A 56,998-nucleotide genomic window follows, 5' to 3' on the forward strand; every position below is an offset into this window, starting at 1 on the left:
ATATTATCTATGACTCCAAAGAGGATCTTTATCCGGGAGAAGCGGAAAAGGATAATGATGTAACGGAAGAAACTTCCGCTGCAACGGAAAAAGCAACCGAGACGAAGGTCACGGAGCCGCCTGTTACTGCACCGAAAGTGACCGAGCCAAAGGTCACCGAGCCGCCTGTTACTGCACCGAAAGTGACCGAGCCGAAGGTCACCCAGCCGCCTGTTACCGCGCCGAAAGTGACCGAGCCAAAGGTCACCGAGCCGCCTGTTACCACGCCGAAAGTGACCGAGCCGAAGGTCACCGAGCCGCCTGTTACTGCACCGAAAGTGACCGAGCCGAAGGTCACCCAGCCGCCTGTTACCGCGCCGAAAGTGACCGAACCTGCTGTTCCTGCCGTTCCCGATAAGATAACCATAGGCGGAAAAAGCTATAAGACCAGTATGACGGGCACTCTTGATCTCAGCGGAAAGAATCTTAAAAACAGCGATATAGCAGATCTGAAATATATGACTGATCTGAGCGAGATGATCCTCAGCAATAATAAGCTTTCAGATCTTTCGGCGCTGAGCGGACTTACAAAGCTTGAAAAGCTGACCTTCCACAACAACCATGTAAGCAACCTGTCATTTGCGGCAAATATGAAAAGCCTTAAGAACATAGGCGCTGAACACAACGGTATTACAAGCGTTTCCGATCTGTCACAGCTTACAAAGCTGGAAGAACTATGGTTTGCCGGAAACGGCATAAAGGATATTTCGCCATTGGAGAACTGCGTCAATATGAAAAAGCTCAGCCTTTCGGACAATCCCATAGGCGATATCTCAGCACTTTCCGGAATGAAAAAGCTTGCGGAGGTTCAGCTGGGAAACTGCGGTATAGACAACATAAATGCTCTGAGCAACTGCAAAATGCTCGAGATCGTTTATGTTTATGACAACAACATTACCGATCTTACGCCCCTTTCGAGCTGCAAAAAGCTTTCTCAGCTGTATGCTTTTAATAACAGGCTGAACGGTGATCTGGACGCACTGAAGGGCCTTACCATTCTTGAGTATCTGGAGATCGGAAATAACGGCTACAGCGGGTTCAACAAAATGAATGAATTTTTCAGCACCGAGATATACACCGATGATGACGGATTTCAATATGTATATAGTTACTGATATATGAAAAGCTTCTGCGGTATGGTCAGGTCATACCGCAAAAGCTTTTTCAGTATCTTATAATTTCATAGCTCATATCCTCTGTGTTATCGGATATGACTGTGCTTTCCGGAAGATACAGGGTGAATATGCATTCACGCCTTGCTTTTGTTTCGTTCACCCACACGATATCCTGCATAGGACAGTTATGGAATGCGCAGGCGCTCACCACCTCAACGCCCTCGCTGACCGTGACCTTTTCCAGGGACCTTATGCCCGAAAAAGCGTCGTGTTCTATCTTTTTTACGGTGGAGGGTATTGTTTTTTCCGTTGTGGAGAAGTCTTCTTCAACATCCGGGTACAGATAGGTCATATAAGGTCCGTCGTCTTCCGAATAAGGCTTGCCGTTAAAGGTATAGGGCTTTATTACCGCAACTCCTGCAGGTATATTAAAGTATCTGAGATTGCACAGCATAAATGCGCCCTCTCCAAGATATTCCACAGTATCTGGCATAATTATCTTTTCGAGCCTTGCGTCTCCCGAAAAGCAATTGTCGCCGACGTACCTTACCTTTTCGCCCATATTTACCGTGCAGAGATTTATGCAGTTCATAAAGGCGGCTTCACCGATATACTCAACGTTTGCGCCGAGATCAACATTTTCAAGAGCATCCGCTCCTCCGAATGCGTAGGACTGTATTATCTTAACGCTGTCGGGTATCGCTATGCTTGTTATGCTTTTTGATGCAAAGGCATAACCGGCTATTTCGGTGACGGGCAGACCGGCTATTTCATCGGGTATGACCACAGCTGTCTCATCACCTTCATAGCCGGTTATTACAATATGGTCGGTGTAAATGTCGTACTGAAACAGAAAGCCCTCGCTTATGTCCGAGCCTGTATATCCCTCGTCGGAAGGGGAGTATTCGGCTTCAAGGGACAGCCGCAGTTCTTCGATGCCGTAATCATAATCGGGGTCGATGCTGCTGTCGGAAACCGGGGCGGCAGCTGTTATGGACGTGTTATCTGTCTGTCCGGTCTGTTCGCTTACGCCGACAGCGGAAGCAGCCGTTTCAGTTTCATATTCGTTTACTGTCGGGATCGCCGCATCGCCGTTCTGTGAAATTACCGCAGCTGTGACTCCAATGACCGCCGCAGCAGCCAAAACGGCGCATATTTTCCACGGCTGTACAAATTTCAGCAGGAATTCTATCTGCTTACAGTTTTTAAATCTTTTATCGGGGTCGAAGCTTGTACAGCGGGATATGATATACCCCACGGGAAAACGTTCCCTGTTTTCAAAAATAAGTCTCAAGGTCTGCCCCAGCGCAAAAATATCCGTCCTGAAATCCGTCTGGGCATAGCCGTACTGCTCGGGAGCGGCAAAGCCTTCGGTGCCGAGACAAACGGTGTCCTTGTCCATTTCCTCCTTGAAAAGTCTGGCGGAGCTCATATCAACTATTTTAAGGCAGCCACTTCCGTCAAGCATAATGTTTGAGGGCTTGATATCACGGTGTATTATGCCGAGCATATGCAGCTCGTCCACCGCTCTGCAAAGCTGCAGCGCTGTCCCGACCGCCTCTTTATAGGATAAGGACAGCTCCTGCAGGGTCTTTCCCTCGATGTATTCCTCGATTATTTCGAGGGACTTCTGCCCTTGTTCATTTCCCGAGGTCACGTTTATTTCGTATATCTTCGGGATATATCTGCATTCGGCAGCTTTCAGCTTTTCATATACCTTTGGGTCGGAGCATAATTCCTTGCATACAGCTCTGCCGCCGTCAGACCTCTCACAGAGCCATACCGTACTCTGCCGTGACTTATGTATAACAGAAATTTTCTTGTACATAGGCTCTGCCGTCCCTGTTTACAAAGTTTACTTTATGCATATTATACCACAGCGGCGGAGTGAAGTCAATCCGTTTAAAATACTTGACAATCCCGTTTGCACGTGCTATAATAAGTAAAATCTTTCCTTCGGGAAAGTGAAAAAACGAAAGGAGCTGTTTTTGATGACTGTTATATTTGAGGCGGCAGCTTATTAACCGAATATCGGGGCTGAAAATTTTCTGAGGGGCTTTATGCCTTTGATTTTCTGCGCCCAAATGAGCCTTTTCGTGAGTTAGAAAAATTTCTGCACACCAAAGGGGTGTGTATTTTTTTACCATTTTGCGAAAAATGCCGCCGTGAAAGGAGATGTTGTACTATGAAAAAAATTTACGAAGCAGCAAACATTAAACATTACGGAGGTAATACAAATGAATTTCACAACAGATATGAGAGACTACGGCTATAAGGGCAGCGAGATAATTGACGAAAAGCACATTCCCGCAAGGATAACAGCCGTTCACAGAGAGCGCTTTGAAGCGGTCTGCGGCTACGGACAGATAAGCGCAAGGATAAAAACGGGAGCATATAAGGACGGTCTGACAGAATATCCCACAGCAGGAGATTTTGTCTCCATAGAATATAATCCCATTGGTGACAGCCTTATTGCCGACACCCTGCCAAGAAGCTCGTTTTTCTCACGCAAGGACCCTACTCCCGGACGTGGCGAGCAGGCGGTGGCAGCCAATTTTGACTATGTTTTTATAATGCAGTCTTTAAATCACGACCTTAATCTCAGACGTCTGGAAAGATACCTGACCCTTTCGTGGCAGTCGGGAGCGATACCCGTAATACTGCTCACAAAGGCAGATATTTCGGATAATATAAGCGGCGCTGTCAGGGATATCTCAAAAGCGGCTGCGGGAGCTGACATCATTCCCGTAAGTTCGAAAACGGGATATGGTCTGGACAGGCTGGGGGATTATATATGTCCCCGAAAGACTGCTGTGTTTCTCGGTTCCTCGGGAGTTGGCAAATCCAGCTTTGTAAACGCTCTTGCAGGTGAGGAGATTATGAACGTGAGCGGAATAAGAGAGGACGACAGCAAGGGCAGGCACACCACTACCCACCGCCAGCTTGTGCTGCTCAAAAGCGGAGCGATGATAATCGACACTCCGGGTATGAGAGAGCTTGGTATGTGGGACGCCGCCGAGGGCATTTCCACCGCTTTTGGAGATGTGGAGAAATTTGCCCGTATGTGCAGATTTTCCGACTGCCGCCACGAGAATGAGCCGGGCTGTGCGGTAAGGGAAGCGATAGAGCGGGGAGAGCTTTCGGAGGAGCGCCTCCTGAGCTACAAAAAGCTTGCTTCCGAATCGGAAGCCTCCGATAAGCAGGATATGCTCAGAAAAAAGCGGGAGCGGTTCAAGGACATCGCTCTGCAGAACAAAAACCGCCGAAAGACCGAAAGGCGTTTCGGCGGGAAGGGCGAGCACAGATAAGGTCAGAGCTTCCGTGTTTTAACAGTAATAAAAATTCCCCATAGCTGTTGACAAGTCTGCTGTTTGGCTGTATAATAAATACAGTAAATGTAATAGCTTGAACAGGCTAAAATACGCAATATATTCTAAAGCCTTGCTTTTTGCAAGGCTTTTTTAGTATAACATTTCCGTCAGCACATTCACGAAAGGGCGTAAGCAAGAGTATGAACAACCCCTTCCCCTATACCGACACAAACAAGCGCTACCACACTCAAAGCTATTATCTGAAAAAAAGATTTGGCTGCAAGGTGATGAAAATATCCTTAAACTGCGGCTTTACCTGCCCGAATATTGACGGCACAAAGGGCGTTGGCGGCTGTACCTACTGCCTTGAGGGCAGCGGCGAATTTGCAGGCTCTCCTCTTCTGTCCGTTACTGAGCAGTTTGAAGCAGTGAAGAGGGCAATGAACAGGAAATGGAGCGAGGGGCTTTACATTCCCTATTTTCAGGCTGGCACAAACACCTACGGCTCTGCCGAAAAAATTCGCTCTATGACCGAGGAGGCGCTGGGGCTTGAAAATGTTGTTGGCATTGCCATATCCACCCGTCCCGACTGCATTTCGGACAGCGTGCTTGATATACTGAGCGATTTAAATGACCGCACCTATCTTACGGTGGAGCTGGGGCTTCAGACCGTTCACGACGCTACTGCCGCAAGGATAAACCGCTGTCACACCTATGGGGATTTTCTGAAATGCTGCGAAAGGCTTTTTAAAAGAAATATCAATGTCTGCGTTCATCTGATAAACGGTCTGCCCGGGGAGGATTTTGAGATGATGCTCACATCTGCCCGGGAAATGTCTCATCTGCCCCTTCACAGCATAAAGCTTCATCTTCTGCATATACTTCGGGGGACGGTCATGGGTGAGCAGTATCTCAGAGGTAAGATAACGCCCCTTACTCCGGAAGAATACGTTCACATTGTCTGCGAGCAGATAAAGCTTTTCCCGCCCGAGCTGATAATTCAGCGTGTAACGGGTGACGGCGGACGGGACGTGCTCCTTGCACCCGAATGGAGCCTGAAAAAATTTACGGTGATGAACGAGATTGACAAGACCTTTGCCCGTGAGGAGAGTTATCAGGGAATAAATTACCGAAAATAAAGGAGAATTTCTGTGGAAAAGGAATACAAGGGAACGCTTTTCAAGCTTATGATGACCCTTTCGTTTTTAACGGGGGCAATTGCCTTTTTTTTCGCACTTATGTATGTGCCTGAGCCGCTTTGCAAGGCAGGCTTCGGGGTGATGATGCTTTTTTCTCTCCTGTGCGCTGTGGGGATAAATGGGTTGGACGCATCGGCGGCGGCTTATTTCAGGTTTTCCACAAAGCTTGCGGCGGTGGTGTTTCCTCTTTCGGTCAACGGCGGCTCACTGGCGGCGGCTATCCTGCTTATGAAGGATAAAGGCCTTGCGGCGGTCATAACGGTCATTGCCGCCTGCGCCCTGTCGGTCATTTCCTCCTCGGTGCTGGTGAGGAGATATATGGAGGACGATTTCTGATACCAAATAACAAATGCTCTCCCTGTTCAGGCAGGAAGAGCATTTTTGTTATGATAAATTATCGCTGAGTTTCAGGATAGGTTCGCCATTTGCAATGCTGTGATCGACATATCCGTCACTCTGCTTCATATCAAAATACAGCCCGTCAAGAATGTCGCTGTCGGCAATAAAGGCAAGGCGTATCTTAACGCTTTCATCTTTATAATATACTGCCTTGTCTCGGGGCTTTCGGGAGCGGAAAGCTTGTCTATATGAGCGATAAGCTTGCAAAACGAGTCCGAAACTGCGTCCTCCGCCTGATGATGGTCTTTCAGCACCGCAAAGGCTATGTGATACATTGGCTTTTCATACAGCCTGTAAAGCTCTGCGGCTTTTTCCGCCGCAGGAGTTTTTCCTGCTTTCAAGGATCTCACCTCTTTGTCTTTTTGAAACGTTTCATAAAATATAACGCTCGGAGCGGCGGATCTGTGACATAATGTCAAAAAAATCCCGGAACACTTTGCAGAATGTCCCGGGATAATATCAACCGTGAATAAGCCTTGCGGTCTCCTCGTCGCAGAGACCCGTTATCACGATATTCGTATTCTTTTTGTGATCTCCAAGATCGTACTCAATGCCCGCCTCGGTGACTACAAGAGGACGAAGGGGCTGGTCGTTGTTGTTTTTTATGACAGTTGCGGTCTCGCCGTTTGAGAGCTTGACCTTTGAGCCGGTGGGGAAGGGGGCAACTTTCCTCAGGAATGCCTTGACCACATTCTCGTCAAAGTGGCTGTACATTCCGCCCATAATAAACTCTATTGCCTCGTTGGGCGGCGCAGGGATACGATAGGGGCGGTTGGATGTGAGAGCGTCATACACGTCCGCCACAGCTAAGATACGTGCGTACTCGTGAATCTCCTCGCCTTTCAGTTTCATAGGATAGCCCGAGCCGTCCCATCTTTCGTGATGACCGATAATTCCCAGACAGCAGTCCTCGGACACAAGCTTTCTTGCCCTCAGATGCTCCGCCGCATATATGGGGTGCAGTCTTACCACGCTGTATTCCTCGTCGGTGAGCCTGCCCTTTTTGTTTATTATTTCAATGGGAACGGACACTTTGCCTATATCGTGAAGAAGTCCCGCAACTCCCAGCTCGTCAAGCTTTCTGCGGTCGTAGCCCATTTCAAGCCCGATAGCTATTGCCATAATTGCTACGCTGAGACTGTGATGATAAGTATAATCGTCATACATCTTGATGTCGGCGATGTTTATAAGTATATCCTTTTTGGAGGCAAGCTCGTCAATAAGCTGCTCGGTGGTGTCGCCGATAGCGTCGATATCGCTCTGGGTAACGCCCTTGCTGCTGTCCATAAAATTATCCGCAAGGTTGTGGATATTGCTTATGGCGTTTTCCTTTATCTCGCTGTTGATGGAGGAAATGACTCTTGCTTCGCTGCTGCGGCTGTCGATAAAAGCGCCTGCCACAACACGGCTCATACGCATCTGGGTGATGTTCATATCGGTAAGCTTTGTTCCCGATCTCAGGGTGACCACCGCTCCTGCCGAAGCGTCGAAAAATGTGATCTCTCTTGCTATGCACATTCCCGGTACAAGCTCATTGGTTCTCAGGTAGACCAGACAGACTTCCTCCTTTCATACATATTGACAAGCCGCATATTACAGCTTGTCTCAGCATATTTATGTATCAGCGTGACATATCTTTTATTGCTTGAGCTGTGCAAGACATTCGCTGCAGACGCATCTGTCCTTGAAGATAAGAAGATTTTCGGCGCTGCCGCAGAAAACGCAGCTTTCGCCTGCCTTTTTGATGATTATCCTGTCGTCCTCGGCGTAAATTTCCACAGAGTCTCTGTTTTCTATGTTCAGATTTCTTCTCATTTCAATGGGGATAACTACTCTTCCAAGTGCGTCGAGCTGTCTTGTGATAGCAGATGATTTCATAAACGGTCTCCTTTTTCTTTAGGTCTGTGAAGTCATATGGTTTACGCTTCACAAATCTTTGCAAATTTTTACTAAATTTATATATAACATATTATACCAATTTAATAAAGATAATACAAGAAGAAATGATAGAAATTATATTAACAATATATAAACAGGAGGATAAAACTTGCTTACATTTATCTTTTCTCTGCTGATAATAATTTCCATAGCTGCAGGGCTGGCAACGGGAAATGTCCGTGAACTTACGGAGGCGGTGCTGAACGAGCCTGTTAACGCCGTTGAGCTGTGCATATATCTCTGCGGAGGAATGTGCTTCTGGGGAGGACTTATGCGTGTGGCAGAAAAGTCGGGGCTTACGGAAGGGCTTGCAAAGCTGTTTGCCCTGATACTCGGGGGGCTTTTTAAGGACTTAGACAAGCAGGGACGGGCATTCAAGGCAATATGTATGAACATAACCGCCAATCTTTTAGGTCTTGGAAATGCCGCCACCCCTTTCGGCATTGAGGCAATGAAGGCACTTGCTGAGGAGGAGGGCGCAGGGGACACCGCCACTCCCTCAATGATAATATTTACCGTAATAAACACCGCTTCCCTGACGCTGATACCCTCTACCGCCCTGTCTCTCAGAATGAAATACGGCTCTGCCGACCCGCTTGAGATAATCCCTGCGGTATGGATAACCTCAGCCGCCGCCCTTGCAGTCTCGGTGACTGCGGCAATGCTGCCCCTTTCGGGAAAAAGGAAACGGGGGAAAAGCCTATGACCGCCGCCGCTGCAGTTATACCGATCATCATAGTTATCATAATCACTCACGGGCTGTATAAGAGGGTGGACGTGTTCTCGGAATTTGCCTGCGGTGCAAAGGAAAATCTTGCGACCTGCGCCCAGCTTCTGCCCACGCTTATCGCCCTGATAACTGCTGTGGGGATGTTCAGGGCTTCCGGAGCGGAGGAGCTGATAACAGGCTTTCTATCGGGATTTTTTGACAGGATAGGCTTTCCTGCGGAGTGTCTGCCCCTTGCCCTTATCCGTCCCGTTTCGGGCAGCGGAGCACTTGCGGTATATGAGTCACTTTTAGAGGAAACCGGTCCCGACAGCTTTCCGGGCAGGGTGGCAAGCGTTATGCTTGGCTCCACGGAAACTACTTTCTACACCCTTGCGGTATATTACGGCGCTGTACGGATAAAAAACACCCGTCACACCCTTGCGGCTTCACTTGCAGGGGATATGACAGGGTTTATAGTGAGCGTTCTTACCGTAAATATTTTCTTTGGGCAAATATGAACATATTGTAAATTTTGACTTTTGGCATTTTATTCTGTTGACAAGCGAGCTTTATTTTGGTATAATAATTAAGCATTGTGTATGAAACACACTTTGTTTGAGCCATTAGCTCAGTCGGCAGAGCATTTGACTTTTAATCAAAGGGTCTGGGGTTCAAATCCCCAATGGCTCACCAGAAACCGTCGGTCTTTTTTGAGACTGACGGTTTTTATTTTATAAAATTGTGCAAAAAAACAATGCTATTTTACTTGCCTTATTGCTCTGTTTAGTATATAATATTTTATATAAATTGCAGGATATTAAGCGTTTATTTTTAAAACAAAAAATTATAGAATTGGAAAGTTAAAATGGCGGAAAAAATACTATCAATAAATGAAATAGCCGAAGCAACAGGCAAAACTATAAAATTTGTCAGAAGAGAAGTAGCAAGCGGCAATTTGAAGAGTTTTAAAAAAGGGAACAAGGTCTTTATAAACGAAGCAGATTATTTGTTGTGGAAAAATACGATTGAAGAACGATTTAAAGATTATGTCGAATCATCGGATTTATTAAGATCAAGTAAAATAAATAAAGTGAAAAAGGAAAATGATATTGTAAATTGGATAGATGTTGAGAGAGAAATGCGCTCGATTGACGGCTGGAAAAACAATGATCAGATCAGAGATTTCAATTTTATTGACTTGTTTACAGGCGCAGGCGGACTATCCTGTGGTCTCACTATGTCCGGAATGATGCCGGTAGGTTCGGCGGAAATTATGTCTCAGGCAGTCGAAACATACAAATATAATTTTTCGAAGATCAATGGCTTTGATGAAAATGTTGAAGTGCGTGATATACGTGAAGATGCTGTAAAAAAGGAATTGATAGACTCTGTTAAGGACAAGCATATTCATTTGATCGCAGGAGGATTTCCGTGTCAGGAATTTAGTATGGCAGGCAACAGAATATTGGCAGATCCCCGGAATTCCTTGTATTTGGATATGCTTGAAATAGTCAAAGCTATCCGACCTGATTTTGTTCTTATGGAAAATGTCGAGGGTCTGCGCTCTATGATGAACGGTAAGATTGAAGAAAAAATTATCCAACAAAGTTGGAGCAGTAAACTTTCACCCAAAACCATTTTATGATGAAAGCAGCTACATTAGCGTAGGAGACGTACTTGAAAAATACTTAGATAAAACCGAAGATAAATCAATTAACCATATTTTTGCAAAATGTAGTGATGAAATGAAAAAAAGACTTGAAGCAATTCCGGTTGGAAAAAGTTTATACGGCAATTACAGCGACGCATGGAAAAAGGTTGATTGGAATAAGCCGTCTTGTACAGTAAAAGAAAATCATGGTGGCGTAAACGTTCACCCTATACTGAATAGGGTTATGACTCCGAGAGAACTTGCAACATTGCAATCTTTCCCTGAAGATTTTATTTTTCAAGGCTCAAAAAAATGGCAACTGGTTCAAATCGGTAACGCTGTTCCCTGCTTGCTTGGAAAAGCAGTAGGACTTGCGATTTTAAAATCATACGATAAATGGCAGGAGGAAAGAAATGAATAATTATTATGAAAATATAAAAATTTGTAAAAAATAAGATCAGCGAATATTTAGTTCAGATTTACAAGGTATACGGCAATGAACTTTTGCTAAGGCTGGAAGATTATAATCTTTTATCTTGTGAAAACAACTGTATTGAAACTTCAACAGCTACAGGCTTTATTATGGAAGATTTCATTACTTCAAAATTAGAAATGTATTGTCAGGGACACGATGGCATTAAAGAGATCAAGATAGAAAAGCTTAAAGGTCAGTCAACTGTAAAATCAAGCTATGACTGCTATGTTGATTATAACGATATTATGTTTATGATAAATATCAAAGTACAAAAAAACAGTTCTGCCAATAATGCTGTTGCTGCAATTAATATATTACATAATGATTATGTTCTGACTGAGCCCGAAAAGCTGAAATCATACATTGTTTTTAAGACCCATTACAGTTTCAAAAACTCTTTGATGGACGGAGAAAGAAAAATAGCGGTCGATAAAATAGACAGCTATGCTTTGGAAGAAATTGATTTTTCTGACGGGCATAGGCAGGATCACAGAAATTGGTCAGCAAACTTTAAGGCTAATTCCGGCAGATTACAGGTTTCTCCCACTTGGATCAACAATCATCATTTGCCGGAAAGTGAAATTTCATATAATAAAACCAAAGAATTTATTGATACGATATACCGTAACGTAAAGTAATGTTCAAATGCTGCTGAGTACAATATCAAACATCCCTCTCCCTGCCACAAAAGTGCATATAAAAGAAGCGAAAATCCATTGAAATTCCCGGGGGAATGATGTATAATCATATCATAAACATCAAACAAGACCCGGGGAAAGGAATGATTTTTATATGGCAATTTTAGTAACCGGCGGAGCAGGCTATATCGGTTCACACACCTGCGTGGAGCTTTTAAATGCGGGAGAGGACATCGTAGTACTCGACAATCTTTCCAATTCAAAGGAAAGAGCGGTGGAGATAATCAAGGAGCTTACGGGAAAGGATTTCAAATTCTACAAAGCCGACCTTCTTGACAGAGAAGCTGTGGAAAAGGTCTTCGAGGAAAATGACATCGACTCGGTCATTCACTTTGCAGGTCTCAAGGCGGTGGGCGAGTCGGTAAGAAAGCCCATCGAGTATTACCACAACAACATCACAGGAACCCTTATCCTCTGCGATGTTATGAGAAACCACGGCTGTAAGAGAATGGTTTTCAGCTCCTCTGCAACGGTTTACGGCTCACCCAAGTCCGTGCCTATCAGAGAGGATTTCCCTCTTTCCACCACCAACCCTTACGGCTCAACAAAGCTTATGATAGAGGGCATACTGCAGGATATCTGCAAGTCGGACAGCGAGTGGAGCGTGGCTCTTCTCAGATACTTTAACCCCATCGGCGCACACAAGAGCGGTAAGCTGGGCGAAAATCCCAACGGCATACCCAACAATCTTATGCCCTACATTCAGCAGGTGGCTGTGGGCAAGCTTCCCTGTCTGGGCGTTTTCGGAAATGATTATCCTACTCACGACGGCACAGGCGTAAGAGACTATATCCACGTTGTTGACCTGGCTCTCGGTCACATCAAGGCAATAAACAAGGTCAGAAATATGAAAGGCGTGGGAATATGGAACCTTGGCACAGGCAAGGGCTACTCCGTTCTTGACGTGGTAAATGCGTTCATCAAGGCAAGCGGCGTTAACATTCCATATGAGATAAAGGAGCGCAGAGCGGGAGATATTGCCGAGTGCTATGCAGACCCCTCAAAGGCGCTTAACGAGCTCGGCTGGAAGGCTGAACGTGACATAAACGAAATGTGCGAGGACAGCTGGAGATTTATAAAGAATAATCCCGAGGGACTTTGATATTATACGCATATAAAAGCAGGGCTTTCCGGAAAAAACATATCCGGAAAGTCCTGCTGATTTTTTTATGATATCTTTAACCGTTTGCCGCAAGTCTTTCTTCGATAAGCCTGCCCACTTCATTTTCGGGTATCCCGAGAACGGCGGAAAATTCTGCGCCTATCTGCCTGCAGGCGGCGGAAAGAGCCTTTTCGTCACAGGCGATAAGCTCCTTGCCCTCTGCATTGCGGCGGCTTTTTTCTTCAAGCAGCTCTCGTATCATTCCGATGATAAGAGAGCTGTCGCCGCTTTTTACAGTCTGACTGAGTATTGCCTTGCGCCTGTTTTTGTCGCTGTCGGTGAGCATACGCTCACCCGTACTGCCGTCAATGGCGGCGTATATCTCCTCTTTGGTCATCAGAGGGCGCACCCTGTTCCCGATCTTGTCCGCAGGAACATAATAGCAGGAAGCAGGCGCACTTTCGGGGATAAGTCGGAGATATTCCTCCTTGTGAACGCCGTCAAAGCATTTTGTGCAAAGCTCGTCTATCCTGCAAAGCTCTCTGCCGTCATAGATAACACGCTGTCCTTTTTCAAAGCTCATAACACATCGCCTCCGTCACCCTTCCAAGGGCGTTTTCAGCCGTAATACTTCTTTGCTATCCTAAGCTGTTCCTCCTCCGAAAGCAGGGACAGACGTGACTTCCAGCCGCTCAGGTCGGCGCTGTGTGCCTCGGGAGATAAAAATGTGCATTTTTCACCTACGCAGCGTGAAAAGCTCAGCCGCTCGCAGCCGCCTTTTTCATTCAAAAAGCGGCAGTCGGGCAAACTGAGCAGTTCATCGTCTCCCATAGGAGTGTGTTTTCTCATAAGCGTCCTCCATATGATAATGACAAAGATCAGTATCAGTCAAAGTAATCTCCTACATCGTACTGATTGTACTGCTTTTTGATACGGGCAATAAATCCGCCTTCCTTAGGTTCGGCGCTTAAAACCCGGAATTTAACGCCCTTGCGCTCAAGCTGTCCCTTGAAGGCTTCAAATTCATCGGCAGTTTCAAATTTTATAGTCTGCTCAAGGCAGGCTGTGATTATTCTTTTCATTATGACTCTCCTTTTGTTGAGTGGGGATACCTCTCAAATCTATAATATAATTTTATCATATCAAAAAAATTTTTTCAAAGGCGATTTTGAACAAAAAAATCCGCTCCATATACGGCAAAAAACGCATAGGCAAGGCTAAAAAAATGGCTCGGATAACTATCGTTACCGAGCCGTGTGTTTATATCAAAACAAATTATAGAACGAGCGGCTGCAGGTTCAACCTGCCCTGCCAATAAAAAAAGCGTCCGCTGCAAGGACGCTGAAATAAGGAAAATTAAATTATATATAACTCCACAAGGAGGGTGGAGGAGATATTGGGCGCCGCCCATATTTTTCGGAAGGCGGATATTCCTGCATACCTTCCGCACTATGGACAGCATTAAAAATAATATGTTGATATCCTATTGTTTCAGAGATCAAACTAAGCTGCAGCGCTTACATTGCAGGGGCGTTATACGCTGCATTTTCCGGAATGACCGCCGCACAGGGGTAAATGCGGCGGCAAACCGTATCATAAAAGGAGAGATGTAAGGGGTTCTGTCGGATAGGGGATATTGGGGATATCCCGTATCATTCCCTCATCGTGTTTATATTATAACGGACGAATGTGATAGGATTATGAAAGGAAAGGGAAAAGGAGAAAAAATTCCCTGTTCCTTTTTCTGATATAATTATATCCCTGAGCCTTTGTAAAAAATTGTCGGAACGGGCAGGAGTGCAAAAAATCTGCCAAAAAATTTCCGCTCCCAAAAAGCGAGCGGAAATTGTAAATATTACTTCTTTTCGTCTGTGACCTCAACGGCGGTCTTGTTGGCAAGCTCCTTGACCTTTACGCTGTAATAGGTGCCGAAATAATCTTCAACGCCGTCGACGGTGTCATATGTAAGCTGCATTGTTAGGGTAACTTCAAAGCTTGAGAGGGTCATTACCGTAACATTGTCAAGGGTGAGATCCACGCCCTCGGTGCCTGTTACCGTTGATACCACCGCTTCCTCGGAAGGGGCATATTTGGCGATGAGCGCCGCCTTTTTATACCGGTAATATTCCTCAGCAGTCTTTCTGTCCAGTTTGCAGGGGACTTCCTCCATATAGGCGGTAAGGTAATTCTCCCCGTCGGACTCGCTGTACTTGAAGGTGTAGGTGATAAGGGAGTCGTCCGCATAGAAGAACTGGCTGTCGGCAGGTATGCGGTCCTTTATCTCCATAAGGTCGGTGTCGGTGCTCACGCACCAGATCTCGGTATCGCTGTCATAATAAAGCTCAGAGCCTGAATTAAGGGCGATTATCTTTTTCATCGGCATTCCGAGCCTTACCTTGCTGAGGACTCCCGTGTAATCATCTGCGGGGGCTTCTTCCTTTTTGCAGCCGCAGAACAGCGAGAGTGCGGACAGTATTACAAGCAGCATTGCTGTGATCTTTTTCATTGATTTACAACCTCACATAAGTAAAATTGATAACTATATATATAATAATATAAAATCCGTCAATTGTCAAGGAATTTTTATGTTACTTTTACAAATTGGCTCAGATATATTTCCGAATTATTTCCTGCCGCTCTTGATTATCACGGAAAAATGTGTTATAATAACCATATCAATATATCAGAGGTGCAATGTCAATGAAGGGCTACAGAATAAGTATCCTCCGCCACGGAAAAACTATGGCGAACGAGGAAGGAATATACATCGGAAAAACCGATCTCCCCCTGTCGGAAGCAGGCAAGGAGGAGCTGAGAGAGCTTTACGAGACCCACGAATATCCCAAGGTGCAGAAGGTCTATACGAGTCCCCTTGAAAGAGCGGTCCAGTCGGCTGAGATACTCTTTCCCGACAGAGAGCTTGAAGAAGTGGACGATCTGCGTGAGATGGATTTCGGCGTTTTTGAGGGCATAAAAGCAGAGGAGCTGTTAGAGCTTGACACCTACAAAAAATGGCTCAAGGGCGGTCTTGACAATCCTCCCCCCAACGGCGAGAGCCTCCGTAATATGATGGTTCGCTGCTACACGGCGCTTAACGCCATTATCCTTGATATGATGGAGAATAACATTACCCACTCGGGCGTTATGACCCACTCGGGTATACTTATGAATATGATGTCCTGCTTCGGTCTGCCAAAAATGAAGCCTATGCAGTTTGCCTGCCCCAGAGGCCACGGCTATGAGATAATGGTGACGGCTCAGATGTGGCATCAGGGCTACTGCTTCGAGATACTTGGCAAGATCCCCGGATATCAGGCTGTGGGCTACAATGATGCAGGGGAAGCCCTGTTCGATTATGACAACGGCTTTGATGACGGTTACGATGAAGGCTATGAGGACGAGGGAGATTAAGCTGAGGGCAAGGGAGCTTCTGAGAGGCTGCTTTGCCGAGTCCGCTTTTATAAGTATGCTGAATATCGGACTTTTCCTGATAACATACCTGCTTATTATCATTGCGGGGCGGGGGACGGGGGCACATACTGCCGAGACACTTTTTCCCGTTTTCAGCTCCTGCCCTCCCTCGTTTATCCTTGCCCTGTGCGTGATACTTGCGGCAGCATATTTTCTGTCCGCTCCAATATACTACGGCTCAAAGTGGTTTTTCTGGCAGGCGGCGGCAGGAAATACTATGCCTGCATCTTCGGTATTTGCAGGGTACAGTTCCTTCGAGCAGTTCAAGCTGTGCATTAAGCTCAGAATGCTTTCGGACATACGCAGGCTGCCCTATATCCTCATTTTCGGTACGGCGGCGGTGGTGGAAGCAGTTCTTGCTCGCCGTATGCTTTTGCAGGGGGCAAGCAGCAGCACGGCGGTGCTCATATATGCAGGCTTTGCCGTTGTGGCTGTGGGCGTGGTGTATATGTGCTTCTGCGCAGGGCTTAAATGCGTTCCGGTGGGTTATCTCCTTGCCGATGACCCCGACGCTGTTGTTTCGGATATTTTTGAGCTGAGCGAACAGGTTGTCAGAAAGAATGCAGGACGCCTGATGAAGCTGTACATATCCTTTATTGGCTGGTTTATTGCCTGCCTGCCTGCGTTTCCCGTTATTATCCTTATTCCTTATTTCAACGTGTCTCTGGCTGTTTTCCTGAGAGACTGCCTTGAAAAGCGTGAGGATACGGGGGATACGGCTGTAAAGGAAAAAGTTATGGTCTGACGACCTTCTGACAGACTGCTGACAGACCATTTGAAAAAATATTTGGAGGAATGTTTATGTGTACCGCAGCGACTTATACCACCGACAGCCTTTATTTCGGAAGGACTCTCGATTATGAATTTTCATACGGTGACGCTGTTACCGTTATGCCGAGAAATTATCCCGTGAAGTTCAGGCACCTTCCCGAGCTGACAAGCCACTTTGCTCTTATCGGAATGGCGTGCTCCGCCTTTGATTATCCTCTTTTCTATGACGCTATGAACGAGAAGGGACTTTGTATGGCAGGGCTTAATTTTGTTAAAAGCGCCGATTACAAGGAGCCTGTGGAGGGCAGGGTAAACATTGCTCAGTTTGAGTTTATCCCATACATTCTTTGCAGCTGTGAATCGGTGAAGGAGGCGATGGAGAAGCTTTCGGGCATAAACATCACAAGCGATCAGTATGCTCCCGAACTTCCTGCGGCAAAGCTCCACTGGATAATCGCAGACAAGGAAGAAGCCATTACGGTGGAGTCGGTCAAAGAGGGCGTGAAGATATATGACAACCCCGTTGGCGTGCTTGCAAATGAGCCTGCCTTCGATATTCAGATGTTTAATCTGAATAATTATATGGCTCTGTCGCCCCGTAATCCCGAAAACAGCTTTTCGGACAGGCTCCCGCTTAACGCATACAGCCGTGGTATGGGCGGAATGGGTCTTCCCGGCGACCTTTCATCAATGTCAAGATTTGTAAGGGCGGCATATACGAAGATGAACTCCCTTTCGGGCAGCTCGGAAAACGAGAGCGTGAGCCAGTTTTTCCACATCTTAAATTCTGTTGATCAGCAGAGGGGCTGCTGTATGGTGGACGAGGGCAAGTATGAGATAACCCTTTACACCTCCTGCTGCAGCGCAGGCAAGGGTATTTACTACTACACCACCTACGAAAATCATCAGATAACGGCTGTTGATATGAACAGGGAAGACCTGGACGGCAATATCCCCGTAAAATATCCTCTTATTACTGGGGAGCAGATAAAAATGCAGAACTGATGCAGACAGGCAGGTTGAACCTGCAGCCATTCGTTCTATAGTTTATTCGGTCGGCAGACTGTCGGCTCGGTAACGATACAAAAAAGTTGAACCCAAAATTTTTAGCGTTAATGCGTTTTGCCCCTTTTTGGCAGAAAATTTGCATTAACGCTTCTTTTTGCCTGCATTATTTACGCAATATTAACAATTTTTGCCTGATTTTATGTTATCATTAAAGTATATTTTTGCATAAACAAAATTTGAAAGGATTGTGAGAAATGGGATTTTTTGCAAATGTGGATGTTCCTGTGCTCATTGCGTTCCTGCTCTACCTTGCGGGTATGCTGGCAATTGGCTTTTATTTCTCAAACAAGTCAAAGAAAATGAGCGACTATTTCCTTGCCGGAAGAAAGCTGGGCGGCTGGGTAACGGCTATGTCCGCTCAGGCTTCGGATATGAGCGGCTGGCTGCTTATGGGTCTCCCCGGTGCGGCGTATGCTACGGGTATGGGCAATTACTGGATAGCTATCGGTCTTGCTGTAGGCACCATTCTTAACTGGGCGCTTGTAGCAAAGCCTCTCAGAAGATTTACCGAGGTATGCGGCGACTCCATCACCATTCCACAGTATCTCCAGAACCGCTTCAAGGCGGACAGTCCTCTTATCAGAGTGGTATGCGCTCTGGTAATATTCATCTTCTTCCTTGTGTACACCACGTCGGCGTTCGTTTCGGGCGGAAAGCTTTTCCAGGTGGTTTTCAACATCGACCCCGCAAACGAGACCTACACCAAGGCGGCTGTTATCATTTCCGCTCTTATCATCATCACCTACACCTTTATGGGCGGTTTCAGCGCTGTTGCCTGGACGGATTTCATTCAGGGAATACTTATGTTTGTTACCATTGTGGCGCTCCCCATTGCCCTTGTTGCAAATACTCAGAACTTCTCTCCCGAAATGCTTGAATCAACTCAGAAGATAGTTGCAGAGGGAGCGGACGCAAGCGGATATATGTCCCTCACATCAAATATGAGCGGCATTGACATCATAAGCAATCTTGCCTGGGCGCTGGGCTATTTCGGTATGCCCCATATTCTCGTAAGATTTATGGCGATAAAGGACACAAAGGAAGTCAAGAAATCGGGTATCATTGCCATCGTCTGGGTGGTCATTTCCCTGACTGCGGCTGTGCTTATCGGTATCCTGGGCAGAGTTTTCCTCGACTCTCAGGGGGTGGCTCTCGGAGCTGCCGAGCAGGAGCTTATTTTCATCAAGACCGTTAAAATGCTTTTCCCCTCTTTCCTGGGCGGAATTTTCCTCTCGGCGGTGCTGGCTTCCATTATGAGCACCGCCGACAGCCAGCTCCTTGTTACCGCTTCGGCTGTTGTCAACGACTTCTACAAGGTCATCGTCAAAAAAGAAGTTTCGGAAAAGAAGCTTATGTGGATAAGCAGGATCGCTGTTATCGCAATTTCCGTTATTGCCTGCATTCTTGCTCTTAATCCCAACGATTCCATTATGGGCATTGTTTCAAACGCCTGGGCAGGCTTCGGCGCTGCTTTCGGTCCTGCAATACTCTTCTCCCTTTACTGGAAGAGACTTACACTCAAGGGTACGGCCGCAGGTATCATCGGCGGTGCGGCTACCGTTCTGCTGTGGGAATACATTCTTCCCGATACGGTGACTATGGGGCTTTACTCCATTATCCCCGGCTGCATCGTTTCCGTTCTCCTTACCGTTATCGTTTCTCTTATCGACAAGGCTCCCTCCGATGAGGTTTGTGAGCTTTTTGATACGGCTAAGGCTGAAAAGTGACCTTATACTAATAACCAATAAAACTGTAGACAAAAAATCTTCGCATAATCCATATATGCAAGATTATGCTCGATTTTTTGTACAGTTTTTAATTGGTTCTTAGTATTAGTATAAAAATAACACGCTGTCCTGTGGTTTTGGGGCAGCGTGTTTTTTAGTTGCATTTTTTTACAAAAAATGTTTTGACGTTTTATGCATATATACAAAAATATGCATAATTGCTACTTTTGTTTCGATTTGCTATTGACAAATCGGTACAGATGTGCTATAATACAGATGAACCGTTTGGATAGCTGGAATTTACGCTATTCTGTTAAGCTCGCTCTGCATAAGGCAGTAAGGAATAATGCCAAGTCCGATAAAGCCGAGGATAAGATACAGGATACCTGTATTGCCACCCCTGTTGCCGCTTATCTCGTCAACCTTCTGTCCCTGCTTGTAATACCAGTAAATTCCATAGATACCGCAGGTGAGAATCGTAAATACAAGAGCTGTTCCTCCTCCTGCAGTTTTTGTGGAAGCGTTGGAATTAAGCTCGTCTGTGAGCTTTACAAACCAATAAAGTCCGTAAATTCCGCAGGTCAGCAGAGAGAAAATAATGCAAAGCGGTATGCTTCTGTTTGTTGCCATAAAAAATTACCCCCCATAAAAATTTATTTTTTTCAAACTTGCTTATAGGATAACATATTTTGACAAATATGTCAATAAAAAAATATATTTTTACATTTTATTCACAAGGAGGCATATTATGCAAGGTAATACCGACTGCTGTTTCTGCTCGGGGAACGACTGGTTCCGATACAGAGTGGGGGCGATAATTATCTCGGGAGAATATGCTCTTTTTGCTTACAGCGAGGTTGACAAGTATTATTACTCTGTTGGCGGCGGGGTCCACGTGGGTGAACATTCCCGTGACGCCGTTTTGCGGGAAACTATGGAGGAGACGGGTTTGGAGCTTGAGATAGAGCGCCCTCTGTGCATTGTGGAGAATTTCTTTTATGGCACAGGCTCTCTTGATGGCCTTAACTGCCACGCTTTGGAGTTGTACTATCTGATGAAGCCTGCGGAGAAAAAGGAGATCACCGTTTCAAGCTTTACGGCAAACGGAATGGTTGAGAAAATGAGGTGGCTGCCTATTTCTCGGCTTGATGATTATGATATCCGTCCGAAAACTGCCGTAAGGCTTGCAAAGGAGCCGCCGGTGGGGTTTGAGGTTTTTGTTAATGAGGAGAGATAGGGGGCAGGTCACCTTGCAAGCAGCCCGCATTTTTCGGGCAGCTTTGGGTCAGATCTCAGCATTGACAACATTCTTCTTGCTGTACCGTTAGGTGTGCTTCGTCCGCCCTCCCAGGCTTCAACGGTCTTGACAGACACGCCCATTATCTGTGCAAAGACTGACTGGGTCATATCGAGAGACAGCCTGATACTGCGTATTTCCTTGCTTTGGATAACGGGGAGCGGCGCTACAGATATTTTTGATGTGTTTACTTTCAGCTCGCCCTTTTCATACTGAACGGCTTCGGTCAAGCCCTGCATTATGCTGTTATATATGTTCATTGTCATTCTCCTCTTTTGTGCAGGGTGATTGAGGTGTTATGTTGTATTTTTGCTGAAGCTTTTTGAGTTCGGAAGAGAACCATTCATCTATTTTCTTTTCTTCACGAGTATTAGTGTCTTTGCCGAGTACCGGTAATGCTTTTTTTCGAAATTTCCTATGCCTCTTCATACATTCTTCTTTTAATGCTAAAGCTTCTTCCATATATCCCATAATTGAAGCCCCCTTCTGCAATTTTTATGCTGAGTTTAAATGTATTATACCCTATTTATTAGGGGGTGTCAAGTGAATGTTTCGATTTTTTTGTCTTTCCTGCCGATACAAATGCAAACGCCGCCGCAGAAGCTGCCGCAAATAGAATGAGACTTACAAGGTCTCCCGAAAACTGTGCTTTTGTTATCCTTACTGCCGCTGCTCCGAAGCCGCAGCAGGCAAGTCCTTTAAGCAGGGGACAGAGGACATAGCATTTTATGTCAAAGCGCAGTCCCGATTCTCTGCACACCACGACTATCCTTGCGATATTGCTTAAAACATTGCTTGCGTAGTAGGAGATAAGCACGCCGCCGAAGCCTATTTTTCCTACGAATATTATTACGCAGCCTATCCTAACCGCATATTCGATCAGGGAATTTACCGTTGAAAAATTCTGCCTGCCCATTCCTTTAAGCAGTCCTTCAAGCACTATTTCAAGATAAATAAAGGGAATGACGGGGGCGAGTATCACGAGGGAGCGGCTCACAAGCTCCTCATTCGGGCAAAGCACCCGTCCTGCCAATGCTCCTCCGAAAAGAAACAGGGCGGATATGAAAAAGGCATAGGAAAAGGCTTTTCGGAACGCTCCGTCCGTAAGGGCGGAAAGCCTTTTTCTGCGTATTTCCTCATCTGAACAGCGATTTGCCAAAGCTGCTTCGGGTATGATTATTCCCGAAAGACTTGTAAGGACTGCCGAGGGGAAAAACACCGCAGGCATAATAAGGGCTTCAAAACAGCCGTAGCAGCTCAGGGCTTCGTTGGCGCTCCTGCTGTATTTTAAAAGTGCGGCAGGCACTAAAAGCTCGTTGGCGGTGGACATAAGCATCTGCACATATCCGCTGAGAAGAATGGGCAGAGAGCCTTTCAGATATCCGCCGAATGTATCGGTGGCAAGGGGGGCGGCGCAGGGGGGGAGTCCTCTGAATGACCTGTATTCCTCCGAATATTTAATGAGATAATAAACAAAGCTTACAAATTCACCGAAGAGTATGCTTGCCGCTGTTGCGGCATAAAAAATTTTTGTACCGCCGAAAAACAGAAGTCCCGAAAAAAGGCTTGCCCATTTTGCGGCAAATTCAACAAGGTCCCCACGCATAGGCACGTCCACACGGCGTATCCCGTGAAAATATCCCTTTATGCAGGAGCCTGCCGAGGCAAAGGGCAGGCTGAGAGCGATAAAACGCACGGCGAGGGCAAGCTCATTGCTGTGAAGGAGTTTTGTGCCGATAAGCTCTGCCGCAGAAAATGAGCATATGCCGAAGGTGAGTGACAGGCAGAAGGAAAATGTGAGGGAATATCTCATTACCTTTGTAAAATTCCTGTGTCCTGCGCCACGGGCTTCTGAGACAAATCGGCTGGTGGAGGTAAGGATATTTCCGTTTGCAAGCACCATTATAAAGCTGAAAAGGGAAAATATAAGCGACATAAGCCCCACCGCCGCCGTTCCTGCCTTGTCCGACAGAATGGCATTGAATACCATTGCGGCGGTCTGCATTGCAAGGCTGAGCAGGGTCATTTTTACGGCATCTCGGGCGATCTGCTTTTCCGAAACGCAGAGCACGTTCATCATAGTTCGTTTCACCTTTAATATTTTTTCTTTAGATATTATATTTGCGGCGGCGGGGGAATATGACGATAATGCATTTCGAGAAAAAGCAAGAAGCGAAGTCAGACTTCGCTCCCTGCTTTTTTGGATAAAATTTATTTGTCCATACCCTGTGGATCGCAGGACTCGCAGTCGGAACAGATATCCTCATCCGATGCGCTGATGCAATTTACAAAAATATCGCCGTTAGTTGCTCTTGCACCGAAATGAACGGGTATTTCTACGCATATCTCCTGAGTGATGGTAAATACACACTCGCCGTTTTTTGTGCCTTCACAGGTGTTCCTGCCTATGACAACATATGGTTCGCCGCAGCATTTTGTTATGGGTGTTCCTACTGTGGCAAAGGGCTTTACCGTTACCGGCACGTAGACCGATGCTCTCTGAAAAGCTTTGGCAGGCGAGGTGTGCTCATGAATAGTGGTATTTATATCGGACACTTTTTTTCCCCTTTTGATCATGATAGAGAGTTTTATCTCTCGATATAGTATATGCGGCAGAGGGAATTTGGTTCTGAGGTACGGAATTGCTTGGCTTATAGATATTATTCATTGTGATTTCTTTTGGTATATTATAAAGTGAGGTTTTAAAAAAATCGGGCTGATTTTGGGATCTGTGAAAAATTACAGAAATTTGTTTATCCGTAAAACCCTACAACCGCAGAGAAAAAAATGCATAAAAACTGTGCAAAAGGTAAAAATAACTGTAAGGCTATTGTAATTCCCACCCGAAAGGTATATAATAATGTATGGATAATCATCGAAGTTCGGATAGTATGTCTCACAAAATCATACTATTCCGAATGGAATTATAATATTTACTCCGAAAGGCTGAACACAAATGGAAAAACGGTTTATTTACGCCGATAATTCGGCTACTACTAAAGTTTCGGACAGCGTTCTTCGGGAAATGCTCCCTTATTTCACCGAGGAATACGGCAACCCCTCAAGCATTTACAAGATAGGCAGAAGCGCAGGCAGAGCTATTGAGACTGCAAGAGAGCGCATTGCGGCGGTCTTCGGCTGCCAGCCCTCCGAGATATATTTTACCAGCGGCGGCTCCGAGGCTGACAACTGGGCTATAAGAGGCGCTGCGGCAAAAATGGCTGCAAAGGGCAAAAAGCACATCATCACTACTGCTTTTGAGCACCACGCTGTTCTCCACACCTGCGAATACCTTGAAAAGCAGGGCTTTGAGGTAACATATCTGCCTGTGGGCGAAAAGGGTCTCATCACTCCCGAACAGGTGGAAAATGCCATCAGAGAGGACACCGCTCTTGTTACAATAATGTATGCCAACAATGAGATAGGTACTATTATGCCCATTCCCGAAATTGCTGAGGTTTGTCACAAAAAGGGAGTTCTGTTCCACACCGACGCCGTTCAGGCGGTGGGAAATGTTCCTATAAATGTGGCGGAGCAGGGTATTGATATGATGAGTATGTCGGGTCACAAGATACACGCTCAGAAAGGTATCGGTTTCCTTTATGCGAAAAAGGGTATCGTTCTGCCAAATCTTATTTTCGGCGGCGGTCAGGAAAAGGGCAGACGTGCAGGAACCGAGAATGTTCCCGCTATTATGGGTCTTGCCCGTGCGGTGGAGGACGCCTGCGCTGATATCCCCGAAAAGGCAGAGAGGATAACTAAAATAAGAGAGCATATTATTGACGGTATCCTGGGGAATGTTCCCGGCGCAAGGCTTAACGGCGACAGGGAGAAAAGGCTGCCCGGAAATATCAATATTTCTTTCCTTGGCGTTGAGGGCGAGTCTTTGCTGCTTATGCTGGATATGAACGGCATATGCGCTTCAAGCGGCTCTGCCTGCACCAGCGGCTCTCTTGACCCCTCTCACGTTCTGCTGTCTCTGGGTCTGCCCCACGAGGTGGCTCACGGCTCTATGAGACTTTCCATTGCCGACCCCATTACAATGGAGGACGGTGATTACATCATCGAGACGGTGACAAAGGTGGTTGAAAAGATAAGAAATATGTCTCCTCTCTGGGAGGATATCAAAAATAAAAAGCAGGGTACGGAGCGTTTGCTTAGCTTCGTTTCACCTATCGAATAAAGGAGTCTGATAACTATGATGCTTTACAGCGAAAAGGTAATGGACCACTTTGCAAATCCCCGCAATGTGGGCGAGATAGAAAACGCCGACGGTATAGGCGAGGTGGGAAACGCAAAGTGCGGCGATATTATGAAAATGTATATCAAGGTGGATAACGGCGTTATTTCCGACGTTAAATTCAAGACCTTCGGCTGCGGCGCTGCGGTTGCCACTTCCTCTATGGCTACGGAAATGATAATGGGCAAGAGCATTGACGAGGCTTTAAAGCTTACCAACAAGGCTGTTGTTGAGGCGCTGGACGGTCTGCCTGCTTCTAAAATTCACTGCTCCGTTCTTGCGGAACAGGCTCTCAAGAGCGCAATTGCCGATTATTACAAGAGGCAGGGCGTTGACCCCGAGCCTATCGTGGGCAAGATAGAAGAGTGCGAAGCCTGCCACTAATGAAATTATGACATAGGACGGGGTAAACCGTAATGATTTACGGTTTACCCTGTTTTTTTGTATAAATATGTAAACCTTTTCACGATAATATATGTGAAAATGTGCCACGATTTTGTAAGTATTCACAAAAATTATCGTGAAGTCTGCATATAGCATTATATCGGGTGTGTGTGATAAAATAAATATAAAGAGGCAATGTGCCTTGCTTTATGATTTATTCTGTATTGTTTATTCGACAGCATTCCGGGGGACAAAAAATAAAGAATAAATAATAAAGAATAAATAATAAAGAATAAACGTAAAAAGGACGGTATCATATGTTTAATATTGCAGTTGCCCAGTCGGGAGGACCCACCTCCGCCATCAACGCTTCTCTTGCAGGTGTTTTCCGTCAGGCTTCAAAGTCTCCCGAGATAGGCAAGATATACGGCTCCATTAACGGCATTGAGGGTATGATAAACGGCAATCTCGTTCCTCTTGACAGCATTCTCACCTCCGAGCACGATGTGGAACTGATGAAGAAAACTCCTTCCACCGTTCTCGGCTCCTGCCGATACAAGCTGGCGGAATATGACTCCAGCGACAGCCGCACCGAGTCCGAATATATGAGGATAATCAACACCTTTGAGGAGTATGACATAAAGGCATTCTTTTACATCGGCGGCAACGACTCAATGGATACCGTTATGAAGCTTGACCGCTACTGCAAGGCGGTGGGCAAGGACGTTAAGATAATCGGCGTTCCCAAGACCATTGACAACGACCTTCCCGAAACAGACCACACCCCCGGCTTTGGTTCGGCGGCGAAATATGTGGCTACCACCCTTCAGGAGATAATCAGAGACAGCCGTGTCTACAGCATACAGTCCATCACCATTGTTGAGATAATGGGCAGAAATGCAGGCTGGCTCACCGCTTCCTCCTGCGTTCTCCGTGCAAACGGAGAGCCTGCGCCTCACCTTATCTATGTTCCCGAGGCATTTCCGGGCGGCTTTGATATGGAGCATTTCCTCGATGATGTGGCACGTATGATGAAACGCTACCGTGCGGTTATCATCGCCGTTTCCGAGGGCATTGTCCCCACCGACAGGCAGTATGTGAAAACAGGCGCGGACGCCTTCGGTCATACGGATAATTCGGGTGTGGCAAAATATCTTGAGCACCGCTGTGCGGATAAATTCGGCTGTAAGGTGCGTTCCATCGAGCTTAACGTTATGCAGAGGTGCAGCTCCCATATCGCTTCTCTTACCGACCTTGACGAGTCCGAGAGGATAGGCTCTGCGGCGGTGGACTGTGCTCTTGAGGGAAACAGCGGCAGAATGATGGGCTTTCGCCGCATAAGCAATGAGCCTTACAGAGTGGAGATAGTTTCCTATGATGTGGCTCAGACAGCAAACAAGGAAAAATATTTCCCCTCCGAGTGGATCACAGACGACAAGTGCGATGTTACCACAGACGCTCTTAACTATTTCCTGCCTCTTATCCAGGGTGAAGTGACCACCGAATACAGAAACGGCATACCTGTTCATTTCAGACTTAATCAGTGATAATTCCGGGACAGCTTTTCACATTTGCTGTCCCGATTTTTATGCTCTATGCATATATGCAGTATAAAACGTATAATATACTGCATATATGCATATTTTATGCAATGCTCTGCCTTGAAAAGTGAATATTTTGCGTAAATTCGGAAAAATTATGCATTTTAGCCTTGACTTTTGCCGCAAAGGGTGTATAATAATAATCAGCAGCGTTACGGCTTATGTTTAATGGGCGTAAGGGTACGGGCGTATTTTATTTTTACGGAGGTACTGTAAAATGGCAGTAAAAAAGGAAAATATCAAAAAAGTAGTTCTCGCATATTCCGGCGGTCTCGACACATCTATCATCATTCCCTGGCTCAAGGAAAATTACAATAACTGCGAGGTCATCGCTGTTTCCGCAGACGTTGGACAGGGCACCGAGCTTGACGGTCTTGAGGAAAAGGCAATAAAGACAGGCGCTTCCAAGCTCTACATAGAGGATCTTAAGGAAGAGTTCATTCAGGATTATGTTTACCCCACCGTTCAGGCTGGCGCAGTTTACGAGGGCAAGTACCTTCTCGGCACCTCCTTTGCACGTCCCATCATTGCAAAGAGAATTGCTGAGATCGCACTCAAGGAAGGCGCTGACGCTATCTGCCACGGCTGCACAGGCAAGGGCAACGACCAGGTAAGATTTGAGCTTGCTATCAAGGCTTTCGCTCCCGATATGGCTATCATCGCTCCCTGGAGAGAATGGTCTATCAAGTCCAGAGACGAGGAGATCGACTACGCAGAGGCTCACAATATCCCCCTCAAGATCACAAGAGAGACAAACTACTCCAAGGATAAGAACATCTGGCACCTTTCCCACGAGGGTCTCGACCTTGAGGATCCCGCAAACGAGCCTCAGTACAACAAGGACGGCTTCCTTGAGCTGGGCGTATCTCCCGAAAAGGCTCCCGACAAGGCTACATATGTTACCATTCACTTTGAAAAGGGCATTCCCACAGCTATTGACGGCAAGGAAATGAACGGCGTAGAGCTGGTTTCCACCCTCAATAAGCTTGGCGGCGAGAACGGTATCGGTCTTGTTGACCTGGTTGAGAATCGTCTTGTTGGTATGAAGTCCAGAGGTGTTTATGAAACACCCGGCGGAACTATCCTTTACAGGGCTCACGAGGCTCTTGAGACTCTCTGCCTCGACAAGGAGACAGCAAGAATGAAGTCCTACCTTTCCATAAAGTTTGCTGATATCGTATATAACGGTCAGTGGTTCACTCCTCTCAGAGAGGCTCTTTCAGCTTTCGTTTCCGAAACTCAGAAGACTGTTACAGGCGACGTTAAGCTGAAGCTCTACAAGGGCAACGTTATCAACGCAGGCATCACTTCTCCCTATACCCTTTATGATGAGGAAGTAGCTACATTTGCTGAGGATCACGTTTACGACCAGTCCGACGCAGGCGGATTTATCAACATCTTCGGTCTCCCCACCCACGTTAAGGCAAAGCTCGACCAGAAGAGAGGAAAGTAATTTCTCTTTTTAAAATTTAATATCATTTTGTGTTATGCCCGAAACACACCGTTTCGGGCATTGCACTTATTTCGTTTTTATTTTCATTCAGAGTAGAACAGAAAAAGATTGGAATACTAACAGAAAAAAGCCGAATAACGGCTTTAAAGAAAGGACGCTCAAATTTATGAGAACTCTTAAAAAAGGAATATTATCCCTGCTGCTTGCATCGCTTATGCTGACCCTGGCAGCCTGTGGTCAAGATAAACCGGATTACGAAAAGCTTAAAACTGATATCGTTGGAATGTGGTGCGATATAGAGGGACCCGAGTATTTTGAAAATGAAGATGGCAGCTCTCCCTATTATCAGATATACGAATTTACTTCGGGCGGAGTACTTGCCTATCATATAATCACTCCCAACGTTGCTTCCTATTATGATTACAAATACGAGCTTAGAGACAATATCCTTGATATCGACGGACAGATGTGCAAGGTAGCCGTGGAGGACGATATCCTCACTATGACCAACAACAACGGCGACACCCGTTTCCGCCGTATGAGTATGGAAGAGGTATGCAATTTCGGCGTGGTATATATAGACAGCGGAAATTATGAAAAGCAGCTTGAATATACCGACTTTTTCAAGATCAACTGGCCGGGCGCAGCATCAGACTCCTCAGCAGCAGGTTCCTCTGACGAAAGCGCTGAAGCTTCTGCAGTTCCGGCTGCTTAAGATCAAAAGCTCCAAACTGAAAGGAATGATATAAATGGCAAAGATGTGGGCAGGACGTTTCTCAAAAGAGGTAGATGAAAAGGTAAATGATTTCAACTCCTCCATTTCCTTTGACTGCCGTATGTACAGGCACGATATCAAAGGCTCTATGGCGCACGCAAGGATGCTTGGCGAGCAGGGGATAATCGCTCCCGAAGAAAGTGAAAAGATCATCAAGGGACTTGAGGGTATCCTTTCCGACCTTGACAGCGGAAAGCTCAGCTTCGACCCTAATGCCGAGGATATCCATATGTTTGTGGAGCAGGTGCTTACCGAGCGCCTTGGCGATACGGGCAAGAGACTTCACACCGCAAGAAGCAGAAACGACCAGGTGGCTCTCGACATCAAATATTATCTGAAGGACGAGTGCGACGAGATATCAAAGCTTGTTTATGAGCTTATCGAGACAATTATCGAGACCGCTCAGGAGCATTATGACACCGTAATGCCCGGCTACACACATCTCCAGAGAGCACAGCCTGTTACCTTTGCCCACCACATAATGGCATATGCCCAGATGCTGACCCGTGACCTTGGCAGACTTGCCGACTGCAAAAAGCGTATGGACAGAATGCCCCTCGGCTCCTGCGCTCTTGCAGGAACCACATATCCGCTTAACAGAAAGAGAGTTGCTGAACTCCTTGAATTTGAGGACATCACCTACAACAGCCTTGACGGCGTTTCAGACAGAGATTACTGCATTGAACTTGCGAGTGCCATTTCCGTTCTGATGATGCACCTTTCAAGATTTTCCGAGGAGATAATAATGTGGTGCAGCTGGGAATTCAAGTTTATTGAGCTTGACGATGCATATTCCACAGGCTCCTCCATAATGCCCCAGAAGAAAAATCCCGACATCACCGAGCTTATCAGAGGAAAGACGGGAAGAGTTTACGGCGACCTTATGACTCTCCTCTCAATGATGAAAAATCTTCCCCTTGCCTACAACAAGGATATGCAGGAGGACAAGGAAGCTATATTTGATGCTGTTGACACCGTTAAGCTTTGTCTTTCCACATTTATCCCGATGTTCAGAACAATGACGGTTTTAAAGGATAATATGAGAAAGGCAGCGGCAAAGGGCTTTATAAATGCCACCGACTGCGCAGATTACCTTGTTAAAAAGGGAATGCCTTTCAGAGACGCATACAAGATCACGGGAACTCTCGTTGCACGCTGCATTGAGCTGGGAACCACTCTTGAGGAGCTTGACCTCAAGGAATACAAACGCCTTTCCGATGTGTTTGACGAGGACGTTTACAAGGCTATAAACCTTGAGACCTGCGTAATGCAGAGAAATGTGGACGGCGGTCCTGCTCCCGAGGCTGTTGCAAGGCAGATAGAGCAGCTCAAAGCCGAGCTTCGTGAATATGCAGGCTGAACCTGCAGGCAGGCTGAGCCTGCAGCCGATCGTTCTATAGTTTATTCGGGCAACAGACAGACGGCTCAGTAACGGGAGAAATATGTTGCTGAAATTACTTAGAACTTAGTTGGTTTTGATTCGACCGACAAATTTATTTTTTGCGTAGAGGTAAAGTAAAATGTCATATAAAATTTTCATAGACGGCAAAGAGGGAACAACGGGACTTCGCATTGCCGACCGTTTCAAAAACAGGAGCGACATTGAGCTTCTGGAAATTTCCGAGGAAAAGCGCAAGGACACCGTGGAAAGAAAGAAGCTTATTAACGCCTCGGACTACACCTTCCTCTGCCTGCCCGATGCGGCAGCAATTGAGGCTGTTTCCCTTGTGGAAAACGACCACACCAAGATAATAGATGCCTCCACCGCTCACAGAACTGATCCGGGCTGGGTATACGGTCTCCCCGAGCTTTCCAAGGAGCAGAGAAGGGCGGTTGCGGCTTCAAAGAGAACTGCCGTTCCCGGCTGCTATGCCAGCGGATTTAACTGCCTTATGTACCCTATGGTAAGATCGGGAATGCTTGCACCCTATCACCCCGTTATCTGCCACGCAGTATCGGGCTACAGCGGCGGCGGCAAGAAGCTTATCGCAAGATACGAGGACGAAAACAGAGACAATGAGCTTAGCAGCACAAGAGCATATTCTCTGGGAAAGACCCACAAGCACGTTAAGGAAATGATGGCAGTATCGGGACTTTCCTACCCCCCCATATTCTGCCCCTCTGTGGGAGATTTCTACAACGGAATGGTTGTAACTATTCCCGTTCATCTGAGAACAATGGCGAGAAAGGTCACTCCCCACGATGTATGGGAGATGTTTGCGGAGCATTACGAGGGCGAGAGATTTGTTAAGGTAATGCCCTTCGGTGCAGAGGGTTGCCCTGAGGAAGCCGAGCTTTTCTCCAACACTCTTGCGGACACCAATATGCTGCAGATATTCGTTTACGGCAATGACGACCACGTGCTTCTCTGCTCAAGACTTGATAATCTGGGCAAGGGTGCAAGCGGTGCGGCTGTTCAGTGTATGAATATTATGATGGGCATTGACGAGGGTACGGGGCTTGAGTGAGCATAAATACGAAGTGATTATCTACTGGAGCGAAGAGGACAACAGCTACATTGCCGAAGTCCCCGAGCTTGCAGGCTGTATGGCAGACGGGCAGGCTGAGCCTGCAGCCACTTCACGCCGTTAATTTCTCGGGTATTGTTACATCCTCCCGCGCCTGTTAATTTATTAGCATAATAAAGCAAAAGAGCGTGATACTATGACCCATTCCGAACTCCTCTCCTACTGCCTTCAAAAAAAGGGTTCCTATGAAGATCACCCCTTCGGTGACAACTGCACCGCAGTGAAGGTAAAAAAACGGATATTCGCCCAGCTTTTTATGCTGAAAGGTACGCCTATGCTCACCTTTAACGGTGATATCCCCACAGGAGAATTTTACAGAACGATGTTCCCCGATGATGTAAAACGAGGATATCATTGTCCGCCCGTGCAGCAGCCCTATTTCAATACCGTAAATCTGTCGGGCAGCGTTCCCGACGAGGAACTATTGCGAATGATAGACGGTTCCTACAAATATGTAGTCTCAAAGCTTACAAAAAAGGCTCGTGAAGAGCTTATGAATGATAAATAATTTATAATAAAAAGAAGGTCATTGATATGGAATTTGTAACCATTGAAGGCGGCGTGTGTGCCGCAAAGGGATTTAAAGCAAGCGGAGTTTACTGCGGCATAAAGGAAAATCCCACCAAAAAGAACGATATTGCAATGGTCGTATCGGACGTTATGTGCAACACCGCAGGGGTCTACACTCAGAACAAGGTAAAGGGCGCACCCGTTATTGTTACCAAGAAAAACCTCGAAAAATCCGGCGGAAAATCAAAGGCGATAATCGTAAATTCCAAGAATGCCAATACCTGCAACGCAGACGGCGAGGAAAAGGCAACCGAAATGTGCCGCCTTACCGCTGAGGCTTTGGGAATTAAGCCCGAGGAAGTAATTGTGGCTTCAACAGGCGTTATCGGACAGGTGCTGCCCATCGAGCCTATTGTAAAGGCAGTTCCTCAGCTTGTCGAAAAGCTCTCCTATACGGGCAACATCGAAGCTGCAACAGCAATTATGACCACCGACACCGTTAAAAAAGAATACGCCGTAGAATTTGAGATAGGCGGAAAGACCTGCCGTATGGGCGGTATGGCAAAGGGCAGCGGAATGATACACCCCAATATGGCGACCACCCTTAATTTCATCACCACCGACTGCGCCGTTTCTGTTCCGATGCTGCAAAAGGCACTTTCGGAAATTGTGAAAATTACATATAACTGTCTTTCCATAGACGGCGACCAGTCCACCAACGACACCTGTATGCTTATGTCGGACGGACTTGCGGAAAATCCCGAAATAACTGCCGAGGGAGCGGATTTTGACACCTTCAAAGCCGCACTCTATCAGGTAATGGCAAACCTCACCCGTATGCTTGCAAAGGACGGAGAGGGCGCAACCAAACTACTCACCTGCATTTGCTCGGGCGCACCTGACCTTGACACCGCAATAATCGTGGCAAAGAGCGTTATCCGCTCGCCCCTGTTCAAATGCGCAATGTTCGGCTCGGACGCAAACTGGGGACGTGTGCTCTGCGCCATAGGCTATGCGGAAGCGGATTTTGATATAAACAAGGTTGATGTTGACCTTGGCTCAAGTGCAGGAAAAATTGCCGTTTGCCGCAATGGCGCAGGCGTGGATTTCTCCGAGGACGAAGCAAAGAAAATTCTCACCGAGAACGAGATAGAAATTTACATCAGCCTTAATCAGGGAAATGCACAGGCAACCGCCTGGGGCTGCGACCTTACATATGATTACGTTAAGATAAACGGAGATTATCGTTCGTAATACCATAGGGGGATAAAATGAAGGACGACATTGACGGCAGATCTGACACTCCCGAGGAGGATATCACAGAGGTCGGATTTTTTGAAAACAGCTTTGCGGAAATTTCCCCGGACAATGACAGCATTTTCGGCAAAGACCTTCTTCCCTCTGAAAGGATAATATTCACCGCACAGGGCAAAAGCGGAAAAGGCTTGCTTTTTAAAAAAGTTTTTTCCCTTGTCTGGATGCTGTTTGTGATAGTCTGGATGCTGACAGCATTGGGAAGCAGAGACGGATTTGCGGCAATTTTCGGACTTCCCCACACAATTGTGGGAATAATGATGCTGTTCCAAGCGGGCTTTATCCGCACAAAAGTGAGCATTGCAGTTACCGACAAGCGGCTGCTGATAAGATATCTCGGAAAAACTCAGGCTGTTTATCTTAATAAAGGGGAAAAACAAGGAAGGGCGATGATACTTCCTACGGATAATGACAGCTATTGGAATATCAGCTTTGAGGGTATCAGAGGCTTATTCAACCAAAGAGGAACTGAAAGCGGAAATTACCTGTTTGACACCTTTGAGCTTCCCCGTGAGGACGCTGTAAAAATTGCGGATATCATCGACCGCATAATAAAAGGAGAGTACATATAAAATGGGAACAGAAAATCTCATATCAAATGAAATACGCTCGCAGGTGCTCATAGATGCCCTGCCCTACATTCAGAGATATAACGACAAGATAGTTGTCATAAAATACGGCGGCAACGCAATGACCAACGAAGCACTCAAGGACGCAGTAATGAGCGATATCGTGCTTTTAAACCTCGTAGGAATAAAGACCGTCCTCGTTCACGGCGGCGGACCCGAGATAAGCGATATGCTGAAAAGAGTGGGCATTGAGAGCAAGTTCATAAACGGACTCAGATACACTGACGAAGCCACCGTTGATATCGTAAAAATGGTGCTTGCGGGCAAGGTGAACAAGGAGCTTGTTTCCCACCTTACCCAGCACGGCGGAAAGGCGCTTGGAATGTGCGGCATTGACGGACAGATGATACTCTGCCACAAGATGGAGAGCGAGGTTGACCTGGGCTTTGTGGGCGAGATAGACACCATAAACACCGCCCCCATTCTTGATGCACTTTCAAACGGCTATGTTCCTGTAATATCCACCGTAGCCTGCGACGAGCAGGGTCAGACCTACAACATAAACGCCGACACCGCCGCCGCAAGAATAGCCGCCGAGCTTAAAGCGGAAAACCTTATCCTTATGACGGACATCGTGGGACTTCTGAGAGACAAGGACGACAACGGCACACTTATCCCCAAGGTGCAGGTCAGCGAAGTGCCCTTTATGAAGAGACAGGGTATAATCAGCGGCGGAATGATACCCAAGATAGACTGCTGCGTTGAAGCCGTCAGACGAGGGGTTAAAAAGACCTGCATAATCGACGGAAGAGTTCCCCACTCCATTCTTATCGAGCTGCTTTCGAATGAGGGAATAGGTACGCAGTTCATATAAGCGGGGGACGCTGATTTATTATCTTCTATATAATTTATTCGTTTATACAGCAAGGAGCTGATACAAATGTCAACCATAGAAAAATTCAACGAACACGTAATGCAGACCTACGGCAGGCTTCCCATAGTCCTTGAAAAAGGAAAGGGACGTGAAGCCGTTGACGAAAACGGCAAGGAATACATAGACTTCGGCAGCGGCATAGGCACAAACTCCCTCGGCTACTGCGATGATAAATGGGCAGATGCCGTATGCGCCCAGGTGCGTTCCATACAGCACACCTCAAACTATTTCTATACCAAGGTCCAGGCAGACTTTGCCGAACGTCTCTGCGCTGTCACAGGCTACAAAAACGTGTTCTTCGGCAATTCGGGAGCGGAAGCAAACGAGTGCGCCATAAAGCTTGCAAGGAAATATTCCTTCGATAAATACGGCAAGTGTCGCCACACCATTGTCACCCTTGTAAACTCCTTCCACGGCAGAACAATAGCAACCCTTTCCGCAACGGGACAGGAGGTATTCCACAATTACTTCTTCCCCTTTGTGGAGGGCTTCGTGAACACTCCCGCCAACGATATTGAAGCGCTCCGCAAGGTAATTTCCGAGGATAAGACTGTCTGCGCCGTAATGTTCGAGTTCGTTCAGGGCGAGGGCGGCGTAAATCCTCTTGACAAGGCTTTTGTGGAGGAGATTTTCAAGCTCTGCGGCGAAAATGATATCCTTACCATTGCCGATGAAGTCCAGACAGGCGTGGGCAGAACAGGAACCTTCCTTGCCTCCGAGCAGTACGGCGTAAAGCCCGATATCACCTCTCTTGCAAAGGGAATTGCAGGGGGCGTACCAATGGGTGCCTGCCTTGCATCGGAAAAATGCGCCGATGTTCTTGTGAAGGGCACTCATGGCTCCACCTTTGGCGGCAACCCCATTGCCTGCGCAGGAGCAAACGCAGTTCTTGACAGAGTTACCGAAAAGGGCTTCCTTGAGGACGTAATGAAGAAAAGCGAGTATTTTAAAAAGAAGCTTGCGGAGATACCCGAGGTTGAGGGCGTTGACGGCTTAGGCTTAATGCTGGGCGTAAGGCTCAAAACCAAAAAGGCTGCGGATATCCTTACCGCCGCCGCCGAAAAGGGACTTCTCATTCTCACCGCCAAGGAAAAGCTCCGTTTCCTGCCCCCCCTCACCATCACCTATGAGGAAATTGACAAGGGAATGGAAATACTGGGAGAGCTTTTAAAATAATTTCTAATCGGAGTTTAATCTGCGGCTAATATGATATGAACCTGCAAATGATATTATATCACCAAAGGAGTGATACTAATGTCGAGACTGCCAAGATTTTTCATATGGGATATAATCGGAGATATCATTGAAGCCGCCGTAGAAATAATAATCGATCTGATAAACTAAAAAACGGAGGTAAACCACTATGAAGCACCTGCTCAAAATGTCCGATCTTTCAAAGGCTGATATCATTGATATCTTAAACCTTGCAGACCAGCTCAAATACGAGCTGAAGCACAACATACCCCACCGCCATCTTGAGGGCAAGACTCTTGGAATGATATTCCAGAAGTCCTCCACACGTACACGTGTATCCTTTGAAACGGGAATGTACCAGCTTGGCGGAAATGCGCTGTTTCTCTCTTCACGTGATCTCCAGATAGGCAGGGGCGAGCCTGTGCAGGATACCGCACGTGTCCTCTCCCGCTACCTTGACGGAATAATGATACGCACCTTTGAGCAGAAGGAAGTTGAGGATCTCTCCGAATTCGGAAATATCCCCATAATAAACGGTCTTACCGACTACTGCCACCCCTGTCAGGTGCTTGCAGACCTTATGACTATCCGTGAGTACAAGGGACAGTTTGACGGACTGAAAATGTGCTACATAGGCGACGGAAACAATATGGCAAACTCCCTTATCGTAGGCGGACTTACGGTAGGAATGGAAGTTGCTGTTGCCTGCCCCGAGGGATATCGTCCCGACCCCACAGTTCTTGAATTTGCCAAGGCATACGGCGACAAGTTCACCCTTACCGACAAGCCCGTGGAAGCTGCTGCAAATGCAGACGTTCTCTTCACCGATGTATGGGCATCAATGGGACAGGAGGGCGAAGCAGAAATTCGCCGCAAGGCATTCACAGGCTATCAGATAAATGACGAGGTAATGGCAGCCGCAAAGCGTGACGCAATGGTACAGCACTGCCTGCCCGCACACCGTGAGGAGGAGATAACCGCAAAGGTGTTCGAGGAGCACGCAGAGGAAATTTTCGACGAGGCAGAAAACCGTCTCCACGCTCAGAAGGCTGTTATGGTCAAGCTGATGAAGTCTTGATGAACATCTGTTTCTATATATTATAGCATATTTGTTCCAAAATGTCAAGTCCCCCGAAGAAATTTTTTTGAATTTCTTCGGGGGACTTTTTTCCTTTTTTTAAATGTGGAGTTGAGAGCCGTTTATTTTCTAAGCTTACCAAGCTTCTCCGCATAGTCCCTCAGCCTGCCATTTGCGGCGTTCACCGGACCGAAGCTGTCAAGGCAGCAGATGACCTGTTCACACCTGTCAATAAGTTCCCTTGCCTCCTGCTCATTTTCATATGAAACAGCCTCAAAAGGCTTTTCGGATATTACCCTTGCCGCAAGTGCCTTTGCCGCAGGAAAATCAATGTCGTTTTCGTGGATAACTCCCGCCGCAAAGGGGATATCAAGCCTCTGGAGCCTGCGGAACACTCCCGTTCCTCTGCCGTTTCCTGCAATAACGAACACCCTCGGTTCGCCCGTGGGAGGAGCAAGTTCCGCTGTGCAGAACCGTTCCTCAAAGCTGCCCTTTTCAATGCCGTAAAGAGCAGTTATCCGCTCGCTTGTGAAGATCTCCTCGGGTGTGCCCTGCCCCTCAATGCCCTTGTCGCCCACGCATATAACGTGGTCGGAGATACGCTCCGCCATATCAAGTTCGTGCATTGACATTATCACCGCAAGCCCCTTTTCACGTACAAGGCGGCGGAGAATGTCAAGGAGCTTCAGCTTATGGCGGATATCAAGAAATGAGGTAGGCTCGTCAAGGACAAGTATTTTAGGTTCCTGACAGATGGCTCTTGCAAGCATTACCCTCTGGCGCTGTCCGTCGCTTATGCGGGAAATGTCCCTGTCTGCAAGAGAAGTAACGTCTGTCAGCTCCATTGCCTCCGCCACCGCACGCTTATCCTCGGGGGAAAGTATGCCAAGCCTACCCGTATAAGGGTATCTGCCCGCACCCACCGCCTGACTGCAGGTCATAAGCTCGGGGTCTGTCCGCACCGTCATAAGCAGGGACATTTTTTTTGCAAGCTCCTCGCCCTTGAAGTCTGAAAGCTCCTCCTTGCCGATATAAACTGCTCCGCCAAGGGTTTTTATTTGTCGGGAAATGGTTTTGAGTATAGTGGATTTTCCTGCGCCGTTGGGTCCTATGAGGGTGACAATTTTCCCCGGGAGGAGAGATATGCGGATATTGTCAATGAGTATTTCCGAGCCGTAGCCCACTGCAAGGTCATTGGCGGTAAGGACGTTGTTCTGCATTTTTTCTCTCCTCCTTTTTGAACATATCGCACATCGGGTTCTTTATTCTTTATTATTTATTCTTTTTTCTTTATTCTTTTGGGATAAGTCCGTCAAAAAATTCACACTCCCATTCAAAGCTTGAAGCACAATATTCTAAGCCCAAATTATCGGAGCCGTCTTTTTCCGATAAGGTAAGCAGCTTTGTTTTATCTCTTATGTCTTTTAATTGCAGGAATAAACTAAGGGGAAATTCATATCCCCATTCAGAACGAAAGCCATACAAACCAAAACGCTGCAGGATATCCTGCATTTCAGCAATAAAGTCATTTAAAAATATTTCTGTTTCAATTTGTACGGTTTTATTTTCAATTTCTTTATCGGATTTCTGAGATTCATAGGTCACAGCGTGAAATACGAACTGCTCGTTTGAAGTCCCCATATTCCATATTGAATATGCAGGCTCCTCAAACACTCTGAATGAGTTTTTCGGCTCGTCCCGGGGCGACCTGCCGAGAATGTATATCAGTCCCGACATAAGATCATCAAGAAAATTTGAAAGATAGCTTGCGCAAAATGAAATAGTGTTTTCCCCATCGCTTATATATCCCATTATCCAGCCGGCAGATATCTGGTCTATTTTAAATGATTTTTCAGGCATAGTTTTTCCTCGCAATTTTAAAATCCGATTTGAATTATTAAGCGTTTTCCTAATTCTGTATTATACCATATTCATCTTTATAATTCAACCGCCGCCCGGAACATAGCTTTAAAGAATAAAGAATAAATAAAAAATAATAAAGAAGTCATTGCTCTCGGTGCCGCCCAGCCATAATGGCGATGACCACAGGCGCACCCGCAAGAGCCGTTACCGAGCTTATGCTAAGCTCCGAGGGGGCGAAAAGTATCCTTGCAGGCAGGTCGCACATAAGGCAGAACACCCCTCCGCCCAGAAATGCGGCAGGGATAATAAGCTTCGGGTCGGCAGTTTTAAAAAGCTTTTTGATAAGATGAGGAACGGCTATTCCCACAAAGGAAACAGGCCCCGCAAATGCGGTCACGGCGGCGGAAAGCAGGCTTGAGACAAGTATCAGCCCCACTCTGAACGCCCTGATATTCACCCCCGAGCTTTGTGCGTACACCTCTCCCAGGCGGTATGCGTTTATCTGCTTTGACATTAAAAACGCCGCCCCGAGACAGATAAATATTACGGGTGAAAAGGCTTTCACATCTTCCGCATCAATTCCCGAAAAGCTGCCCATTGACCAGCTGTGGAGATTGACGATATTGGAATCGTCTGCAAATGTGACCGCAATATCGGTTATTCCCGAGCAGATGTAGCCAATCATAACGCCGCACACCACAAGCATAGAGCTTCGCTTTATTTTAGACGACACCGCAAGAATAAAGCCCATCGACAGCATTGAGCCTGCAAATGAGGATATGATAAGCGCACCCGAGGTAAGGGGTATTCCCCTTTGCAGAAAAAATATCATCGCCATTGCAACGGTAAGCTTTGCCCCCGAGGATATTCCCAAGACAAAAGGCCCTGCAATGGGATTAGCAAAATAGGTCTGCAGAAGATATCCCGAAACTGCCAGACCGCCGCCAAGCACCATTGCCGCAAGCATTCTCGGCAGGCGTATGGAGAGTATGATGTTTGCGGCTGTTGTTCCCCTTTCCGCTCCCGTAAGGACTTTTATGACCTCCTCGGGGGAAAAGCTGACGCTGCCCGAAAAAAGGCTTGCCGTCATAAGGAAAAGCAGTAGCAGCACAAGGATAGTGTAGCCCATAATATAGCGCTTTGTTTCCTTTGTCATTTCATACTCTCCTTTCCGCCGTTTATTTTAATCTGTAAAAATACTCCATATCGTCCTCGGCTTCTCCCGTAAAAATAAGGTTCAGCTCACGAATGACCTCTGCCGCTCCCGTTGTCTGCTGAAACATATTTTTATCCGTACACCACACATCTCCCGAACGTACCGCCTTGAATTCGGAAAGGAGACTGTTTTTTTCTGTAAGTTGCGAAAGGTTATCCATTCCCCCGTCAATGGTGCTGTTGTAGATAAGCACATCTGCCATCGCCGCTTCGGAATAAAACACCTCAAACTGCATATTTATTGTGGACTGAGCATTTTCATCAACATTTAATTCCTCGGGAGAAAAAATATACTCTCCGCCGCCCAGCTCTATCATTCGGGAAACATAGTCCCCGGGCTTTCGCACAACAGCATAGCCGTTTGAGGAAATGTAGAAAAATGCGGCGGTCTTTCCCGTACTTCCGCTTTGAGTAATGCTGTTAAGAAGCTCCGACTGCTCCGAAAAAAGCCGCTCTGCCTCTTCCTCCCTGCCCGTAAGCAGTCCGTAAAGCTTTACCCATTCAAGCCGTCCCAGGGGGTGAGTTTCGTAGCTTGAGCGCTCGATAAGCACGGGTATTCCAAGCCTTTGTAGATGCTCCTTTACCTCGGGCTTGTGGTATATCATCGTTGACTCAATGGCAAGACCGCACCCCTCGGACAGGATAAGCTCGTAATCGGGTGCGGAGTATTTTCCCGCATAGAGGATATCCTCATTCGCCATTGCTTCTTTAACTTCTGACAGTGCCCAGTCCCTTTCAAGGGTGGCTGTGGCACGCACATTCCCCTCTGCACCTATGCCGAAAAACATATCCATTGCGGAAGATGCGGCAAGGTAGATATTGTCTGCAGGGGTACGGATAAGGGTGATATTGTTGGGTATCTCTTCCACCGCTTCATTTTCGGGAACAAGGAGATATTTTTCCCCGTCAGATACGGTCACAAGAGAAATATCATTTTCGTAATACTCGACCGAAAACTGAGTGGCATACATAAGTTCCATCTCTCCCACAGGCTCTGCATTTTCAAGGGAAAATCCGTTTGTAACGGCTTTCTTTGAACAGGAACAGAACACTATGGTGCAGAGCAGTATTCCCGCAAGCTTTATAAGATTTCTCATTCTGCCGTAATTGTTGCCGAGTCGAAATACAAGGTATATTCGATCTCGTGGGGAGTGCTCATTGCGGTGGTATTTGCGGAGACGGGCATTTTGTAGTCAAAGCCCGTTACGGGAATGACAAATTCCGAATTGCCCTCGGTGTTTTGTGGATAATATTTCTCGCTGCCAACGGTCATACAGTCGTAGTTTGAGCTGCCCCAGACAATTTCGGCAAAGGCTTCTCCGTCTGAAACGGTGAGCCTTGCTGGAGAATTTATTTTCGCCCTGCCCGAGCCGCCCTCAAGGGACACATCTACGGTATATTCACCGTCCGCAAGTCCGAGACTTTCGATAGTATTGATAACACCATCTGCAAAAGCGTCCGCAGGAAGGGAGTCTGCACGGAAAAGGAGAGTGCGGTCATACCACATTTCTTTCTTTTTGCTGAATGCGGCGCAGTCAATGCCCATATCAAGGCCCTCGACGGGAACTGTAAAGGAGTGTGTGCCGTCGGGATCTTCCTCAAAGGGGATATACCCGTCCTCCGAGGCATTCTCTCCCTTGCCCATAAACAGATACAGATAGCCCGTTCCCCCCATTGTCATTCGGGCGGTCATTTTTCCTTCGGATACGGTAAGAACACAGTCGGTAACTGTAAACATTGAGGAGCTTGAGTCCACCTTGATGTTATATTCTCCGTCCTTTAAGCTGTCCGCATAAACAGGGGTCATATCATCGGGGATAACAAGCCCGTCGGGAACGGTCTGTGCTCCCTCGGCAACGGCATTTGTGCTTACTGTTGTTACCTCTGAAACAGCTTCGGATATAGTGGTCTCGGCAGAATTGTCACTATCCGTATTTCCGCAGGCGCTCATCATAAGCACCGACATAACAAGCAGGAGAGACAGATTTGCTTTTTTATTCATTTTAATTTTCATTCCTTTATTTAAAAGCAGTCTCTCCCCGTATAAACGGAGAGAGGTCTGCTGTGTATAATATGGTTATCAGTTCAGGGAGTCAATTGCCGCCTGAGCGTGGTCGGCGTAAATTTTTCTTATCTCCTCGTTTTCGCCCAGACCTTTAAGAACGCAGACAACCTCATATCCCTCGCTCTCAAAAGCACTTTTCCAGGAACCGTCCTCGTCTCCTGCCATATCGTTGTTTGCGTGGTCGCCTGCAACAACCATAAGGGGCTGGAGCACTACTCTCTTGTAATTCCCTGCCTTGACAGAAGCCATAACATCATCAAGAGTGGGAGCAGCTTCAACGGTTCCTATGAAATAGTTATCATATCCACCTGCGGTAAAAAGCTCCTGAATTTTCGAGTAAACGCCGTTTGCGGAATGTTCCGTTCCGTGACCCATAAAGCAGATGGCAGTTTCCCCGTCATCATATTCCTTGGTATCATCTGTAATGGCTTTTACCGCTCTTTCAAAATCCTCATCACTTGTAAGGAGCGGCTCGCCGAATACCACCTTTTCAAAGGCGTCGGAATAATTTGCCGCCTTTTCCACTATCTCGTCATACTCAATGCCGTTCATAAGGTGAGTGGGCTGGATAACAAGATTTTTTACCCCGTTGTCCGCCGCACGGGTGAGAGCGGCGTCAATATCGTCAATAAGAACTCCGTCACGTCTCTGAACGTGGTCAATGATGATATTCGAGGTAAATCCACGTCTTACGGAATAATCGGGGAACGCCGCTTCAAGATCGTTTTCTATCGCTCCCACAGTAAGGCGGCGGCTGTCGTTATAGCTTGTGCCGAAGCTTACCACCAAAAGCTCGTTTTCGCCGATATCGTCCTGATTTCTTACATTATCCAATGAAGCGTCTCCTGTATCATAGTTTTCTTCGTCCTCTTCCGGGGCTTCTTCCTGTGCGGAAATTTCCTCGGACTGAGAGGTTTCCTCCGTCTCTGCGGCAGTCTGCTCCGCTTCCTCGGACTGCACCGTTTCGGAAACAGTCTCTGAAACAGTTCCCGAAGTGTTTTCGCCGCCGTTTGTTCCTCCGCAGGCTGTCATTGCCGACAAAACTAAAAGCGCTGTAACAGCCGCAAGAATATGCTTTGACCTTTTCATAAAAATATTCCTCCGTTTTTTCGGAGGTATTGACAAAAAATGCCCTCCTACGATACGTAAAGAGGGTACAGCAAACAAGACCCCGCCCTTATAAAAATTTTTGGCGGTGTCCGATATGTACGATCAATACCTCGTGATCTTGGGTACTTAAACCCTGTACAGACAAGCGGCAGGTTTCCTGGCTTAAAGATCATCACTCACGGGACGTCTTCCCGACCGCTATGGTCAGTGACTGCCTTTTGCAAGGCTTTGCCCGTTCGCTCCCTTATCACAGTGACGAGATCGTGCAGGATTTTCACCTGCTTCCCTTTTACCCCCGGACCGGACAGAAAAGCCCGCCGGGGCACCGTTTGCCTTTATTAAATTTTCGACTTGTATGCATACATTGTCATACTAATTATACCATATGTGAAACGGTTTTCAAGTGCAAAATTTTAAAATCATAGCCTTGCACTAATTAAAGTCTCACCGCCCACGCTTTTTGGGGATATCATACAAAATTAAAATGCTTTTCCCGTTAGCATTGACAAGTTTTTTGAAATATATTATACTATAGTTATAAGAATAAAGAAAAGGAGAGTGTATATGTTATGAAAGCAAAAGGTTTTTTAAGCGAGTTCAAGGCAATAAATTTCCTTATGCTCCTTGCGGCAGGCATTATCAATGCCATCGGAGTAAACCTGTTTTTAGCCCCCGTTCATCTCTACGACAGCGGAATTTCGGGAACCTCAATGCTCATGTGCAGGCTGCTCCCTGCGGTACCTATGTCGGTGTTTCTCATTATCCTGAACGTTCCCCTGTTCATCTTCGGAACGAAAATGCAGGGTATGCATTTTACGGTCTATTCCATATTTGCGGTCATTGTGTATTCGGCAGCCTCCTACATAATCACGTATATGTGCGGCTTTGACCTGAGCGCAGGCTCTCCCGTTGCGGGAAACGATCTGCTTCTGTGCGCTATTTTCGGCGGACTTATCTCGGGCGTGGGCAGCGGTCTCACTATCCGCTTCGGCGGTGCCATTGACGGAATTGAAGTTATGGCGGTGATATTTGCAAAGCGGCTGGGGCTTACGGTGGGCAACTTTGTTATGATTTACAACGCTGTTCTTTATATTGCGGCAGGTGCGATCCTGAGCGATTTTATTCTTCCTCTTTACTCAATAATCACCTACTGCGCCGCCATTAAAACGGTTGACTTTATCGTCGAGGGCTTCGACAAGGCAAAGTCCGCTATGATAATTACAAGCAAAAAGGACGAGATAAGCGAAGAGCTTTCGGAGACCTTCGGTCACGGCATAACCCACATTCAGTCTCACGGCTATTATAAGGGCAAGGAACAGACCATTATTTACTTCGTGGTGAACCGTTTCCAGATAGCAAAGCTCAAGGCTATCGTTGCAAAGCACGATGAAAAAGCTTTTGTGACCATTACGGACGTTTCGGATATTATGGGCAGCAGCCTTAAATCGGATAAATAAAATTCTCCCCGACATACCTCAAACAGTATGACGGGGAGATGATTTTATTTAGTCAAAATCTCATTTATAATATCTTCCGAATAGCCAATTCTCTCATTCGGGCAGCAATTTCTTGATTCTTTTGGGCATAGCCTTCGGCGTATCCTTGGGCATAGCCTTCGGCATAACCTTTAGCATAGCCTTCAGCGTATTCTTTGGCAAAGCCCTCTTCCCACGCCTCTTTCAGATAAGTAGCCTCATCGTGAAGAGCCTTTTCACGCATACGGGCAAGCTCCTTTATTCTCGTTTCCTCGCTCGTATCGTAAATTACTCTGAATTTTTCTTCACTCATAAGCCAAAAATCCCCTTAATATCATCGTCTGAATAACCTATCGCTTTCATTCGGGCAATGATCTCATCGTCTCTTTCAGCTCTGCCCTCGGCTCTGCCTTTAACGAGTCCTATTGCTTCTCCCTCTTCCCTCGCCTCTTTCAGATAAGTAGCCTCATCGTGGAGAGCCTTTTCACGCATACGGGCTATCTCACGGACACGTGTGTCCTCGCTCATATCGTAAATGACCCTTACAGCCTTCTGCATAATAGGCACATTGGTATTTTCAATCATAGCAAGCTCCTCCTCCTTATCGGCGTTGATGTATTGAAGCCACAGTTCCTTCCTGTTTTTGGGGTTTGGCTTGCGGCTTATCTTTTTCAGTTCAAAGAAATGAATGGAAAATTTATCGGAGAAAATTTCTCCCGTGTCCTTGATGGTGGTCACTACCTCGTTATGATAGTTTTCACCGCTGAACATATTAAAGTTGATAATGTTAATTGCAATGGTCTGCTTCAGGTCTCCGTAATCCTCGCCGCTTTTTAGCTCCGATGTATAGAGTTTTGCCCAGTAAAAAAGTGTCCTGTCACGATAATCGGCGTGCTCCTTCACCTGTATCTCCACATTCACAAGCTTGTCGTCCACTTTAAGACTCAGGTCAAGCCTGCTGAATTTGCCCAAAGCGCTCTCGGGCGGAAGCTCGGGATTTGTTATGGTTATCTCTGTAATTTTTTCGCTTGGTATATCAAGAATTGCCGAGATAAAATCGTGGAGCATATCCCTGTTTTCCGTAAAAATTTTCTTGAATATTACATCAAGCTTTGCCGATACAACGTCACGTCCCATAGCTATCGCCTCCCTTTTCTTTAGTATAACACATAACACATAAAAATTCAAGCAAAAAAATCGGGAGACGAAAACGTCCCCCGCAGCGTGTCGCTGAGCCACCTCGTTGGAAAGATAGCAATAATTTTCTCGTTTTGTGGCTCGGTAACGTAAGTATTGAAGCCAATTTCTGTGATCATTTTTTTATTTATAGCTTTAAGCTTTTTCAACACGCTGACGGGGAACGAGACCGTTCCCCGTAAAAAATCTCTTTATATTAAATCAAAGCGATTTGAGCTTCTTCTCCAGCTCTTCCTTAACAACCTTGGGAGTAGCCGCACCTCTCAGCTCCTTGTTGCACTGTCCCATAAGGAAGCCGAATACCTTGACGTCTCCGCCCTTGTACTGGTTAACAGCCTTTTCATTTGCGGCAAGCACCTTTTCGATTACTTCGAGGACCTTGCCCGTATCGCTGACAATGAGCATACCCTCACGCTTAGCGATAGCCTCGGGGTCGCCGCCCTTTTCAGCCATTTCACGGAAAATTTCCTTGGCGTCGTTCTTTGTTACCTTGTCGGTATCGGACATCTCCACAAGCTTTGCGATATCTGCTGCGGTGAACATAGGCTTGTCAATGTCGATCTCGCCTAAGTTCATACGTCTCATTATCTCGCCGTTGATAAAGTTAACGAGAGACTTGGGATTATTGTAGCATCTAAGCGCTTCTTCAAAGAGGTCGGATATCTTCTTGGTGTTGACAATGACCTTTGCTTCCTTCTCGGGAATGCCGAAGCCGATGTATTTTGCAAGTCTGTCCTTGGGCATTTCGGGGAGAGAATTCTTTATTCTCTCAAGGTCCTCGTCATAGAAATTTACCTGCAGGATATCGGGGTCGGGGAAATATTTGTAGTCGTGAGCGTCCTCTTTGGTTCTCATAGACTTTGTTTCGCCACGGTTTGCGTCGAAACGTCTTGTCTCCTGTACTACCTTGCCGCCTCTGTCGAGTATCTGAGCCTGGCGCTTTATCTCAAACTCAATGGTGCGGTAAATGGACTTGAGGGAGTTAACGTTCTTTATCTCGGCTCTTGTGCCGAACTCGGTGTCGCCCTTTTTCATAAGGGAGATGTTAACGTCCGCACGGATAGAACCCTGCTCCATCTTACAGTCGGAAACTCCCGAATACTGGAGCAGCAGGGCGATCGTCTCAACGAGAGTTCTTGCCTCCTCGGGAGAGGACATATCAGGCTCGGTAACTATCTCGATAAGGGGAATTCCGCAGCGGTTGTAGTCGCAGAGGGAAACGCCGTTTAAGTCATCGTGGATAAGCTTTCCTGCGTCCTCCTCAAGGTGGATACGGTTTATGCGGATAGTTTTCTGCTTCTTCTCGCCGTTCTCCTCGTACTCGATGGGCACAGAGCCGTTAATGCACAGGGGCAGGGGCATCTGGGATATCTGATACGCCTTGGGAAGGTCGGGATAGAAGTAGTTCTTTCTGTCGAAAACGGAGAATTTATTGATGTCGCAGTTTAAAGCATAGCCTGCTCTTACCGCATATTCAACAGCAGTCTGATTGATAACGGGAAGAGTGCCGGGCATACCCGAGCATACGGGGCAGCAGCGTGTGTTTCTGTCGCCGCCGAATTCAGCGGAGCAGGTGCAGAATACCTTTGAATTGGTAAGCAGCTCCGAGTGTATTTCAAGACCGATAACGGGAATGTAATCTGATACTGACATAGCTTCATTCACCCTTTCTGATCATATTTTTGCCGCAATGCGGCTGAAGTTCTTTTCAAATGCGTCTGCGGCGCCGATAATGGAAGCCTCGTCCCACATTCTGCCGATAAGTGACATACCTATGGGCATACCCTTTTCGTCATAGCCGCAGGTGGTGGAAATTGCAGGGAGAGAAGCGATGTTAACTGTAACGGTGCAGATATCTGCCTGATACATCTTCTTGGGGTCGTCGATATTCTCGTTAACGCCGTAGGCAACTGTAGGAGCGGTGGGAGTGAGTATCATATCGCACTTTTCAAATATCTCGCCGTATTCCTCTCTGATCTTCTGCTTGAGAGCCATAGCCTTGCCGTAGTAAGCGTCATAGTAGCCCGAGCAGAGAGCGTAGTTTCCCAGGAGGATACGTCTCTTGACCTCGTCGCCGAAGCCCTCGCTTCTTGAAGCGGTGACAAGCTCGTTGTAATTGCCCGAGATGTCGCTTCTGTGACCGTACTTTATTCCGTCATAACGGGAAAGGTTTGAGGAAGCCTCTGCGGAGGAAATGAGGTAGTATGCGGCAACGGCGTATTTCAGAGAAGGCATAGAGCATTCAACAAGCTCTGCGCCCATTTCCTTGTACTTGTCAGCCGCAGCAAGAACGGTCTTTCTTACCACATCGTCAATGCCCTCTGCATAGAACTCCGCAGGAACGGCGATTTTTACGCCCTTCATATCCATACCGATCTTTGATGTATAATCATCAACGGGATTTTTGGAAACTGTGCCGTCGTGGGGATCGTAGCCTGCAATGGCATTAAGGATAATTCCGCAGTCTTCTGCGCTTCTTGCAATGGGACCTATCTGGTCGAGGGAGCTTGCGAATGCCACAAGACCGTAACGGGAAACTCTGCCGTAAGTAGGCTTGAGGCCTGTAACTCCGCAGAATGAAGAGGGCTGACGGATCGATCCGCCGGTATCCGAACCGATAGCCGCAGCACAGAGGTCTGCGCCCACAGCCGAAGCGGAGCCGCCGGAAGAACCGCCGGGAACTCTTGTCAGGTCATAGGGATTTTTAGTCTTCTTGAATGCGGAGGTCTGGGTAGAGCCGCCCATTGCAAACTCGTCCATAGAGGTCTTGCCCAGCATTACGATATCCTCTGCCTCAAGCTTCTCCATAACGGTAGCGTTGTAGGGAGGAATGAAGTTCTCAAGCATTTTTGAAGCACAAGTGGTCTTTACGCCGTCTGTGCAGATATTGTCCTTTATTGCAAGGGGTATTCCGCAGAGTGGTGAAGCGCTGCCTGCGTCAATTTTCTTCTGAGCCGCCTCTGCAGCGGAGAGGGCTTCGCTTTCGGTGACGGTGATGTAGCTTTCAAGGCTTCCGTCTACAGCCTTTATCCTGTCAAGGTATGCCTTTGTAAGCTCGGGTGCAGAAATTTCTTTCTTATCGAGCTTATTTCGCAGTTCCTTTATGGTAAGGGAAGTTACTTCCATTAAACACAACTCCTTAATTTTTATTCAACGACCTTGGGCACTACAAAGCAGTTCTCGCTCTGTACGGCGTTCTGCAAAAGCTTTTCGGTGGGGAGAGAGGGCTTTGCCTCGTCCTTTCTGAGATCCTTAAGATAAACGTTGTGATTGTCCTTGAGAGGGTCGTAGGCAATGTCTATTTCCTTGATGGTATCCATTATTTCGATAATGCTTGTCATATCCTTAACAGCCTGCTCAAGCTCCTCGTCGGTGAAGCTGAGCTTTCCAAGCTTTGCAAGGTATTTGACCATATCAAGCTCCATATAAGTTCCTCTTTTCTCTTGATTTTTCGCTGCGTGCAAGCCGCAGACAATAATACCTAATTATTATACCATACTTTTTGCGGTTTTGCAAGTATTTTTCGCAGTGAGTGCAAAATTTCGGGGAGATTTAATTTTTTGCAAATTATTTTTAATTTTGGAATTGTTTTATGCAAAGATAAACCAAATCACTTGACAACAGCCCCGATATGGAATATAATTAAATATAACTATGAAAATATCTGCCGCAGACCGGCAGGAAAATATAAAAGGTGGTTTAAAAAATGGCTGTTGAAAAAACTATGGACAAGATCGTGGCTCTCTGTAAGGGCAGAGGCTTTGTATATCCCGGAAGCGAGATCTACGGCGGTCTTGCTAATACCTGGGACTACGGTCCTCTCGGCGTTGAGCTTAAAAACAACATCAAAAAGGCGTGGCTCAAGAAGTTCGTTCAGGAAAGCCCCTACAACGTTGGCCTTGACTCCGCTATCCTTATGAATCCCCAGACCTGGGTTGCTTCGGGTCATATCGGCGGTTTCTCCGACCCCCTTATGGACTGCAAGGAGTGCAAGACACGTCACCGTGCAGATAAGCTCATTGAGGATTTTGACGGCACAAACGTTGCCGGCTGGACAAATCAGAAGATGCTCGAATATATCGACAAAAACAATATCGTATGCCCTGAGTGCGGCAAGAAGAACTTTACCGATATCCGTCAGTTCAATCTGATGTTCAAGACCTTCCAGGGCGTTACCGAGGACTCCAAGGCTGAGCTTTATCTCCGTCCCGAGACCGCTCAGGGTATTTTCGTAAACTTCAACAACATTCAGAGAACTACCCGCAAAAAGGTTCCCTTCGGCGTTGGTCAGGTGGGCAAATCCTTCAGAAACGAGATCACTCCCGGCAACTTCATCTTCCGTGTAAGAGAGTTCGAGCAGATGGAGCTTGAATTCTTCTGCAAGCCCGGCACCGACCTTGAGTGGTTCCAGTATTGGAGAAGCTACTGCAAGGACTTCCTTCTGGGTCTGGGCATCAAGGAAGAGCACCTGAGACTTCGTGACCACTCTCCCGAGGAGCTTTGCTTCTACTCCAAGGCAACTACCGACTTTGAGTATCTCTTCCCCTTCGGCTGGGGCGAGCTGTGGGGCATTGCGGACAGAACCGACTATGACCTCACTCAGCATATGAAGACCAGCGGCAAGTCTATGGAATATTTCGATCCCGAGACAAACGAGAAGTACGTTCCCTACGTTATCGAGCCTTCTCTCGGCGTTGAGAGACTTTTCCTCACCATTGTCTGCGAGGCATATGACGAGGAGGAGATCGGCGAGGGCGACAAGTCCGACGTAAGAACAGTTATGCACCTCCACCCCGCTCTTGCACCCGTTAAGGCTGCAATTCTTCCTCTTACAAAGAAGCTCAAGGAGCCTGCTATAGAGCTTTACACCAAGCTTGCAAAGAAGTGGAACGTTGAGTATGACGAGGCAGGTCAGATTGGCAAGCGTTACCGCCGTCAGGACGAGATCGGCACACCTTTCTGCATCACCTACGATTTCGACACCCTCGAGGACGGCTGCGTTACCGTTCGTGACAGAGACACTATGGCTCAGGAAAGAGTCAAGATAGACGAGCTAATCGCTTATATTGACAAGAAGCTTGAGTATTGATATAATAGAAAATTCCCCCTTGACAAAACAAGGGGGAATGTGGTATAATACTAATAAAGGATAAGCCGTGTAGACGGCGTGTTTCCTGAATGGTTTTTTTATGTCGCTAACGTGATGTCAGACTGCTAACCGCTCAACTTGCACTTGGGCGGTCAGTCTTTTTTATTGCTTCTGTATTTCAGAATCTCTATGATAAGGCGAATTACATCAACGACAAGCGCTGAAACCGCACAAATTTCGATTATCGTCATCTACATCTGCACCTCCTTCCCTTTAAGAATACCAAGGGAAAAGAGGAGACACGCCGCCTACCGTCAGAGCGTTATGCTCTTATTGGCTTATTCGTTACCGTATGTACCGATTATATTATACATTTTTCGGCATATTTTGTCAATTACAAATCGGTCACAATCGCAAAATGCTGTCCCCTCAGCCGTATATCTGCGGCTGAGGGGAATTTTTTTTACCAGCCCATAACGCTCTTTATTTCAGCGGTGAGCTTTTCGGCTGCCTTTGTGTGGGTCGCATCGGTGGGGTGCCAGTCAGCTGCATAGCCGTCATCGGGGGACTGAACGTCAAAGGGCATTGCACAGACCTTTGTATCGCCTGTTTCCTCGGTGTAGTTCTGAACCGCCTGCTCAACATAGGGATAAAGTCCGCTGCCCATTATGCCAAGGGTGCATATTATCTGCGAGTCGGGGTTATTTGAACGGATAGTCTTTAAAAATTCAACATAGGAATCGGTGTAATCCTTTATTCTGTCCTCTTTGTTTTTGGTGTAGGACTCGTCATTGGTGCCCAGATTTACAACTATAACATCGGGAGTATAGCCTGTGAAATCCCAGCTTTCGGAGCTGACTTTTTTTCCTTTGAATGTGCCGTAGGAAAAGCCCAGCTTGTCATAATACTTAGGAAGCTGCTGGTTTGCCACCTTTTTCTTGCCGTCGGAATAGCCTGAGATAATGCCGTAGCCGCTGATGGATACCATACTGTAATCTGCATTCAGAGCCTCTGCGGTCTTGTAGGCATAGGTCTTTGTCACGTCCTCGGTCTTGGTGGAGAAGTGGTGATCTCTGTTCTCATCGTCAACGCCGTATCCACAGGTGATGGAATCGCCCACAAATTCGATGAAATGCTCCTTTTTCTCGGCAGGCTTTATTTCACCGCCCTCCACCGTTATTGACTTGACGGCGCAGGTGGACATTGCAGTTTCGGACAGCTTGACTATCTTTATATCACATTCTGCGGGAGCTTCGCTTTCAAAAACGGTGTATGTCTCCTCAGCGTGGTCTATCATATCGTCAACCACTCTTTCGCCGTTAACATATACCGCTATCCTTGCCTTATCGTCCTCGTTGTCGGGCTTTTCGGCGTTGTCATCTCCTGCGATGACTATCTCAGCCTTTGTGCCGCTTACGGTAAACTCGGCTCCCGAGCCTGAAAATGCAAGCCAGAGCATATCATCTGTAACCATTGTTCTGCCCAGGGGCTTAACGTTTTCGGAGGAGGGAACATAAGTCATTACAGGGTCAGACTTTTCCCCTGTACAGGCGGTCATTCCCATTGTTATTGCCCCTGCGCAAACAAGAGCCAAAAGCTTACGGATATTCATAGCAAACTCCCTTTCGGTATTGTTTTTCTTTATTGTATCATTTATGGAAATTGCTGTCAAGTGCTTATTGGAGCAGCAGAGTTTTTGTATCACAGGGTGAATCCCACGGAGCTTATATTATTCTCTCGGTTGACATACAAACCATAATGTGCTATAATCTGAAATAAAAGAAAAAGTGAAAGGACCTGCAGAAAATGATAACCTACAGAAAAGCAAAGCCTGCGGATATCCCCACGCTGATAGAGCTGCGCCTGGGGTATATGCACGAGACTCACGAGGATCTTGAGCAGTCGGTGTTTGACGAGATAGCCGATAAATCAAAGGGCTATTTTCAGGAGCATCTTAACAGAGACTGTGTTGTATATCTTGCGGAGGAGGACGGCAGAGCGGCAGGCTGCGTTTTCTTCCTGCTTATAAACAAGCCTGCCAGCCCCCTGTTCATTACGGGAAAAACGGGAACGCTGATGAACGTCTACACCCTTCCCGAATTCCGCAGACGGGGAATTGGCGAAACTCTTGTGAATATGGCGATAGAGGACGGCAAAGCGTGGGATCTGTCCTACATAGAGCTTCGTGCCACAAAGTGCGGCTATCCTCTGTACAAAAAGCTTAAATTCATCGAGGACAAGTCCATTTATATGTCAATGAAGCTGAGTTTTACCGAAGAATGAAAGGAATGAATAAAGTGAAAAGATCATCAACAGCTTTTGGCGCTGCCGATATACTTCTCCCTGCCGCTCAGAATATGAGCAAATGGGCGGTTGTTGCCTGCGACCAGTTCACATCACAGCCCGAATACTGGGAAGATGCCGCAAAGATCGCAGGAGACAGCTGCTCCGCATTAAAGCTTATCCTTCCCGAAGCATATCTTGAAAGCCCCGACTCGGAAAAGCGGATAGAGGATATTCGCCGCACAATGAACGATTATCTTGACAAGGGCATATTCAAGGAATACAAGGACTCACTTATTTATGTAGAGCGCACCGACAGCACAGGCAAGCTCCGTCAGGGACTTGTGGGAGTGATAGACCTGGAGCAGTATGATTTCCGCAAGGGCAGCACATCTCCCGTAAGAGCCACCGAAGCCACCGTTGCCGAGCGCATACCCCCCAGACTCAAGGTTCGCCGTGGTGCGCCCTTGGAGCTGCCCCACATAATGATACTCATTGACGACCCCGAAAAGACGGTCATCGAGAAGATAGGCGAAAAGAAAAACTCCCTTGAAAAGGTCTATGATTTTACGCTGATGAAAAACGGCGGCAGTATCAAGGGCTACCTTGTTCACGGCGAGGATATTGACGACTGCGACAAGGCTCTTGCAAAGCTTGGCAGCAAAGAAAACTTTGAAAAGCGCTACGGCATAAAGGACGTTCCGGTTCTGCTGTATGCAATGGGCGACGGAAACCACTCCCTCGCCACCGCAAAGGAGTATTACGAGGAATTAAAGCGTGAAAATCCGGGTAAGGATATGTCAGATCACCCTGCCCGCTATGCTCTTGCGGAAATAGTAAATCTTCATAGCGAGGCGCTGGAGTTCGAGGCTATCCACAGGATAATCACCGATATCGACACCGAAGATCTCCTTGAAAAAATGACCGCTGCACTTGGGCTTACCGAGGATATCTCCGAAAATATGCAGTCCTTTGAATGGGTGTGCGGCGGTGATGTGAAGCGATTTGGAATATCAAATCCCACCTCAAATCTCACCGTAGGCAGCGTTCAGAGCTTCCTTGACGGATATCTTAAAGAGAATGGCGGAAAGATAGACTACATTCACGGCGCAGATGTGGTAAAGCGTCTGTCGGCTGCTCCACGAAGCGCAGGCATACTTCTTCCCGATATGGGCAAGGAGGAGCTTTTCCCCACAGTAATAAAGGACGGCGCACTTCCGAGAAAGACATTTTCTATGGGACACGCCGAGGACAAGAGATATTATGTTGAAGCAAGGCGCATAAAATAATGACTGCCCGTTCTGCGGATATGACGCAGGACGGGCAGATTTTTTTAAACGAACCAAATCGGAATTTGGCGGCTGCAGTCTCAGCCTGTCTCAAGCTCCCCGGCGATTTTCATCGCCTCCTCATTGACCGCTCTGTAATTCTCCATAAGCCTGTCAAAATCTTCGGCAATGACTTCCCAGTTCCCGTCTTTTGCGGCAAACTCGTGAGTGCGTGCTTCCTCGGAAAGAGCTTTTGCGCCGATGTTCAGAGAGGTGCTTTTTAAGGAGTGGACAACAATTCGGTAATTGTCAATGTCCTTCTGCTCGTAAAAATCACAAAGCTTTTTTACTCTCTCCTCAAATTCCTCGCAGTAGGCTTGCAGGATTATCAAATAAAGCTCCTCGCTGTTACTGCAGTAGGTCATTGCCACGCTTCGGTCAATAAGCTCCGAGGGCTTTATATCGGATGTTTCCTTTGTGTCTGCCGTTTCCTCGGCGGCATTCTCATCGGACATATGTACAAGCTCGGGAGGAAGAAGCTTTAAGAGCATTTTTTCAAGGCTGTTTCCTGCAATAGGCTTTGCAAGATAGTCCTCAAAGCCGTATTCCACATACATATCCCTCGCTCCCGAAACAGCATTTGCAGTAAGGGCAACAACGGGCATTCCCGGAGCAAGATTTTCTTCCCGAATTTTTTTCAGCGTTTCCACACCGTCCATTTCGGGCATCATATGGTCGAGAAGCAGTACATCATACTTATTTGCTCTGAGACGGTTTATGCACTCGTATCCGCTTGAAGCGCAGTCCACCTGAATTTTTGTGGGCTTTAAAAGCCCCTCCGCCACAAGAAGATTTGACCTGTTGTCGTCGGTCACGAGAATACGTGCCTCGGGAGCGGTGAAGCTCTCACGGTATTTTCGGCGGTCGGGAGCGCTTTCTGTGCGGGTGCAGAACTCTCCCGAAGGCTCTGCGCTGATTATCTTCTGAGGAAGCTTTACTATAAATTCCGAGCCTTCGCCGTAAACGCTCTCCACCTCAATAGTGCCGTTCATCATCGACACAAGGCGGGAGGTGATGGAAAGTCCCAGACCCGTTCCCTCAATATTTCTGTTTTTCACCTGATCCACACGGGTAAAGCCGCAGAAAAGCTTATCCCTGTCCTCTTCCTTAATTCCTCTGCCCGTGTCCTTTACGGAGAGAATGAGCAGCACGCTGTCCTCCGACTGCTTCTCAAAGCCTGCGGTAAGGGTGACAGAGCCTGAGTCGGTGTATTTTAAGGCGTTTGTCATAATGTTTGTGAGTATCTGACGTATACGCACCTCGTCTCCGAAAAGACAGCTTGGTATCTCGGGGTCGGCGTTTATTTTCAGCTCAAGACCCTTTTCCTCGAAGCGGCGGCTCAGCATATTAACGGTGTCATTTACCACCGAAGCTATCTGGTATCTTACGGGAACTATCTCCATTTTGCCCGACTCTATTTTTGAAAAATCAAGGATATCGTTTATAAGTGACAAAAGCAGCTTGCCCGAGGTCTCCACATTGGAGGCGTAGTTTATTATGCTCTCGTCCTCGGCTTCACGGAGGATAAGCTCGTTCATTCCCAGAACGGAGTTCAGGGGAGTGCGTATCTCGTGGGACATATTTGAAAGAAAGTCCGATTTGCTCTTAGTTGCGGCTCTTGCCTCGTCGCACTTGTCCTCGACAATTTTCAGAAGGTCGTCAAGGCTTCTCTCCTGCTCTCTGTTTCTGCGGTCACGAAGCTCCACGAATTTCGCCACATTGCGGCACATCCATTGTACTCCCATAACGGTCAGAGCGCAGGCAATGTACTGAAATGGGTCTGCCGCTCTTGGAGATCCCATAAATGAAGGAAGCCCCACAGC

Annotated in this window: 58 protein-coding genes, 1 tRNA gene, 1 pseudogene and 1 riboswitch (1 of these 61 cut by a window edge); of the genes and pseudogenes, 34 read left to right on the forward strand and 26 right to left on the reverse strand. The window is 46.9% G+C overall.

Features of this window, described 5'->3' with window-relative positions:
* Positions 1-1,154 (forward strand): leucine-rich repeat domain-containing protein (locus tag ACR0QN_RS00005; RefSeq protein WP_432649135.1); only part of this gene is annotated, 1,154 nt, incomplete at its 5' end.
* A gap of 49 nt (positions 1,155-1,203) precedes the next feature.
* Here ACR0QN_RS00005 and ACR0QN_RS00010 read toward each other — a convergent pair.
* Positions 1,204-2,982, reverse strand: coding sequence for a leucine-rich repeat protein (locus ACR0QN_RS00010; RefSeq protein WP_432649136.1), 1,779 nt, complete (start codon positions 2,980-2,982; stop codon positions 1,204-1,206).
* 409 nt (positions 2,983-3,391) lie between these two features.
* Between ACR0QN_RS00010 and rsgA the strand changes: the two genes are divergently transcribed.
* From rsgA to ACR0QN_RS00025, 3 genes are all read left to right on the forward strand, one after another.
* The gene (rsgA, locus tag ACR0QN_RS00015) at positions 3,392-4,462 is read left to right on the forward strand and encodes a ribosome small subunit-dependent GTPase A (RefSeq protein ID WP_432649137.1); all 1,071 of its coding nucleotides are present in this window, start codon (positions 3,392-3,394) and stop codon (positions 4,460-4,462) included.
* Between the two features lie 203 nt (positions 4,463-4,665).
* Positions 4,666-5,604, forward strand: a complete 939-nt coding sequence (locus ACR0QN_RS00020; protein ID WP_432649138.1) for a TIGR01212 family radical SAM protein — start codon at positions 4,666-4,668, stop codon at positions 5,602-5,604.
* A 12-nt stretch (positions 5,605-5,616) separates the two neighbouring features.
* The gene (locus tag ACR0QN_RS00025) at positions 5,617-6,000 is read left to right on the forward strand and encodes a hypothetical protein (RefSeq protein WP_432649139.1); all 384 of its coding nucleotides are present in this window, start codon (positions 5,617-5,619) and stop codon (positions 5,998-6,000) included.
* Between the two features lie 125 nt (positions 6,001-6,125).
* Here ACR0QN_RS00025 and ACR0QN_RS00030 read toward each other — a convergent pair whose 3' ends face one another.
* From ACR0QN_RS00030 to ACR0QN_RS00040, 3 genes are all read right to left on the reverse strand, one after another.
* Positions 6,126-6,404: a sigma factor gene (locus tag ACR0QN_RS00030; RefSeq protein WP_432649140.1), complete on the reverse strand. Its 279-nt coding sequence runs from the start codon at positions 6,402-6,404 to the stop codon at positions 6,126-6,128.
* Positions 6,405-6,522: 118 nt separating this feature from the next.
* On the reverse strand, positions 6,523-7,581 hold the full coding sequence (locus ACR0QN_RS00035) for an HD-GYP domain-containing protein (RefSeq protein WP_432649141.1): 1,059 nt from the start codon (positions 7,579-7,581) through the stop codon (positions 6,523-6,525).
* Positions 7,582-7,701: 120 nt separating this feature from the next.
* Positions 7,702-7,941 carry an AbrB/MazE/SpoVT family DNA-binding domain-containing protein gene (locus ACR0QN_RS00040; protein ID WP_432649142.1) on the reverse strand — a complete coding sequence of 80 codons (240 nt, stop codon included), beginning with the start codon at positions 7,939-7,941 and terminating at the stop codon, positions 7,702-7,704.
* Positions 7,942-8,110: 169 nt separating this feature from the next.
* Between ACR0QN_RS00040 and ACR0QN_RS00045 the strand changes: the two genes are divergently transcribed.
* The 7 genes and pseudogenes from ACR0QN_RS00045 (at position 8,111) to galE (ending at position 12,636) form a co-directional block, all read left to right on the forward strand.
* Entirely contained in the window at positions 8,111-8,707 is a 597-nt protein-coding gene (locus ACR0QN_RS00045; RefSeq protein ID WP_432649143.1) for a nucleoside recognition domain-containing protein, read from the forward strand.
* Positions 8,617-9,228 (forward strand): spore maturation protein, encoded by a 612-nt coding sequence (locus tag ACR0QN_RS00050; RefSeq protein ID WP_432649144.1) that lies wholly within the window; start codon positions 8,617-8,619, stop codon positions 9,226-9,228. The genes ACR0QN_RS00045 and ACR0QN_RS00050 overlap by 91 nt, the downstream gene beginning before the upstream one ends.
* Positions 9,229-9,327: 99 nt before the next feature.
* Positions 9,328-9,403 (forward strand) — tRNA-Lys (locus ACR0QN_RS00055).
* A gap of 172 nt (positions 9,404-9,575) precedes the next feature.
* Positions 9,576-10,355, forward strand: a complete 780-nt coding sequence (locus ACR0QN_RS00060) for a DNA cytosine methyltransferase (RefSeq protein WP_432649145.1) — start codon at positions 9,576-9,578, stop codon at positions 10,353-10,355.
* On the forward strand, positions 10,294-10,782 hold the full coding sequence (locus ACR0QN_RS00065) for a DNA cytosine methyltransferase (RefSeq protein ID WP_432649146.1): 489 nt from the start codon (positions 10,294-10,296) through the stop codon (positions 10,780-10,782). Before ACR0QN_RS00060 ends, ACR0QN_RS00065 begins: the two co-directional genes overlap by 62 nt.
* A 32-nt stretch (positions 10,783-10,814) precedes the next feature.
* Positions 10,815-11,474, forward strand: a pseudogene (locus ACR0QN_RS00070) (UpaP162 family type II restriction enzyme); the annotation flags it as partial.
* A gap of 154 nt (positions 11,475-11,628) precedes the next feature.
* Positions 11,629-12,636, forward strand: a complete 1,008-nt coding sequence (gene galE / locus ACR0QN_RS00075) for a UDP-glucose 4-epimerase GalE (RefSeq protein WP_432649147.1) — start codon at positions 11,629-11,631, stop codon at positions 12,634-12,636.
* Positions 12,637-12,712: 76 nt separating this feature from the next.
* Here the strand turns inward: galE and ACR0QN_RS00080 are convergent, their stop codons facing one another.
* From ACR0QN_RS00080 to ACR0QN_RS00095, 4 genes are all read right to left on the reverse strand, one after another.
* Entirely contained in the window at positions 12,713-13,219 is a 507-nt protein-coding gene (locus ACR0QN_RS00080; protein WP_432649148.1) for a CarD family transcriptional regulator, read from the reverse strand.
* 35 nt (positions 13,220-13,254) lie between these two features.
* On the reverse strand, positions 13,255-13,485 hold the full coding sequence (locus ACR0QN_RS00085) for a hypothetical protein (protein ID WP_432649149.1): 231 nt from the start codon (positions 13,483-13,485) through the stop codon (positions 13,255-13,257).
* Between the two features lie 35 nt (positions 13,486-13,520).
* Positions 13,521-13,718, reverse strand: a complete 198-nt coding sequence (locus ACR0QN_RS00090; protein ID WP_432649150.1) for a hypothetical protein — start codon at positions 13,716-13,718, stop codon at positions 13,521-13,523.
* A 773-nt stretch (positions 13,719-14,491) separates the two neighbouring features.
* The gene (locus tag ACR0QN_RS00095; protein WP_432649151.1) at positions 14,492-15,142 is read right to left on the reverse strand and encodes a hypothetical protein; all 651 of its coding nucleotides are present in this window, start codon (positions 15,140-15,142) and stop codon (positions 14,492-14,494) included.
* Positions 15,143-15,336: 194 nt separating this feature from the next.
* Here ACR0QN_RS00095 and ACR0QN_RS00100 point away from each other — a divergent pair, with 194 nt between their 5' ends.
* The 4 genes from ACR0QN_RS00100 to putP all read left to right on the forward strand — a co-directional run bounded on the left by ACR0QN_RS00100 (position 15,337) and on the right by putP (position 19,673).
* Positions 15,337-16,047, forward strand: coding sequence for a histidine phosphatase family protein (locus tag ACR0QN_RS00100; protein WP_432649152.1), 711 nt, complete (start codon positions 15,337-15,339; stop codon positions 16,045-16,047).
* A complete protein-coding gene (locus tag ACR0QN_RS00105; protein ID WP_432649153.1) occupies positions 15,992-16,852 on the forward strand; it encodes a DUF975 family protein in 861 nt (286 codons plus the stop codon). The genes ACR0QN_RS00100 and ACR0QN_RS00105 overlap by 56 nt, the downstream gene beginning before the upstream one ends.
* A 56-nt stretch (positions 16,853-16,908) precedes the next feature.
* Positions 16,909-17,883 carry a choloylglycine hydrolase gene (gene bsh, locus ACR0QN_RS00110; RefSeq protein WP_432649154.1) on the forward strand — a complete coding sequence of 325 codons (975 nt, stop codon included), beginning with the start codon at positions 16,909-16,911 and terminating at the stop codon, positions 17,881-17,883.
* Positions 17,884-18,140: 257 nt separating this feature from the next.
* A complete protein-coding gene (putP, locus tag ACR0QN_RS00115) occupies positions 18,141-19,673 on the forward strand; it encodes a sodium/proline symporter PutP (RefSeq protein ID WP_432649155.1) in 1,533 nt (510 codons plus the stop codon).
* 300 nt (positions 19,674-19,973) lie between these two features.
* On the opposite strand, the gene ACR0QN_RS00120 is transcribed toward putP, so the two are convergent.
* A complete protein-coding gene (locus ACR0QN_RS00120; protein ID WP_432649156.1) occupies positions 19,974-20,303 on the reverse strand; it encodes a DUF4234 domain-containing protein in 330 nt (109 codons plus the stop codon).
* A gap of 118 nt (positions 20,304-20,421) precedes the next feature.
* On the opposite strand from ACR0QN_RS00120, the gene ACR0QN_RS00125 reads away from it, so the two are divergent.
* The gene (locus tag ACR0QN_RS00125) at positions 20,422-20,910 is read left to right on the forward strand and encodes an NUDIX hydrolase (protein WP_432649157.1); all 489 of its coding nucleotides are present in this window, start codon (positions 20,422-20,424) and stop codon (positions 20,908-20,910) included.
* Between the two features lie 8 nt (positions 20,911-20,918).
* On the opposite strand, the gene ACR0QN_RS00130 is transcribed toward ACR0QN_RS00125, so the two are convergent.
* The 4 genes from ACR0QN_RS00130 to ACR0QN_RS00145 form a co-directional block, all read right to left on the reverse strand.
* Positions 20,919-21,230, reverse strand: coding sequence for a helix-turn-helix domain-containing protein (locus ACR0QN_RS00130; RefSeq protein WP_432649158.1), 312 nt, complete (start codon positions 21,228-21,230; stop codon positions 20,919-20,921).
* On the reverse strand, positions 21,217-21,441 hold the full coding sequence (locus tag ACR0QN_RS00135; RefSeq protein WP_432649159.1) for a hypothetical protein: 225 nt from the start codon (positions 21,439-21,441) through the stop codon (positions 21,217-21,219). Before ACR0QN_RS00135 ends, ACR0QN_RS00130 begins: the two co-directional genes overlap by 14 nt.
* A gap of 58 nt (positions 21,442-21,499) precedes the next feature.
* Positions 21,500-23,050, reverse strand: coding sequence for a polysaccharide biosynthesis C-terminal domain-containing protein (locus ACR0QN_RS00140; protein ID WP_432649160.1), 1,551 nt, complete (start codon positions 23,048-23,050; stop codon positions 21,500-21,502).
* A 131-nt stretch (positions 23,051-23,181) separates the two neighbouring features.
* On the reverse strand, positions 23,182-23,526 hold the full coding sequence (locus ACR0QN_RS00145; RefSeq protein ID WP_432649161.1) for a hypothetical protein: 345 nt from the start codon (positions 23,524-23,526) through the stop codon (positions 23,182-23,184).
* A 400-nt stretch (positions 23,527-23,926) separates the two neighbouring features.
* Here ACR0QN_RS00145 and nifS point away from each other — a divergent pair, with 400 nt between their 5' ends.
* From nifS to argF, 14 genes are all read left to right on the forward strand, one after another.
* On the forward strand, positions 23,927-25,153 hold the full coding sequence (gene nifS, locus ACR0QN_RS00150; RefSeq protein ID WP_432649162.1) for a cysteine desulfurase NifS: 1,227 nt from the start codon (positions 23,927-23,929) through the stop codon (positions 25,151-25,153).
* Between the two features lie 18 nt (positions 25,154-25,171).
* On the forward strand, positions 25,172-25,594 hold the full coding sequence (nifU, locus tag ACR0QN_RS00155) for a Fe-S cluster assembly scaffold protein NifU (RefSeq protein WP_432649313.1): 423 nt from the start codon (positions 25,172-25,174) through the stop codon (positions 25,592-25,594).
* A 317-nt stretch (positions 25,595-25,911) separates the two neighbouring features.
* The gene (locus ACR0QN_RS00160) at positions 25,912-27,141 is read left to right on the forward strand and encodes a 6-phosphofructokinase (RefSeq protein WP_432649163.1); all 1,230 of its coding nucleotides are present in this window, start codon (positions 25,912-25,914) and stop codon (positions 27,139-27,141) included.
* Positions 27,142-27,412: 271 nt separating this feature from the next.
* A complete protein-coding gene (locus tag ACR0QN_RS00165) occupies positions 27,413-28,648 on the forward strand; it encodes an argininosuccinate synthase (RefSeq protein ID WP_432649164.1) in 1,236 nt (411 codons plus the stop codon).
* Between the two features lie 166 nt (positions 28,649-28,814).
* The gene (locus tag ACR0QN_RS00170; RefSeq protein WP_432649165.1) at positions 28,815-29,363 is read left to right on the forward strand and encodes a hypothetical protein; all 549 of its coding nucleotides are present in this window, start codon (positions 28,815-28,817) and stop codon (positions 29,361-29,363) included.
* 34 nt (positions 29,364-29,397) lie between these two features.
* Positions 29,398-30,783, forward strand: coding sequence for an argininosuccinate lyase (argH, locus tag ACR0QN_RS00175; RefSeq protein WP_432649166.1), 1,386 nt, complete (start codon positions 29,398-29,400; stop codon positions 30,781-30,783).
* Between the two features lie 160 nt (positions 30,784-30,943).
* Complete coding sequence (gene argC, locus ACR0QN_RS00180) at positions 30,944-31,891, forward strand: N-acetyl-gamma-glutamyl-phosphate reductase (RefSeq protein ID WP_432649167.1); 948 nt, start codon at positions 30,944-30,946, stop codon at positions 31,889-31,891.
* The gene (locus tag ACR0QN_RS00185) at positions 31,884-32,015 is read left to right on the forward strand and encodes a type II toxin-antitoxin system HicB family antitoxin (RefSeq protein WP_432649168.1); all 132 of its coding nucleotides are present in this window, start codon (positions 31,884-31,886) and stop codon (positions 32,013-32,015) included. The genes argC and ACR0QN_RS00185 overlap by 8 nt, the downstream gene beginning before the upstream one ends.
* A 72-nt stretch (positions 32,016-32,087) precedes the next feature.
* Positions 32,088-32,459, forward strand: a complete 372-nt coding sequence (locus ACR0QN_RS00190; protein WP_432649169.1) for an MmcQ/YjbR family DNA-binding protein — start codon at positions 32,088-32,090, stop codon at positions 32,457-32,459.
* A gap of 26 nt (positions 32,460-32,485) precedes the next feature.
* A complete protein-coding gene (gene argJ, locus ACR0QN_RS00195) occupies positions 32,486-33,715 on the forward strand; it encodes a bifunctional glutamate N-acetyltransferase/amino-acid acetyltransferase ArgJ (RefSeq protein ID WP_432649170.1) in 1,230 nt (409 codons plus the stop codon).
* 17 nt (positions 33,716-33,732) lie between these two features.
* Positions 33,733-34,347 carry a hypothetical protein gene (locus ACR0QN_RS00200; RefSeq protein WP_432649171.1) on the forward strand — a complete coding sequence of 205 codons (615 nt, stop codon included), beginning with the start codon at positions 33,733-33,735 and terminating at the stop codon, positions 34,345-34,347.
* A 1-nt stretch (position 34,348) separates the two neighbouring features.
* Positions 34,349-35,218, forward strand: a complete 870-nt coding sequence (argB, locus tag ACR0QN_RS00205) for an acetylglutamate kinase (protein ID WP_432649172.1) — start codon at positions 34,349-34,351, stop codon at positions 35,216-35,218.
* A gap of 66 nt (positions 35,219-35,284) precedes the next feature.
* On the forward strand, positions 35,285-36,454 hold the full coding sequence (locus ACR0QN_RS00210) for an aspartate aminotransferase family protein (RefSeq protein WP_432649173.1): 1,170 nt from the start codon (positions 35,285-35,287) through the stop codon (positions 36,452-36,454).
* Between the two features lie 187 nt (positions 36,455-36,641).
* Positions 36,642-37,550, forward strand: a complete 909-nt coding sequence (argF, locus tag ACR0QN_RS00215; RefSeq protein ID WP_432649174.1) for an ornithine carbamoyltransferase — start codon at positions 36,642-36,644, stop codon at positions 37,548-37,550.
* A gap of 122 nt (positions 37,551-37,672) precedes the next feature.
* Here the strand turns inward: argF and ACR0QN_RS00220 are convergent, their stop codons facing one another.
* The 6 genes from ACR0QN_RS00220 to ACR0QN_RS00245 all read right to left on the reverse strand — a co-directional run bounded on the left by ACR0QN_RS00220 (position 37,673) and on the right by ACR0QN_RS00245 (position 43,782).
* A complete protein-coding gene (locus ACR0QN_RS00220) occupies positions 37,673-38,770 on the reverse strand; it encodes an ABC transporter ATP-binding protein (protein ID WP_432649175.1) in 1,098 nt (365 codons plus the stop codon).
* Between the two features lie 70 nt (positions 38,771-38,840).
* Positions 38,841-39,410 carry a hypothetical protein gene (locus tag ACR0QN_RS00225; RefSeq protein ID WP_432649176.1) on the reverse strand — a complete coding sequence of 190 codons (570 nt, stop codon included), beginning with the start codon at positions 39,408-39,410 and terminating at the stop codon, positions 38,841-38,843.
* Between the two features lie 145 nt (positions 39,411-39,555).
* The gene (locus tag ACR0QN_RS00230; RefSeq protein ID WP_432649177.1) at positions 39,556-40,569 is read right to left on the reverse strand and encodes a FecCD family ABC transporter permease; all 1,014 of its coding nucleotides are present in this window, start codon (positions 40,567-40,569) and stop codon (positions 39,556-39,558) included.
* A gap of 22 nt (positions 40,570-40,591) precedes the next feature.
* Positions 40,592-41,725: an ABC transporter substrate-binding protein gene (locus tag ACR0QN_RS00235; protein WP_432649178.1), complete on the reverse strand. Its 1,134-nt coding sequence runs from the start codon at positions 41,723-41,725 to the stop codon at positions 40,592-40,594.
* Positions 41,722-42,630 carry a hypothetical protein gene (locus ACR0QN_RS00240; protein ID WP_432649179.1) on the reverse strand — a complete coding sequence of 303 codons (909 nt, stop codon included), beginning with the start codon at positions 42,628-42,630 and terminating at the stop codon, positions 41,722-41,724. Before ACR0QN_RS00240 ends, ACR0QN_RS00235 begins: the two co-directional genes overlap by 4 nt.
* Before the next feature lie 78 nt (positions 42,631-42,708).
* Complete coding sequence (locus ACR0QN_RS00245) at positions 42,709-43,782, reverse strand: sirohydrochlorin cobaltochelatase (protein ID WP_432649180.1); 1,074 nt, start codon at positions 43,780-43,782, stop codon at positions 42,709-42,711.
* Between the two features lie 151 nt (positions 43,783-43,933).
* Positions 43,934-44,148, reverse strand: a riboswitch (cobalamin riboswitch).
* Between the two features lie 224 nt (positions 44,149-44,372).
* On the opposite strand from ACR0QN_RS00245, the gene ACR0QN_RS00250 reads away from it, so the two are divergent.
* Positions 44,373-45,260, forward strand: a complete 888-nt coding sequence (locus ACR0QN_RS00250) for a YitT family protein (protein WP_432649181.1) — start codon at positions 44,373-44,375, stop codon at positions 45,258-45,260.
* Positions 45,261-45,324: 64 nt separating this feature from the next.
* On the opposite strand, the gene ACR0QN_RS00255 is transcribed toward ACR0QN_RS00250, so the two are convergent.
* From ACR0QN_RS00255 to gatC, 5 genes are all read right to left on the reverse strand, one after another.
* Positions 45,325-45,591: a hypothetical protein gene (locus tag ACR0QN_RS00255; RefSeq protein ID WP_432649182.1), complete on the reverse strand. Its 267-nt coding sequence runs from the start codon at positions 45,589-45,591 to the stop codon at positions 45,325-45,327.
* Positions 45,588-46,415, reverse strand: a complete 828-nt coding sequence (locus tag ACR0QN_RS00260; protein WP_432649183.1) for an Rpn family recombination-promoting nuclease/putative transposase — start codon at positions 46,413-46,415, stop codon at positions 45,588-45,590. Before ACR0QN_RS00260 ends, ACR0QN_RS00255 begins: the two co-directional genes overlap by 4 nt.
* Before the next feature lie 261 nt (positions 46,416-46,676).
* Positions 46,677-48,128, reverse strand: coding sequence for an Asp-tRNA(Asn)/Glu-tRNA(Gln) amidotransferase subunit GatB (gatB, locus tag ACR0QN_RS00265; RefSeq protein WP_432649184.1), 1,452 nt, complete (start codon positions 48,126-48,128; stop codon positions 46,677-46,679).
* Positions 48,129-48,149: 21 nt separating this feature from the next.
* Positions 48,150-49,601 (reverse strand): Asp-tRNA(Asn)/Glu-tRNA(Gln) amidotransferase subunit GatA, encoded by a 1,452-nt coding sequence (gatA, locus tag ACR0QN_RS00270; RefSeq protein WP_432649185.1) that lies wholly within the window; start codon positions 49,599-49,601, stop codon positions 48,150-48,152.
* A 20-nt stretch (positions 49,602-49,621) separates the two neighbouring features.
* The gene (gene gatC, locus ACR0QN_RS00275; RefSeq protein ID WP_432649186.1) at positions 49,622-49,900 is read right to left on the reverse strand and encodes an Asp-tRNA(Asn)/Glu-tRNA(Gln) amidotransferase subunit GatC; all 279 of its coding nucleotides are present in this window, start codon (positions 49,898-49,900) and stop codon (positions 49,622-49,624) included.
* A 281-nt stretch (positions 49,901-50,181) separates the two neighbouring features.
* Between gatC and ACR0QN_RS00280 the strand changes: the two genes are divergently transcribed.
* A complete protein-coding gene (locus ACR0QN_RS00280) occupies positions 50,182-51,564 on the forward strand; it encodes a glycine--tRNA ligase (protein WP_432649187.1) in 1,383 nt (460 codons plus the stop codon).
* A 463-nt stretch (positions 51,565-52,027) separates the two neighbouring features.
* On the opposite strand, the gene ACR0QN_RS00285 is transcribed toward ACR0QN_RS00280, so the two are convergent.
* Positions 52,028-53,176, reverse strand: a complete 1,149-nt coding sequence (locus ACR0QN_RS00285) for a GDSL-type esterase/lipase family protein (protein WP_432649188.1) — start codon at positions 53,174-53,176, stop codon at positions 52,028-52,030.
* A 194-nt stretch (positions 53,177-53,370) separates the two neighbouring features.
* On the opposite strand from ACR0QN_RS00285, the gene ACR0QN_RS00290 reads away from it, so the two are divergent.
* Together ACR0QN_RS00290 and ACR0QN_RS00295 are read left to right on the forward strand one after the other, a co-directional pair.
* Entirely contained in the window at positions 53,371-53,847 is a 477-nt protein-coding gene (locus tag ACR0QN_RS00290) for a GNAT family N-acetyltransferase (protein WP_432649189.1), read from the forward strand.
* Between the two features lie 5 nt (positions 53,848-53,852).
* Complete coding sequence (locus ACR0QN_RS00295; protein WP_432649190.1) at positions 53,853-55,136, forward strand: DUF1015 domain-containing protein; 1,284 nt, start codon at positions 53,853-53,855, stop codon at positions 55,134-55,136.
* Between the two features lie 80 nt (positions 55,137-55,216).
* On the opposite strand, the gene ACR0QN_RS00300 is transcribed toward ACR0QN_RS00295, so the two are convergent.
* A protein-coding gene (locus ACR0QN_RS00300) for an ATP-binding protein (RefSeq protein ID WP_432649191.1) crosses the window boundary here: on the reverse strand, positions 55,217-56,998 show its 3' portion. The gene runs 363 nt beyond the window's last position; only the last 1,782 of its 2,145 coding nucleotides appear in the window; the start codon falls outside the window, past its right edge; it ends in the stop codon at positions 55,217-55,219.

It is taken from the genome of Huintestinicola sp. (assembly GCF_050874005.1).
Classification (GTDB): domain Bacteria; phylum Bacillota; class Clostridia; order Oscillospirales; family Ruminococcaceae; genus Huintestinicola.

Coding starts and splice junctions, on each gene's coding strand:
- ACR0QN_RS00140 (WP_432649160.1), bottom strand. CDS start 23,050: ATGATGAACGTGCTCTGCGTTTCGGAAAAGCAGATCGCCCGAGATGCC.
- ACR0QN_RS00085 (WP_432649149.1), bottom strand. CDS start 13,485: ATGAGAAAACACACTCCTATGGGAGACGATGAACTGCTCAGTTTGCCC.
- argH (WP_432649166.1), top strand. CDS start 29,398: ATGGCAAAGATGTGGGCAGGACGTTTCTCAAAAGAGGTAGATGAAAAG.
- ACR0QN_RS00035 (WP_432649141.1), bottom strand. CDS start 7,581: ATGTGCATAGCAAGAGAGATCACATTTTTCGACGCTTCGGCAGGAGCG.
- ACR0QN_RS00135 (WP_432649159.1), bottom strand. CDS start 21,441: ATGGGATATATGGAAGAAGCTTTAGCATTAAAAGAAGAATGTATGAAG.
- gatA (WP_432649185.1), bottom strand. CDS start 49,601: ATGGAAGTAACTTCCCTTACCATAAAGGAACTGCGAAATAAGCTCGAT.
- ACR0QN_RS00125 (WP_432649157.1), top strand. CDS start 20,422: ATGCAAGGTAATACCGACTGCTGTTTCTGCTCGGGGAACGACTGGTTC.
- ACR0QN_RS00050 (WP_432649144.1), top strand. CDS start 8,617: ATGGATAACCTCAGCCGCCGCCCTTGCAGTCTCGGTGACTGCGGCAAT.
- ACR0QN_RS00230 (WP_432649177.1), bottom strand. CDS start 40,569: ATGACAAAGGAAACAAAGCGCTATATTATGGGCTACACTATCCTTGTG.
- ACR0QN_RS00060 (WP_432649145.1), top strand. CDS start 9,576: ATGGCGGAAAAAATACTATCAATAAATGAAATAGCCGAAGCAACAGGC.
- ACR0QN_RS00210 (WP_432649173.1), top strand. CDS start 35,285: ATGTCAACCATAGAAAAATTCAACGAACACGTAATGCAGACCTACGGC.
- ACR0QN_RS00100 (WP_432649152.1), top strand. CDS start 15,337: ATGAAGGGCTACAGAATAAGTATCCTCCGCCACGGAAAAACTATGGCG.
- ACR0QN_RS00020 (WP_432649138.1), top strand. CDS start 4,666: ATGAACAACCCCTTCCCCTATACCGACACAAACAAGCGCTACCACACT.
- ACR0QN_RS00250 (WP_432649181.1), top strand. CDS start 44,373: ATGAAAGCAAAAGGTTTTTTAAGCGAGTTCAAGGCAATAAATTTCCTT.
- gatB (WP_432649184.1), bottom strand. CDS start 48,128: ATGTCAGTATCAGATTACATTCCCGTTATCGGTCTTGAAATACACTCG.
- ACR0QN_RS00295 (WP_432649190.1), top strand. CDS start 53,853: ATGAATAAAGTGAAAAGATCATCAACAGCTTTTGGCGCTGCCGATATA.
- ACR0QN_RS00010 (WP_432649136.1), bottom strand. CDS start 2,982: ATGTACAAGAAAATTTCTGTTATACATAAGTCACGGCAGAGTACGGTA.
- ACR0QN_RS00200 (WP_432649171.1), top strand. CDS start 33,733: ATGAAGGACGACATTGACGGCAGATCTGACACTCCCGAGGAGGATATC.
- ACR0QN_RS00290 (WP_432649189.1), top strand. CDS start 53,371: ATGATAACCTACAGAAAAGCAAAGCCTGCGGATATCCCCACGCTGATA.
- ACR0QN_RS00280 (WP_432649187.1), top strand. CDS start 50,182: ATGGCTGTTGAAAAAACTATGGACAAGATCGTGGCTCTCTGTAAGGGC.
- ACR0QN_RS00240 (WP_432649179.1), bottom strand. CDS start 42,630: ATGAATAAAAAAGCAAATCTGTCTCTCCTGCTTGTTATGTCGGTGCTT.
- ACR0QN_RS00080 (WP_432649148.1), bottom strand. CDS start 13,219: ATGAGCTTTGAAAAAGGACAGCGTGTTATCTATGACGGCAGAGAGCTT.
- ACR0QN_RS00245 (WP_432649180.1), bottom strand. CDS start 43,782: ATGAAAAGGTCAAAGCATATTCTTGCGGCTGTTACAGCGCTTTTAGTT.
- ACR0QN_RS00170 (WP_432649165.1), top strand. CDS start 28,815: ATGAGAACTCTTAAAAAAGGAATATTATCCCTGCTGCTTGCATCGCTT.
- ACR0QN_RS00190 (WP_432649169.1), top strand. CDS start 32,088: ATGACCCATTCCGAACTCCTCTCCTACTGCCTTCAAAAAAAGGGTTCC.
- ACR0QN_RS00090 (WP_432649150.1), bottom strand. CDS start 13,718: ATGAAAAGAATAATCACAGCCTGCCTTGAGCAGACTATAAAATTTGAA.
- argF (WP_432649174.1), top strand. CDS start 36,642: ATGAAGCACCTGCTCAAAATGTCCGATCTTTCAAAGGCTGATATCATT.
- ACR0QN_RS00220 (WP_432649175.1), bottom strand. CDS start 38,770: ATGCAGAACAACGTCCTTACCGCCAATGACCTTGCAGTGGGCTACGGC.
- bsh (WP_432649154.1), top strand. CDS start 16,909: ATGTGTACCGCAGCGACTTATACCACCGACAGCCTTTATTTCGGAAGG.
- ACR0QN_RS00105 (WP_432649153.1), top strand. CDS start 15,992: ATGACAACGGCTTTGATGACGGTTACGATGAAGGCTATGAGGACGAGG.
- ACR0QN_RS00130 (WP_432649158.1), bottom strand. CDS start 21,230: ATGAACATATATAACAGCATAATGCAGGGCTTGACCGAAGCCGTTCAG.
- ACR0QN_RS00225 (WP_432649176.1), bottom strand. CDS start 39,410: ATGCCTGAAAAATCATTTAAAATAGACCAGATATCTGCCGGCTGGATA.
- argC (WP_432649167.1), top strand. CDS start 30,944: ATGTCATATAAAATTTTCATAGACGGCAAAGAGGGAACAACGGGACTT.
- ACR0QN_RS00235 (WP_432649178.1), bottom strand. CDS start 41,725: ATGAGAAATCTTATAAAGCTTGCGGGAATACTGCTCTGCACCATAGTG.
- argB (WP_432649172.1), top strand. CDS start 34,349: ATGGGAACAGAAAATCTCATATCAAATGAAATACGCTCGCAGGTGCTC.
- putP (WP_432649155.1), top strand. CDS start 18,141: ATGGGATTTTTTGCAAATGTGGATGTTCCTGTGCTCATTGCGTTCCTG.
- nifU (WP_432649313.1), top strand. CDS start 25,172: ATGCTTTACAGCGAAAAGGTAATGGACCACTTTGCAAATCCCCGCAAT.
- ACR0QN_RS00260 (WP_432649183.1), bottom strand. CDS start 46,415: ATGGGACGTGACGTTGTATCGGCAAAGCTTGATGTAATATTCAAGAAA.
- ACR0QN_RS00120 (WP_432649156.1), bottom strand. CDS start 20,303: ATGGCAACAAACAGAAGCATACCGCTTTGCATTATTTTCTCTCTGCTG.
- ACR0QN_RS00285 (WP_432649188.1), bottom strand. CDS start 53,176: ATGAATATCCGTAAGCTTTTGGCTCTTGTTTGCGCAGGGGCAATAACA.
- ACR0QN_RS00160 (WP_432649163.1), top strand. CDS start 25,912: ATGTTTAATATTGCAGTTGCCCAGTCGGGAGGACCCACCTCCGCCATC.
- ACR0QN_RS00165 (WP_432649164.1), top strand. CDS start 27,413: ATGGCAGTAAAAAAGGAAAATATCAAAAAAGTAGTTCTCGCATATTCC.
- ACR0QN_RS00255 (WP_432649182.1), bottom strand. CDS start 45,591: ATGAGTGAAGAAAAATTCAGAGTAATTTACGATACGAGCGAGGAAACG.
- ACR0QN_RS00040 (WP_432649142.1), bottom strand. CDS start 7,941: ATGAAATCATCTGCTATCACAAGACAGCTCGACGCACTTGGAAGAGTA.
- ACR0QN_RS00095 (WP_432649151.1), bottom strand. CDS start 15,142: ATGAAAAAGATCACAGCAATGCTGCTTGTAATACTGTCCGCACTCTCG.
- nifS (WP_432649162.1), top strand. CDS start 23,927: ATGGAAAAACGGTTTATTTACGCCGATAATTCGGCTACTACTAAAGTT.
- gatC (WP_432649186.1), bottom strand. CDS start 49,900: ATGGAGCTTGATATGGTCAAATACCTTGCAAAGCTTGGAAAGCTCAGC.
- rsgA (WP_432649137.1), top strand. CDS start 3,392: ATGAATTTCACAACAGATATGAGAGACTACGGCTATAAGGGCAGCGAG.
- argJ (WP_432649170.1), top strand. CDS start 32,486: ATGGAATTTGTAACCATTGAAGGCGGCGTGTGTGCCGCAAAGGGATTT.
- galE (WP_432649147.1), top strand. CDS start 11,629: ATGGCAATTTTAGTAACCGGCGGAGCAGGCTATATCGGTTCACACACC.